Origin of the sequence: Providencia sp. PROV202 (assembly GCF_028479565.1) — a bacterium.
Lineage (GTDB): Bacteria > Pseudomonadota > Gammaproteobacteria > Enterobacterales > Enterobacteriaceae > Providencia > Providencia zhijiangensis.
Genome location: NZ_JAMPNV010000009.1, coordinates 1 through 57,671, shown reverse-complemented (window position 1 = coordinate 57,671; position 57,671 = coordinate 1). Strand labels below are relative to the sequence as shown.

At 42.2% G+C, this 57,671-nt stretch carries 57 protein-coding genes (1 of these 57 running past the window's edge); 14 read left to right on the top strand and 43 right to left on the bottom strand.

Annotated elements, in window-relative coordinates; all coding sequences use genetic code 11:
- Nucleotides 1-674, bottom strand: the 5' end (the start) of a protein-coding gene (gene hcp / locus PR799_RS05550; RefSeq protein ID WP_154627429.1) for a hydroxylamine reductase. It extends 979 nt beyond the left edge of the window; the window shows 674 of its 1,653 coding nt (coding positions 1-674); the start codon lies at nt 672-674; its stop codon lies off the left edge, out of view.
- Nucleotides 675-946: 272 nt separating this feature from the next.
- Here hcp and clcA point away from each other — a divergent pair, with 272 nt between their 5' ends.
- On the top strand, nt 947-2,335 hold the full coding sequence (gene clcA / locus PR799_RS05545) for a H(+)/Cl(-) exchange transporter ClcA (RefSeq protein WP_272521437.1): 1,389 nt from the start codon (nt 947-949) through the stop codon (nt 2,333-2,335).
- Nucleotides 2,336-2,505: 170 nt separating this feature from the next.
- On the opposite strand, the gene tehB is transcribed toward clcA, so the two are convergent.
- The 5 genes from tehB to PR799_RS05520 all read right to left on the bottom strand — a co-directional run bounded on the left by tehB (nt 2,506) and on the right by PR799_RS05520 (nt 7,050).
- Nucleotides 2,506-3,393, bottom strand: coding sequence for an SAM-dependent methyltransferase TehB (gene tehB, locus PR799_RS05540; protein ID WP_272521436.1), 888 nt, complete (start codon nt 3,391-3,393; stop codon nt 2,506-2,508).
- A 167-nt stretch (nt 3,394-3,560) separates the two neighbouring features.
- Nucleotides 3,561-4,640, bottom strand: a complete 1,080-nt coding sequence (locus PR799_RS05535; protein ID WP_154602500.1) for a linear amide C-N hydrolase — start codon at nt 4,638-4,640, stop codon at nt 3,561-3,563.
- Between the two features lie 226 nt (nt 4,641-4,866).
- On the bottom strand, nt 4,867-5,640 hold the full coding sequence (locus PR799_RS05530; protein ID WP_154627432.1) for a topoisomerase IV: 774 nt from the start codon (nt 5,638-5,640) through the stop codon (nt 4,867-4,869).
- A 260-nt stretch (nt 5,641-5,900) separates the two neighbouring features.
- Nucleotides 5,901-6,479, bottom strand: coding sequence for a YceI family protein (locus PR799_RS05525; RefSeq protein ID WP_036952050.1), 579 nt, complete (start codon nt 6,477-6,479; stop codon nt 5,901-5,903).
- Between the two features lie 13 nt (nt 6,480-6,492).
- The gene (locus PR799_RS05520) at nt 6,493-7,050 is read right to left on the bottom strand and encodes a cytochrome b (RefSeq protein WP_272521435.1); all 558 of its coding nucleotides are present in this window, start codon (nt 7,048-7,050) and stop codon (nt 6,493-6,495) included.
- Nucleotides 7,051-7,482: 432 nt separating this feature from the next.
- Here PR799_RS05520 and PR799_RS05515 point away from each other — a divergent pair, with 432 nt between their 5' ends.
- Nucleotides 7,483-8,112, top strand: a complete 630-nt coding sequence (locus PR799_RS05515; RefSeq protein ID WP_272521434.1) for a glutathione S-transferase family protein — start codon at nt 7,483-7,485, stop codon at nt 8,110-8,112.
- Between the two features lie 87 nt (nt 8,113-8,199).
- On the opposite strand, the gene PR799_RS05510 is transcribed toward PR799_RS05515, so the two are convergent.
- The gene (locus tag PR799_RS05510; protein ID WP_154602497.1) at nt 8,200-8,820 is read right to left on the bottom strand and encodes a malonate decarboxylase holo-ACP synthase; all 621 of its coding nucleotides are present in this window, start codon (nt 8,818-8,820) and stop codon (nt 8,200-8,202) included.
- Between the two features lie 224 nt (nt 8,821-9,044).
- Here PR799_RS05510 and PR799_RS05505 point away from each other — a divergent pair, with 224 nt between their 5' ends.
- Entirely contained in the window at nt 9,045-10,022 is a 978-nt protein-coding gene (locus PR799_RS05505) for an FUSC family protein (RefSeq protein ID WP_272521433.1), read from the top strand.
- An 84-nt stretch (nt 10,023-10,106) separates the two neighbouring features.
- Here the strand turns inward: PR799_RS05505 and PR799_RS05500 are convergent, their stop codons facing one another.
- Nucleotides 10,107-10,799, bottom strand: coding sequence for a DAPG hydrolase family protein (locus PR799_RS05500; protein WP_272521432.1), 693 nt, complete (start codon nt 10,797-10,799; stop codon nt 10,107-10,109).
- Between the two features lie 104 nt (nt 10,800-10,903).
- On the opposite strand from PR799_RS05500, the gene PR799_RS05495 reads away from it, so the two are divergent.
- Both PR799_RS05495 and PR799_RS05490 read left to right on the top strand, forming a co-directional pair.
- Nucleotides 10,904-11,539 (top strand): TetR/AcrR family transcriptional regulator, encoded by a 636-nt coding sequence (locus PR799_RS05495; protein WP_272521431.1) that lies wholly within the window; start codon nt 10,904-10,906, stop codon nt 11,537-11,539.
- Between the two features lie 88 nt (nt 11,540-11,627).
- Complete coding sequence (locus PR799_RS05490; RefSeq protein WP_154602493.1) at nt 11,628-12,269, top strand: NAD(P)-dependent oxidoreductase; 642 nt, start codon at nt 11,628-11,630, stop codon at nt 12,267-12,269.
- Between the two features lie 516 nt (nt 12,270-12,785).
- Here PR799_RS05490 and PR799_RS05485 read toward each other — a convergent pair.
- Nucleotides 12,786-13,040 (bottom strand): helix-turn-helix domain-containing protein, encoded by a 255-nt coding sequence (locus tag PR799_RS05485; RefSeq protein WP_272521430.1) that lies wholly within the window; start codon nt 13,038-13,040, stop codon nt 12,786-12,788.
- Nucleotides 13,041-14,002: 962 nt separating this feature from the next.
- On the opposite strand from PR799_RS05485, the gene PR799_RS05480 reads away from it, so the two are divergent.
- Entirely contained in the window at nt 14,003-14,887 is an 885-nt protein-coding gene (locus tag PR799_RS05480; RefSeq protein WP_272521429.1) for a helix-turn-helix domain-containing protein, read from the top strand.
- Between the two features lie 54 nt (nt 14,888-14,941).
- On the opposite strand, the gene PR799_RS05475 is transcribed toward PR799_RS05480, so the two are convergent.
- From PR799_RS05475 to napF, 19 genes are all read right to left on the bottom strand, one after another.
- Nucleotides 14,942-16,984, bottom strand: coding sequence for a TonB-dependent copper receptor (locus PR799_RS05475; RefSeq protein ID WP_272521428.1), 2,043 nt, complete (start codon nt 16,982-16,984; stop codon nt 14,942-14,944).
- Between the two features lie 181 nt (nt 16,985-17,165).
- Nucleotides 17,166-17,594, bottom strand: a complete 429-nt coding sequence (locus tag PR799_RS05470) for a DUF2946 domain-containing protein (protein ID WP_272521427.1) — start codon at nt 17,592-17,594, stop codon at nt 17,166-17,168.
- Nucleotides 17,595-17,773: 179 nt separating this feature from the next.
- Nucleotides 17,774-18,652, bottom strand: coding sequence for a DMT family transporter (locus PR799_RS05465; protein ID WP_154627442.1), 879 nt, complete (start codon nt 18,650-18,652; stop codon nt 17,774-17,776).
- On the bottom strand, nt 18,642-19,325 hold the full coding sequence (locus tag PR799_RS05460; RefSeq protein ID WP_270103620.1) for a hypothetical protein: 684 nt from the start codon (nt 19,323-19,325) through the stop codon (nt 18,642-18,644). The genes PR799_RS05465 and PR799_RS05460 overlap by 11 nt, the downstream gene beginning before the upstream one ends.
- Nucleotides 19,322-20,437 carry a HesA/MoeB/ThiF family protein gene (locus PR799_RS05455; RefSeq protein ID WP_154627443.1) on the bottom strand — a complete coding sequence of 372 codons (1,116 nt, stop codon included), beginning with the start codon at nt 20,435-20,437 and terminating at the stop codon, nt 19,322-19,324. The genes PR799_RS05460 and PR799_RS05455 overlap by 4 nt, the downstream gene beginning before the upstream one ends.
- 52 nt (nt 20,438-20,489) lie before the next feature.
- Nucleotides 20,490-20,579, bottom strand: coding sequence for a pantocin A family RiPP (locus tag PR799_RS05450; protein ID WP_071992151.1), 90 nt, complete (start codon nt 20,577-20,579; stop codon nt 20,490-20,492).
- A gap of 382 nt (nt 20,580-20,961) precedes the next feature.
- Nucleotides 20,962-22,035, bottom strand: a complete 1,074-nt coding sequence (locus PR799_RS05445; RefSeq protein ID WP_272521426.1) for a cytochrome c-type biogenesis protein CcmH — start codon at nt 22,033-22,035, stop codon at nt 20,962-20,964.
- The gene (gene dsbE / locus PR799_RS05440) at nt 22,032-22,589 is read right to left on the bottom strand and encodes a thiol:disulfide interchange protein DsbE (protein ID WP_272521425.1); all 558 of its coding nucleotides are present in this window, start codon (nt 22,587-22,589) and stop codon (nt 22,032-22,034) included. The genes PR799_RS05445 and dsbE overlap by 4 nt, the downstream gene beginning before the upstream one ends.
- The gene (locus tag PR799_RS05435) at nt 22,586-24,517 is read right to left on the bottom strand and encodes a heme lyase CcmF/NrfE family subunit (protein ID WP_272521424.1); all 1,932 of its coding nucleotides are present in this window, start codon (nt 24,515-24,517) and stop codon (nt 22,586-22,588) included. Before PR799_RS05435 ends, dsbE begins: the two co-directional genes overlap by 4 nt.
- Nucleotides 24,514-24,993, bottom strand: a complete 480-nt coding sequence (gene ccmE / locus PR799_RS05430; protein ID WP_036952093.1) for a cytochrome c maturation protein CcmE — start codon at nt 24,991-24,993, stop codon at nt 24,514-24,516. The genes PR799_RS05435 and ccmE overlap by 4 nt, the downstream gene beginning before the upstream one ends.
- Entirely contained in the window at nt 24,990-25,202 is a 213-nt protein-coding gene (gene ccmD / locus PR799_RS05425; RefSeq protein ID WP_036952095.1) for a heme exporter protein CcmD, read from the bottom strand. Before ccmD ends, ccmE begins: the two co-directional genes overlap by 4 nt.
- Nucleotides 25,202-25,954, bottom strand: coding sequence for a heme ABC transporter permease (locus PR799_RS05420; protein ID WP_154627447.1), 753 nt, complete (start codon nt 25,952-25,954; stop codon nt 25,202-25,204). The genes ccmD and PR799_RS05420 overlap by 1 nt, the downstream gene beginning before the upstream one ends.
- A gap of 137 nt (nt 25,955-26,091) precedes the next feature.
- Nucleotides 26,092-26,694 carry a cytochrome c-type protein NapC gene (gene napC, locus PR799_RS05415; protein WP_036952097.1) on the bottom strand — a complete coding sequence of 201 codons (603 nt, stop codon included), beginning with the start codon at nt 26,692-26,694 and terminating at the stop codon, nt 26,092-26,094.
- 9 nt (nt 26,695-26,703) lie between these two features.
- Entirely contained in the window at nt 26,704-27,153 is a 450-nt protein-coding gene (napB, locus tag PR799_RS05410) for a nitrate reductase cytochrome c-type subunit (RefSeq protein WP_036952098.1), read from the bottom strand.
- Nucleotides 27,150-28,013 (bottom strand): quinol dehydrogenase ferredoxin subunit NapH, encoded by an 864-nt coding sequence (gene napH, locus PR799_RS05405; RefSeq protein WP_272521423.1) that lies wholly within the window; start codon nt 28,011-28,013, stop codon nt 27,150-27,152. Before napH ends, napB begins: the two co-directional genes overlap by 4 nt.
- Entirely contained in the window at nt 28,000-28,695 is a 696-nt protein-coding gene (gene napG / locus PR799_RS05400; RefSeq protein ID WP_036952102.1) for a ferredoxin-type protein NapG, read from the bottom strand. The genes napH and napG overlap by 14 nt, the downstream gene beginning before the upstream one ends.
- A 6-nt stretch (nt 28,696-28,701) precedes the next feature.
- Complete coding sequence (napA, locus tag PR799_RS05395; protein ID WP_272521422.1) at nt 28,702-31,188, bottom strand: nitrate reductase catalytic subunit NapA; 2,487 nt, start codon at nt 31,186-31,188, stop codon at nt 28,702-28,704.
- Nucleotides 31,185-31,454 (bottom strand): chaperone NapD, encoded by a 270-nt coding sequence (gene napD / locus PR799_RS05390; protein ID WP_154627631.1) that lies wholly within the window; start codon nt 31,452-31,454, stop codon nt 31,185-31,187. The genes napA and napD overlap by 4 nt, the downstream gene beginning before the upstream one ends.
- Nucleotides 31,438-31,929 carry a ferredoxin-type protein NapF gene (gene napF, locus PR799_RS05385; protein ID WP_154627450.1) on the bottom strand — a complete coding sequence of 164 codons (492 nt, stop codon included), beginning with the start codon at nt 31,927-31,929 and terminating at the stop codon, nt 31,438-31,440. Before napF ends, napD begins: the two co-directional genes overlap by 17 nt.
- Before the next feature lie 757 nt (nt 31,930-32,686).
- Here napF and nrfA point away from each other — a divergent pair.
- The 7 genes from nrfA to PR799_RS05350 all read left to right on the top strand — a co-directional run bounded on the left by nrfA (nt 32,687) and on the right by PR799_RS05350 (nt 39,763).
- Nucleotides 32,687-34,120: an ammonia-forming nitrite reductase cytochrome c552 subunit gene (gene nrfA, locus PR799_RS05380; RefSeq protein WP_272521421.1), complete on the top strand. Its 1,434-nt coding sequence runs from the start codon at nt 32,687-32,689 to the stop codon at nt 34,118-34,120.
- Nucleotides 34,121-34,165: 45 nt separating this feature from the next.
- A complete protein-coding gene (nrfB, locus tag PR799_RS05375; protein WP_154638096.1) occupies nt 34,166-34,738 on the top strand; it encodes a cytochrome c nitrite reductase pentaheme subunit in 573 nt (190 codons plus the stop codon).
- Nucleotides 34,735-35,406: a cytochrome c nitrite reductase Fe-S protein gene (gene nrfC, locus PR799_RS05370; RefSeq protein ID WP_154627453.1), complete on the top strand. Its 672-nt coding sequence runs from the start codon at nt 34,735-34,737 to the stop codon at nt 35,404-35,406. The genes nrfB and nrfC overlap by 4 nt, the downstream gene beginning before the upstream one ends.
- A complete protein-coding gene (gene nrfD / locus PR799_RS05365) occupies nt 35,403-36,359 on the top strand; it encodes a cytochrome c nitrite reductase subunit NrfD (RefSeq protein WP_272521420.1) in 957 nt (318 codons plus the stop codon). The genes nrfC and nrfD overlap by 4 nt, the downstream gene beginning before the upstream one ends.
- A 23-nt stretch (nt 36,360-36,382) precedes the next feature.
- On the top strand, nt 36,383-38,167 hold the full coding sequence (locus PR799_RS05360; protein WP_272521419.1) for a heme lyase CcmF/NrfE family subunit: 1,785 nt from the start codon (nt 36,383-36,385) through the stop codon (nt 38,165-38,167).
- Nucleotides 38,160-39,254, top strand: a complete 1,095-nt coding sequence (nrfF, locus tag PR799_RS05355; protein WP_272521418.1) for a heme lyase NrfEFG subunit NrfF — start codon at nt 38,160-38,162, stop codon at nt 39,252-39,254. Before PR799_RS05360 ends, nrfF begins: the two co-directional genes overlap by 8 nt.
- Before the next feature lie 176 nt (nt 39,255-39,430).
- Nucleotides 39,431-39,763 carry a hypothetical protein gene (locus PR799_RS05350; RefSeq protein ID WP_272521417.1) on the top strand — a complete coding sequence of 111 codons (333 nt, stop codon included), beginning with the start codon at nt 39,431-39,433 and terminating at the stop codon, nt 39,761-39,763.
- A 57-nt stretch (nt 39,764-39,820) separates the two neighbouring features.
- Here the strand turns inward: PR799_RS05350 and PR799_RS05345 are convergent, their stop codons facing one another.
- Nucleotides 39,821-40,057: a GDCCVxC domain-containing (seleno)protein gene (locus tag PR799_RS05345; RefSeq protein ID WP_154602474.1), complete on the bottom strand. Its 237-nt coding sequence runs from the start codon at nt 40,055-40,057 to the stop codon at nt 39,821-39,823.
- Nucleotides 40,058-40,241: 184 nt separating this feature from the next.
- Between PR799_RS05345 and yegD the strand changes: the two genes are divergently transcribed.
- A complete protein-coding gene (yegD, locus tag PR799_RS05340) occupies nt 40,242-41,594 on the top strand; it encodes a molecular chaperone (protein ID WP_272521416.1) in 1,353 nt (450 codons plus the stop codon).
- A gap of 49 nt (nt 41,595-41,643) precedes the next feature.
- On the opposite strand, the gene PR799_RS05335 is transcribed toward yegD, so the two are convergent.
- The 14 genes from PR799_RS05335 to PR799_RS05270 all read right to left on the bottom strand — a co-directional run bounded on the left by PR799_RS05335 (nt 41,644) and on the right by PR799_RS05270 (nt 57,668).
- The gene (locus PR799_RS05335) at nt 41,644-42,315 is read right to left on the bottom strand and encodes an ABC transporter ATP-binding protein (RefSeq protein ID WP_272521415.1); all 672 of its coding nucleotides are present in this window, start codon (nt 42,313-42,315) and stop codon (nt 41,644-41,646) included.
- 30 nt (nt 42,316-42,345) lie between these two features.
- On the bottom strand, nt 42,346-44,049 hold the full coding sequence (locus tag PR799_RS05330; RefSeq protein WP_154627460.1) for an ABC transporter permease: 1,704 nt from the start codon (nt 44,047-44,049) through the stop codon (nt 42,346-42,348).
- A complete protein-coding gene (locus PR799_RS05325; protein ID WP_442959909.1) occupies nt 44,033-45,067 on the bottom strand; it encodes a Fe(3+) ABC transporter substrate-binding protein in 1,035 nt (344 codons plus the stop codon). The genes PR799_RS05330 and PR799_RS05325 overlap by 17 nt, the downstream gene beginning before the upstream one ends.
- 445 nt (nt 45,068-45,512) lie before the next feature.
- Entirely contained in the window at nt 45,513-46,454 is a 942-nt protein-coding gene (locus PR799_RS05320; RefSeq protein ID WP_272521413.1) for a fimbrial protein, read from the bottom strand.
- 8 nt (nt 46,455-46,462) lie between these two features.
- Nucleotides 46,463-46,954, bottom strand: a complete 492-nt coding sequence (locus tag PR799_RS05315; RefSeq protein WP_272521412.1) for a fimbrial protein — start codon at nt 46,952-46,954, stop codon at nt 46,463-46,465.
- Nucleotides 46,955-46,988: 34 nt separating this feature from the next.
- Nucleotides 46,989-47,492, bottom strand: coding sequence for a fimbrial protein (locus PR799_RS05310; protein WP_230088624.1), 504 nt, complete (start codon nt 47,490-47,492; stop codon nt 46,989-46,991).
- Between the two features lie 43 nt (nt 47,493-47,535).
- Complete coding sequence (locus tag PR799_RS05305) at nt 47,536-50,172, bottom strand: fimbrial biogenesis usher protein (RefSeq protein WP_272521411.1); 2,637 nt, start codon at nt 50,170-50,172, stop codon at nt 47,536-47,538.
- Between the two features lie 85 nt (nt 50,173-50,257).
- A complete protein-coding gene (locus PR799_RS05300; RefSeq protein ID WP_154627466.1) occupies nt 50,258-50,956 on the bottom strand; it encodes a fimbria/pilus periplasmic chaperone in 699 nt (232 codons plus the stop codon).
- Between the two features lie 64 nt (nt 50,957-51,020).
- On the bottom strand, nt 51,021-51,557 hold the full coding sequence (locus PR799_RS05295) for a fimbrial protein (protein ID WP_154602466.1): 537 nt from the start codon (nt 51,555-51,557) through the stop codon (nt 51,021-51,023).
- Nucleotides 51,558-51,634: 77 nt separating this feature from the next.
- A complete protein-coding gene (gene fimA, locus PR799_RS05290; protein WP_154627467.1) occupies nt 51,635-52,183 on the bottom strand; it encodes a type 1 fimbrial major subunit FimA in 549 nt (182 codons plus the stop codon).
- Nucleotides 52,184-52,331: 148 nt separating this feature from the next.
- A complete protein-coding gene (locus tag PR799_RS05285; RefSeq protein WP_036952128.1) occupies nt 52,332-52,607 on the bottom strand; it encodes a helix-turn-helix domain-containing protein in 276 nt (91 codons plus the stop codon).
- 1,086 nt (nt 52,608-53,693) lie between these two features.
- Entirely contained in the window at nt 53,694-55,982 is a 2,289-nt protein-coding gene (locus PR799_RS05280; RefSeq protein WP_272521410.1) for an FdhF/YdeP family oxidoreductase, read from the bottom strand.
- Between the two features lie 701 nt (nt 55,983-56,683).
- A complete protein-coding gene (locus PR799_RS05275) occupies nt 56,684-57,133 on the bottom strand; it encodes an IrmA family protein (protein ID WP_036406383.1) in 450 nt (149 codons plus the stop codon).
- Between the two features lie 64 nt (nt 57,134-57,197).
- Entirely contained in the window at nt 57,198-57,668 is a 471-nt protein-coding gene (locus PR799_RS05270; protein ID WP_272521498.1) for a hypothetical protein, read from the bottom strand.
- Between the last annotated feature and the right edge of the window lie 3 nt (nt 57,669-57,671).

Sequence of the window (57,671 nt, the reverse complement as noted above, 5' to 3'; positions counted from 1 at the left end):
TCCCCCGTTTCGCCAGCATCCAGGATTTCCATGATTTTGAAGTTCATCATGCCGATAGCCATCGCATTATCGAGCAGCTCATTCATATCCGCTGGCAATGTGCCTAACCACGCCATAATTTCATGGTATTGAGCGTAAATCTGGTTATCAAACTGGCCTAAAACGTGAGCGTGCTCCATATATGCCGCCGCGCCTTTCAAACCATACAGACACAGCATACGTAAACCATGAATATCCTCGCCAATTTGCGCTTTATCGATATCTAACGCAAATTGTGCCGCTTGCTGTTGCAGGGTCGCAATATCCTGCCCTGCTAATTGCAGATTGATCAATGGGTGGTTAAATGCCACTGCGCTATTCACTGACAGGCAGTGTTTGATTAATTTATCACGCAGATAAATAGCTTCACGGGCATAACCAATAATACGTTCAGAATCGAAGTTAACGTTGGTCAATGTAGAGAAGAAAGCGCGCGGTGCGAAACTGTCCACATCATGATCAATAATGCCCAGTTCACGAGCTACCACCGCACTGGCAGATAAGCTTTGCAGGACAGCAACTAATAAATCTTGCAGGTCTGAAGTTTCAGCGGTTTTACCGCACATACCTTGCGAATAAGCGCAGCCATTGGTTGCTGGAGTTCTAATTGTTTGTTCACATTGCACACAATACATGGAGGAAACCTCTTTAAGTTGCATTTCATATACAACATTAAGATTACCCCTTTTAAATAAATAGAAAAGCATCTTAAAATTCTATTTGCAGGTTTGTTGATCTACATTAACTTTCACTATAAATAAGAATTATTCAATGTTGTAAAATAGGCAGTTTCACTAAGCGCATTTGATTTTTCGCTGGGGTTTCAAAGCAGTATTGCTATACTATGTTTATCATTCATACTTCATAAGTTATTGTTGTTAAATCATTTTAAGAGAATCAAAAAGCGATGATGCAGGCCAATTCGACTCCAAAATCAGACAACAAAACCCATTTTAGTTTTTTACGTCACGTGAAAGAATCCGATAAAACGCCGCTCAAAGTGCTTGTTTTAGCGGCTATTATTGGTGCCGTCGTTGGGCTGATAGGCTCCCTGTTTATGCTAGGGACTGAGTGGGTCAGCAATATGCGTATCGCGTCTGTTAACCAATATGTCACCAACAAATGGTTGGTGATCCCCGCTATGTTTGTGGCTTCAGCCCTATTGGCCATGCTCGGCTACTATTTGGTTAAACGCTTTTCACCTGAAGCGGGGGGGTCTGGGATCCCGGAAATCGAAGGGGCACTGCAAGATTTGCGCCCTGTCCGTTGGTGGCGCGTGATCCCAGTAAAATTTATCGGTGGGTTAGGTACGTTAGGTTCCGGTATGGTGCTCGGTCGTGAAGGACCTACCGTACAATTGGGGGCGAACATTAGCCAAATGTTTTATGACCTATTTCGCCTCAAAGATAATGAATCTCGCCATACATTATTAGCTGCGGGTGCCGCTGCGGGTCTATCTACCGCCTTTAATGCCCCATTAGCGGGGATCCTGTTTATCATCGAAGAGATGCGACCACAATTTAAATACAGCCTGATTTCCATCAAAGCCGTGTTTATTGGCGCCGTCAGTGCCACCATTGTTTTTCGCCTCATTAATGGTGAAGCCGCGGTGCTAAATATTGGGCAATTCTCCTCTGCCCCCATGGAAACCCTGTGGTTATATCTGATTTTAGGCATGTTATTTGGGATCGTGGGAATTGGCTTTAACCGCTTCTTGCTCTATCTGCAAAGCCTATTTTTAGCTTTCTACCAAAATAAAGTGTCACGGTTTGTTTTGATGGGCGGTTTGATCGGGGGTAGCTGTGGCGCTATCGGTGTATTTGCTCCTGAAGTCGTAGGGGGTGGCTATAGCGTGATCCATCAAATGGTGGCCAATAGCTTTACTATCACCATGCTGATGGTATTTTTTGCCCTGCGCTTTTTAACCTCAACCATCAGCTTTAGTTCCGGTGCGCCAGGGGGGATTTTCTCGCCGTTATTAGCACTTGGCACACTGTTTGGGGGCATTTATGGTTATGCGGCACTGGAGCTATTCCCCCATTATTCGATTGAAGTCGGTACCTTTGCTATAGCCGGCATGGGAGCGCTGTTTGCCGCCACAGTGCGTGCGCCATTAACGGGCATTGTCTTAGTGTTGGAAATGACCAATAACTATCAATTGATTTTACCAATGATTATTACCTGCATTGGCGCAACGATGGTGGCGCAATTCTTAGGAGGTCGACCACTTTATTCTGTGCTGCTCGAAAAAACCTTAGAACGCAGCGAAAAACAAGCGGCAACGTCTAATCCCTAAAATTTATTTATATCTCACCATAGAACGCAAAATGGGTTGCCTAGGCAACCCATTATGTTGATGACAAAGAGGGATAAAAGCGTAATTTTCCCTCTTTGTGTTATCAGGCGAAAATCAATAAATTGATTTTCCTCGTTAATTTTACAACCTATTATCTTCGCTATCGCAGGTTATTTTTTCTTAGCAATCAACGTTGCAAAGTTCAATTTAATTCGGTTACCTTGCGCATCCGTTCTATGCAAGTGTCCTGGGTTTTCATTGTATTTGAGGATTTCCCAGTCTTGATAATACTGCTGTAATTCACCCGGTTTTAAGAAGCACTTAAATGGCACCCTATCCAGTGGCGCATCCGGCGTTTCTACCGCGCATACCACAATATTAATCCCACCCGTTCGAGTATGCGATTGCATATCCGCGATAATGTCAGCAATTTTATCCCGTTGTAGGAACATCAACACGACTGTAGAAACAATCAAATCATAGTCACCTTGGATTTGGTGGCTATTAATGTCATATAGCGCGGTATGGATATTTTCTATACCCGATTGCTGCTTAACAGTTTCAATGGCTTGAATATGGTTTTGGTTAATATCCACGGCTGTCACATCATACCCTTGCTGAGCCAGATAGAAACTATTACGCCCGCGGCCGGAACCTAAATCCAATACTTTGCAAGGTTTTGCTAAGTTATTCTCGCAAAGGTAGCGTACTTCAGAGTGAGGCACACTGAGATCATACTGTTTATAAAACTCAATTTCAGGACGACATAAAAAAGAGAGTTGGCAACGCATATCATCGCTGCAATCGGCAATACGATGCCAGACTTGTGGCTGGATCACTGGCGGTTGATTTTGCGTATCAAACGTAAATTTTTGCTCGCTGCCATCTTCATTAAAAATAATAAAATCGAGGGAGCCTTGTAACACCTTCAATTGGGCGAATGTGTCTTCTTTGGTGTTATGGCGGTCTTGAAACATTAACGGAACCGAAGCCTTATCCCAAACAGGCATGGTTTTGTAGCACACTAATTCAGTCATGGGGTCACCTTTAAGTTGCATATTAAATACATCTTATGACGTTCATCTTGATAGTGCAACGTTTTCATAGATAGAAAATGAATGAGTTGATGTGCATCAACCTCCTGCGCACAGGAGGTTAAATTCGGAATCTTGGACTTAGAAATTTGGTTTTATAAGCTTGGTTTTAAAAACTTGGTTTTAAAAACTTAGTAACCCAGTTGCTCTGCACTCAGCCCTAAAAATTCAAACGGTTTGGTATCCACATATTGCGCAGTCGCATCACCCGAATAGATATGGCTTTGCTCTTCACCGAGATCTAATTTTTTCACTTTTCCGGTTTCATTGGAAAAATCAATTTTCTTTAGATCCGTCCAAAAAATGTTTGGCGTTAAAGCAGACTCAAAGAAATAGAGTTGACGCTTGCTGTCAACCAGTGTGCGCCAACGGGTAGAAGAAATTTCAGGAGACGTTTCCGATGTTAAACCGTAGGGAACGGACACATTTCGGATCACCCCAAACACACTGGCAACCGCTTTATTTGGCGTCGTTTTTTGTGGGATAGCATTGATGTAGAACTGCGCTCGAGCGAAACGATCCGCTGAGCGGTTGGTTCCCGGTAGCATTACCGTGCCACCAATACCTTGCCAATACTCTTGCATCGCTAACTGCTTTTCATAAGCTGGTGAGTTAGTCATAACTTGGTATTTACGGCTATGATGAATGACTTGTTTGCCATCGATATATTCGATAATCGCGCTATCACCGCTCGCATCAGACAGGGATAAATGCAGAGTCGCTAAGCGATTTTGTCCCGGAACCTTGTCAGTCGCGACTATCAATGGCGTTTTTTCTAATGCGGCAACGGCTTCTTCAACCGTGGCATAGTTGTCCAGCATATATTGCGCCCATAGAGAAATAGACAGTGCGGGCTTTTTATTATCTAACTCAGGATATTTCGATTCAGCGAGCCAGAGTAAGTTTGCCACTAACCCTTTTTCATTAACGCCATCCGTCGTAGAAATATCGTAACCTGACGCTATCACGCTACCGTATTTGGATTTCCATTTGAGTGATTGTGGCCCTGCCGCGCCATTTCGTTCCATGCCTCGCGGGAAAATCCATAAATTGGTACCCACATCATATTTCCAATCCATGGTTCTACCTGTCATGATTTGTTGGTCTTCCCCGAGATAAACAACGCGGGTACAAGCCTGAGAAACCATGGCAGGAACATAAATTGCAGCGATGGTTAAGAGCGTAACAATGCTTTTCTTCACAAATCGCATCTTGCCTCCAAAGGGGTATTGAATAAGTAGCGCAGATAAACCACGCGAATGAACGACCAATATTTATAATAAATAGTATATCGTTATTTGGCAGTATATCGTTTTCAGCGTTTTATTTGAGCAAAGATATTGAAACAAAATGCAACAAGGATTAACTCACCGAATCAAACTGTTAACGTTTTTCAGTGAGTTAATCCTATTAAAGAAATGGATTAGTAGCCCGCTATTATTTTTTCTTTGCAGAAAACCATGAGCGTAATAATGCCGCTTTTTTCTGATTGTCAGGAATATTCAGTGCGGAGTCATACAAGCTAATCGAAATTTGGCAAACTGTTGCAGGTGATTTTTTCCCTGCCTTCACATCAACCAGCATGGTGACGTCATTCCCGTATTTTTCCGTTAATTTGATTCTCAGAGAGTCCATTAATGCCTGATACTCTTCTTCAGATAACGAGGTACGCTTCTCGCTAGCTTCGCTGGAAATCAACAAAGCATCGATCGCACTCACTTGTTTTAATAAGACATCTTGGCTTTTTTGTGGCGGAATGACATCAGCAGGATCCCTTAACTGAGGGAATAGCGCGTCGTAACACATTTTTCCTGATGGATCTTGCTCTAACAATGATTTGATATTGTCGTTCACTTTAGCGACAAAATTAATCACTGTTTCATCGGAGGCATAAGGCATACGCTCAACGACCAGCTTCATTGATTGGCTCACAACCTGATCCAATAATTGACGGCGTAAGTCTTCGTTAGCAGGATCATATTGAGACATTAAAGGCTCAAAGCTCTGGTAAGTGACAGGGCTTAATTTTTTGATAGTGACTAAAATCGGCAGTTCTTTTTCAACTTGAGCAATGGCCTCTGAATGAATTTCGCTATTACTTTCTGTCGATAGTACGTTGTTGTCTTTACTTAACCAGTAAAAACCCAGCGCAAAGATAATAAAAATGATGCTAACGACTACTGCGATTTTGCGTGAACTGTTTGTATTCAAAGTGAATCTGCCTTTTAACAATCTGTCTTTTAACAATTTGTTGTTAACAACAAAAGCCAAAAAACCAATACTCAATAATAAACTCTTATCATTATTCTAGTCGTGAATGCGCATATATCGCTATAGGAATAAGAGTAAATGCAAAGAAAAAAGTAGAAAATTAACAGTTCTAATGAGTATTTAGAATGAAAAAACCGCAGACACATATTTCAGTCTCTGCGGTTTTGAAAAATCGAAGGAAAGTATTTCAAAAATACGAATTACTTAACTTGAACACCTTCAACAGACAGCATTAATTCAACTTCTTGAGATTTAGGGCCTAAATCAGACTTGATATTAAACTCTTTCAGTTTAATGTTCCCTTTCGCTTCAAAGCCTGCGCGGTAGCCACCCCAAGGATCTTTACCTTCACCCGTTAATTTCGCATCTAAAGTGATTGGTTTCGTCACGCCGTTTAAGGTGAAGTCACCTGTTACGAGGTATTTGTCACCCTCTTTTTTCACTTCTGTAGAAACAAATTTCGCTTCTGGGAATTTTGCCGCATTTAAGAAATCTGGGCTACGTAAATGCTTATCACGCTCAGCGTGGTTAGTGTCGATACTGCCAGTTTTAATCGTCACTTCAACTTTATCTTTCGCTGGATCTTTTGCGTCGTAAGTAAAGTTACCATCAAAATCTTTAAAGCTACCGTATAACCAGCTGTAGCCTAAATGCTGGATACGAAACTCAATAAAACCGTGTTGACCTTGTTTATCAAATTGATAATTTTCTGCCAGTGCAGATCCTGCTGATAATAATAAAGTACCCGCAGCAAGACCTAAAATAGATTTCTTCAACATAACTCTCTCCACGTTATTTATCGGGATTAAAACCCAACATTCTTTTTAAAGTAATATCACCATCAAAGAAATGGTGTTTTAAAGCTGCAAATACATGCAGAACAGATAACAAAACAACAGCCCAAGCTAAATAAAGGTGAATTTCACCTGCTGTATCCGCTTGTTCTGCTGCACCTGTAAATAATGCAGGCACTTCAAACCAACCAAATACACTTATTGCTTGTCCATCCGCAGTCGAAATTAAATAACCGCTGATCAAAATAGAGAATAAAATAATATAAATTAAAAGCTGAACCGTAATTGAAGCAAATTTCGTTAATTTGCTATAGCTCGATAACGGCTTAGGTGGTGGAGAAATAAATCGCCAAACCACACGAAAAAGCATGATAAAGAATAGCAACATTCCTATGCTTTTATGTATTTCAGGAGCTTGATGATACCAGGTGTCATAGTAGCCTAATGACACCATCCATAAGCCTAATGCAAACATTCCATATACGACAATTGCGACCAACCAATGAATGAGCAGCGAAAGATGCCCATAACGAGTGGCGTTATTTTTCCATTGCATAATTTAAAAACCATATAGTTTTAAAGGTAATTACTTGTTTTACCAAGTAGGAATAATCATAAGGTTAATCTGGCTTTATTCCTATCCCAAAGTTAAACAAATATTTTGTCGAAGATATTCAAATAGTATCATCATCATGATGAAAAATAGGTGAATTCTATTTTTCTTATTACAAGCGTAAACCTTTAATAAAGAATCTTCTATTTATGTAAATAGATTATACCTAATAACGCCTATGAATGTTTAATCTGCTGATTTTCTTATTACCCATCATAATATGATAGATTAATTTATTATAAATATAGTTCAGCTTCTCTAAAATAAGTAGGCGAGATTTTTATTTTAAGGATAAATTAACCTAATTTCCTCTATTCCTGCTAAATTGATGCCCTACCTATGGGTTGTTTTTTCTTTATTCTTAGAGGCTAGCGTATGTATACATTATGGATTGCCAACAAAAATTACTCCTCATGGTCTCTAAGACCTTGGGTCCTGTTAAAAACATTGCAAATCCCTTTTGAAGAGAATATTTGCTTCTTCGAAAATGGCAAAAGTAGCCACGAAAAATTTAGCCGTTTTTCACCATCTGGCTTAGTGCCATGCCTGATTGATGGCGATAAGACCATCTGGGACTCTTTGGCAATTTGTGAATATGTTGCCGAAGATTTCCCTCAAGTTTGGCCAACTGAAAAATCAGCGAGAGCCTGGGCTCGCTGCGCGAGCGCTGAAATGCACGCAGGTTTTACTGCACTACGCCAACAGTGCCCGATGAATGTGGCAAGAAATGAAGCTCTCACTGAAATATCCCATGAGCTACAAGGAAACTTAAATCGCATTCAGCAATTATGGCAGGAAGGATTTGATAAGTTTGAAGGGCCTTGGTTAGCAGGAAAACAATTTACTGCCGTCGATGCATTTTTTGCACCAGTAGCATTTCGCATTCAAAGCTACCAATTAAAAGTCAATGAACACGCTCAACAATGGATTGAACGCATTATTGCATTACCGGCGATGCAAGAGTGGAAACGTGCTGCAGAAATCGAGCCATCTATCGAACACTAAAAAAACACCTGCACGAACATCAAAATTACTTTTTGAGCAGTTTGAGCAAGAAATAGACCCAAACTGCTTATTTCACTCACAAATCACCTAGAGGCTTTCATCCCAAGGATCGGCAGTCATCACATCCCCCGTTGGGGTGTGCAGCGTCACTTGATCATTTTTAAACCATTCCGCTAAAGAAAATCCGCCTTTCGGTGTTTCCACATGAATATCAATTGGGCAATATGGCGTATTCGCTTTAATCGCAAATTGCGCAAAATCTTCTTTTTGCTGTCGAGTTGGGCAACGGATCACAACATCAAGGTCGCAATCTGTCAGCATACTTTGAATATCCGTCGCCAATGTATAAGCGCAGCTACCCGTTACGCCCCATTTCCAAGGCCAATTATGCTGAGAAATGAGTAACAAAACTTGGATAGGCGGTAACGCAATAAACATCGAACGTTGCAATTCAATGGAATTCGACACTAAAGATTCCACATTCATAATGTGCGTAATGGCCGATTTTGAAATTTGGGTCGTCACACGCTGATGAGGCTTAATACCACGAATAGCCACGGTTAATTGGCTTTCACCGGCTTTTTCTCGGTGCACAATAAGGGGTAGTTTACTGTTCCACTGCGTTTGAACCCATTCCGGCAGAGTATCAAGAGGGACATCGTTGTTACTACCAACCCAAACAAAATCATGGGGATTAATTATTTGCATTTATTCTTCCTTATCATGACGACAAATTGCTCTCGTTCTGCGCTATTATGCATTTTTTCAGATAGATGAATACATTCACGCATAATCAACATCTTTATTTATCCCATCAAAAACAAAGATTCATAGGTTATTGATGAAGGAAATTTGTCTTCAAATAGCAATATGTTATCATAGAATACTCTTAATAATGAAAGAGTTAGATAACGAATCTTGAGCATCATAATATGAAGAAAATCCCGGCTATCCATGACGGAATACTGTTCAGCAGCTGCTTAGTTTTAAGTGCCCTCACCGCACTCGCACTGAGCGACGTTCAGGCCGCTATGTGGGCAGCATTTTCGACGCTCTACTCATTTAACCTATTTAACGCCGCTAAAGAATATAAAAATTACCTCTATACCGCTTTTTGGCTATCCATGATTTTAGTCGCTATCTATATTGGCGATACGCTACGCTTGGGGACTGGGTTTTATATTTATCTGGCTATATTCTCATTTATCTATTATCAGCTCTATGGCACAGATCCGATCATGGACTTAACCATGAAATTCATGATTATCATGTCCACTATTGGCACAATCTTGCCTGAAGTATCGAAAAGTCTGACCTTAGGTTTTTTAATTGGCAGTGGCGTCACCTTGCTCACCTATTATTTTCTCAGCCACAAAATGACTCGCCATTCCATTATTACGCCACTTACTGTGGAAAAAAATCTATTTACCCTACGTAAAAATATCATCCCGCGGTCAATGACCTATACCATTGGATTACTATTAACTTTGGCTATCCCTCGGATGGTAGACCTAGGGCATTTTTATTGGACACTACTGACTTTCGTGTTTGTATTGCACCCAAAATCTGAAAGTATTGTGCGCATTACGCTTCAACGGGTGGCGGGTAGCTTAATTTCCGTGTTATTCCTATTCTTATTATTTAATACCCCGTTGATGCCCTATATTGGGTTAGTGGCAATTTTAGTTTTCGCCTTTTTGCTGCCAATGAGTTTTCATCATGGCTATACCTTTATGACTTTTGTCGTCACCAGCCTAATCCTCTCGGTTCTTGAACAAGTGGTTTATTGGCGTCACCCTGTTTATACATTATTGTTTGATCGCGTTCTTGAAACTGCCTTAGGCGGGGCTATCGCTATCATTACCAGTATTATCTTGAAACTATTTAGAGAAAAAAGCCCAGAAAGCTAACACTATTCGGAGGTATAGCGCTAACCATCCAGACTTTGTTTATAGTTTAATTAGCTTGATATCTCGCTGGAGTTCTACCCAACTTCACCATGGTAATGGCGCACTTTCCCCATTCGCGTGCTCGCCGTAATACAACGACGGCAAGAAACGAGACAAATAGGTAAATTCGTTATAGCAGTGGCGCATTAACTCTAATCCAATTTCATCTGACAGCTGTGCGCGTGGATCTTCAAGAGATGCGCCTAGCAAGAAACGGCTACGTAATACACAACCAAACTCAGTATCACGGGCTAGATGCATCATTTTCCCATCAATAGGATACCCTTTGGCATCCATTTCAATATGCTCACCAAAGCCAATCGAAGAGCAAACTGCACCGGAAATATGCCCCTCTTTGATGGCTTTTTCATAAGCTGAAGCCTCAAAGAAATCCGTTGGATCTCTAAATTTTAATTTCGCAGCAACGGGCGGGATCGCACCGAGAGATTCAACGGCATGGATGGAAGCGCCAATAAAACGCTCTCCTTTTTGCCATTTATCATCCCAACCGTGATGAGCAACGTGGTCATGGGGGTGCCACCAGCGAATATGTTGTGTGGTCTCGAAAAAGGTAAACCACCACGCGAGCATTCGGCCTTTACAGCCATACAAATCCGTCCGAACCGCGACGGTTAACAACCCATTCTCATCACGCTCAATACCCATTTCCATGCGTAACGGATGTGGAAGCAGCAACTGATTTATGTCGTTAACTGCCCATGTTTGATTTGTTTTCATGATGACCTACCTATCTCGATTAATTAGGAAACTTATTTTGTTTCCTAATTAGTTTTGAGCTAAAATGAAAAAAAGTCAAGATAGCAAAATGAGGTAAGCCATTTATGTCAAACAGCAGCGAGAAGAAACCAACTCGAGGCCGCCCAAGTATTCCTGAGGCGCTGCTCAAAGAAAAAATCATGAATGCAGCGCTGAATTCACTACTTGAAGATGGATACCAACTCACTAGTATCGATAATGTGGCAAAACGTGCTGGTGTAGCTAAAAAAACCATTTATCGTTTTATGGAAAATCGTGAAGAGCTTGTTGAAAGAGTGGTACTCAATTGGACAGATAGCTTTGTGCCATTGTTCGAACAAAAAGCGACGACCCGCGATGAACTATTTAGCCTATTGCAAAATAATTTAGAAATTGTCGCAAAAACTGTTCTTTCCCAAGAAGCCGTTGGGCTGTATCGCTTATTACAAACAGATTTTGCACACAAAGAATTGCTCTTAGAAAAATACCAACAAAACGGTATTGAGCGCAGTCGCCAATTACTCAATCAATGGCTAACCCGCCATGCACAAGACGAAATTATCCAACAGCATGATTTTGCCGTTATCAGCGATTTGATCCTCTCTATGACAATAGCTGAACCATTACGGCAAATTTCATTAGGGCTTTCCCCAGCTGGCCTGACACCCGAATTTCAGCAAAGGATCGCCCATGTGATTGATTTTTGTCGCTCTAGAGTTTAGATAAAAAACAACCAAATAAATTTTCATGTTCTATACTTTCATTAACATTCATTAAGCCTGACAAATGAAAAGGCAGCTGGAGCTAAACATGAAAATATCGATCCTAGGAGCGACTGGTTTTGTCGGTAAAGCATTGGTTTCTGAAGCCTTAATGCGTCATCATCAAGTCACTGCGATTTCTCGTCACAGCAATCAGCTTCCTCAACATGCCCATTTAATTACTGAATCCGGAGATATTACGGATGTGGCTTGGCTAACATCTCGGCTTAAAGGTCAAGATGTGGTGCTTAGCGCATTTAATGGTGGATGGAGTAACCCTAATCTGTACCGTGATACAGTTGCAGGTAACCAAGCAATCTTAGAGGCCGTGAAAAAAGCAGGCATAAAACGATTTATCGTGGTTGGTGGTGCTGGAAGCTTAGAAATCGCTCCAGGTGTTTTATTGCTCGACTCCCCCGATTTTCCAGCCAATATCTGGCCCGGAGCTCAAGCTGTCAAAGAATTTAAAACGACGTTGGAGTCAATCGATAGCTTAGATTGGACGTTTGTTTCTCCTGCTGCAATGCTTGAAGATGGCGCACGGACAGAAACATTTCGCCTTGGCGGAAAACAGCTATTAATGAACGGCAATACCCCCGCAAAAATATCTGTTCAGGATTTAGCGGTGGCAATATTAGATGAGGTAGAGCGGCCACAATTTATTCGTCAGCAGTTTACAGCTGCTTATTAATACTAATAAATGGATTACGAGTAAATCATGACTAAATGTATCCATTTATTTGGTTAACATAAAAAGTAATACAATCATTAACGTTTAATAAATATTCGTATATTCTCGTATAAAAACATGACCATTAACTTATAAATATTTAAACTAAGATTATCATTATTTAAATAAATTTAAATTTATCTATCAATATAATTTAACTTTGTACAATATTAATTCAAATTGAGACTGGGGTTTTATTTAATTCTTAGATTCGATAATTTTGATGAGCTTTATAAGATTATTCATAATAGATAATTGTTATGTGTAAAAATTGCATACAGGCATAATCTAAAACCAGCGTATTAAGCCGGAAGAAACACCCTATAATAGTAAAACAGATAATCTCTTCCGGTCAGACGATTAAATTCATGGAATCTCTTTTATCAAAACAGTGTCGATAATGGAAAATCTTTTACTTTCCTAGTGATAATTAACCTTTAAAAAATAAATAAATAACAACATAACATACTGATATTATTAATGAAGTGTACTACGAGTACCGCTATTTATGTTCACAACACCATATAAAAATGATGCGGGTTCCAAGTTAAATAAATACGCAAATTGAAAAAGAGAATCAACATCGATACAGCTTTCACCACTCTCGAAACGATTCATTTCATCCTCAGAAACACCAATTAAATCGGCCGCTTGCTGAAGACTCATTTTATGACTCTCTCTTTGCATACGGATCTTAATCCCTAGCTTTTTCGCAATTTCATTTTCATTCATAAATACTCCTTTTACTATTAGATTGAATACCAATTATGAGGGCAGCTAAATTATCATCACACCAAGTTTAATTAATTGACTTACGTTAACAAAACGCGACATACATCACATCATTTAGTGACATTCATAAATAGATATTTTTCATTTAAAACTGTAATTGGTTGATTTAAATTACAAATAAAACCAATAATCCATGTAATATAAAAATAAAAGAGTGATAGCAATCACATAAAATTAAGATTAATACCTGTGTATATTTACTTATTATGCCTATCAAATAATGACGTAAAATTTAATTACTCATTTAATGATGACCTACGGCATGAGCTATATTACAAAATCACAAAAACAATGTTCAAGGATTATCTTAATTTTTTTCAAATAATGATAGCTTACGTTTATATACTTAAATTTATTCTTATATTTTAAATCATCTATTAATGATTTATTCACTTAACAACAAGCTATATCATAATAATAACTGACTAAATCATCTATCACTATCAGAATAATTTTTTATCATTTATTTAACTTTTCCCAAATAATCCATTTTGTCATACAAAATATGAATACTAATGGATGATGATTGAATTATACTCACACAAACTGAATCGAGTAACCTATTGAATGTTTGCTTTAAATCTATTCATTCGTTAATCGATTTTATTCTATTTTTATGAATAGTATTTTCTTTGCACAACAACTGATTTAACAAAAAATGCGTTGTAGGCTATCAAAAATTCAGCGTATTCCTAATACGTTATCTCTATTTAATAAGCTAACTAACCATCATTTAATGTGTAAAAAACCGATTAAAACTTACCTAACTTCACATTGCTTATAAAAAAATTGTCAGTAGACATGCTATCCTATGTTCAATTACGATGATTTTTATCTAACTTTAATGCTCAGATTTGGCGCTTAAAATAACGCCTGTTGCAAAAGTGACTGGAAAGGTAACCATGCTACAAGAAAGTGTTATCAGAGAAATCATTCTCTGGATAGAACAAAATTTAGAGTCGCGGCTCTCCCTTGATACCGTTGCTGATAAATCTGGATACACTAAATGGCACTTTCAACGATTATTTAAAACCCAAACAGGTCTCGCGTTAGGTGCTTATATTCGTGCCCGTCGTTTATCCTGTTCTGCCGTTGCTTTACGCTTAACAAGCGATAGTATCATGGACATTTCACTACGCTATCGTTTTGATTCACAACAAACTTTTTGTCGTGCATTCAAGAAACAGTTTGGTGTAACGCCTTCAGAATATCGTAAACGCTCAGGCTGGCATATTGAAGGATTCTGTCTTCCTCTTCGTGAAAGTAAAGAACTCGAAGCTCATGTGGAATTAGTCGAATTAAAAGAGATCCACTTAGAGGGAATGACTCATCGCTACACACAAGGCATTAACGAGTGGAACTTAAAAACTGAAGAGTTACGACGCCAGTATTGGAAAAACTTTTTAGATAAAAACAAGATTGTTGCCAAAAACTTGTATGCTATTCACGGAGTCGATAAAAGCTCAGATGAAGAAGGCCGCTTCCTCTATTCCACTGCATTTGATGAAAACGATCTTAACGTCATGCCACCATTTACTAAAAAACTAATGGTTCCCGCTGGCAATTATTTGCAAATTAAATTTATCGGTAATTTACAAGGCACTGACTATAACGACATCATTTATACCGCTTATGGAAAAGTCCTGGCCGAGATGGATATTGCTCGCGGTTTAGGGGCTGATATTGAACATTATGTTTTAAAATCAACGCCAACTTATGAGGATTTTACTAACCACCCTCATACCTACATCCAAGAACTGAATTACTATATTCCTGTGATTGCCTAAAAACTAACAACCCGCTTTTACACGGGTTGTTAGCTTCATTCAGTGCTAAATAGATTAGAACGTGACGTTCAATTTACCCCAGAATGTTCTACCTGGCTCATTAACAGGGCTATTGGACGAATAACCAAATCCGCTATTACCTGCTAAGTTCAAGTGCTCGCTGTACGTTTTATCAAACAGGTTATCGACACCCGCACTCAGTTTCACGCTTTCATTGATGCGATATGCCGCATTCATCGAAAATACCGTAAAGCCCGCGCTCTCACTGAAGTCTTTTCCGACAACGTTACCTTCGTTGATTGCTACGCGATCTTGGCGACTCACCATGCGTACCAGCCCCGTCGTTGTCCAATCACCTTTCTCCCACGTTAAGCCTAAACGGCTTTCCAACGGTGGCATTTGAGGCAGTGCACGTCCATCAGTTCTATTTTTCCCCCACGAATATGCAAGGCTTGCATCCGCTTTCCATTCATCACTCAACTGATAAGCGACGCCCATTTCACCGCCCATAATCATCGCATTGACGTTTTCAACTTGGCTCATTCTGGCGTTAGTTGGGCTATAGCGGAATAGAATAAAATCATCGACGCGCCCTACATAAGCAGAAACCCATGCATTAGCCTTATCATCACTGTATTTCGCCCCAATATCTAACTGCGTTGTTTTCTCGGTTTTCACGTTATCAAAAACATTTTTACTGCCGTTCGGCCCCATTTTTGGCGAGAATAACTCCCAATAATCTGGGAATCTTTCTGTATACCCCACCCCGGCGTACAGCATCACTGGCGTTTCAGGTAATGCATGTTCATAACGAACGAAACCAGCTGGCATAACTGTATTGCGGCCTGAAGAGCCTACATCAGTGTAGTTATCGACTAATACGCGGTCTAAACGCCCGCCGCCAATCACTTTACCTTGCTCACTCGCCGCCCAAGTCACCTCACTGAATACCCCATAATCTTGGAATTCGGCATCTTTTTTCCAGCTATTATTGCTGTTTTTACGGTGTTTATTGGTCTGCATGTCTGCCCCAGCGCGCAGTTCATAATCACTCCATAACCACGTTCCCATGACCCGGCCGCCCATCGTCTCGCGGTCAACACGCATTTTCATTGGCATATTCATCATCATGCCGTGTCCGCCATGACCGCCGCCCATATGTCCGCCACCAGATCCCATTCCACTCGTTGGGCTACGTAATGAGTAGTTATCCATAATATGGTCGGCGTAGTTGTAATAAACATTCCCTTCGATTTTATCGAATACCTCACCGATATTGCTTTTCTCGAAACGTAATCCTAAGCTTTCACGCTTGAATTGAGAGCCATCCATTCCTCGTCCTGCATATCGCGCTTCACCATCACCTTTCCCTGCGGAGAGCTCGAGTAATGTATATTCATCTGGCGTCCAGCCTACTGCAACGTCCGCATTCCATTTATCCCATTTAGACGGTACTTTGTCTCCGTTACCATCTTTATAGTCATTAGAACGAGATTTATTGCCCGTCAGGCGTACATAACCTTTCTCATTTCCTAAACTCACATCCGCATTCGCATCCCAACGCCGATTTGATGCTGTCAATGCACTCGCATTCCCTTGAATACCGCCCTCCGTAAAGACAGGTTTTTCACGCTCAAAACGCACAGTACCCGCTGAATTTCCAGGCCCCCATAATACGGTTTGTGGCCCTTTCACCATGGTGAGCAAATCAAAATTTTCCGGAGAAATATAAGACGTCGGCGCATCCATACGGGAAGGACACGCTCCCAACATTTCACTGTCATTCGTCATGATCTTAAGACGGGAACCAAACATGCCGCGAAAAACAGGGTCACCATTCGTACCACCGTTACGGATTTGGGAGAAACCGGGGATCGTTTTCAAGTAATCAGAGCCATCACTCGCGGGTACTGGCTGTCTTGGGGTTTTCGGCGATGTCGAAATCGTTAACGGTGAGTCCACAGGAGCCGTGACAATCATGACCGAACTATCGGTAATTAAACTTTGATTTTCTTCTTTAGCGAAAGTGGATGTTGACGCGATAGCTGAAATCACCAGCGCAGTCACAGGTGCAAATTTAAAATTAATTGAGTTCATTTTTAGCCTATTTTTATCTGTTTCTTACTGCGATTGGCTCAAGGAGTTAATGACCACTCAGCTTCTTTTGAAAAATAGCCTAGCCTCCTGAAAATGAAGCTCAATTTCAGGATAAGCGAAGTGGTTTTGCCCATTGAAGACAAAATACAGTTTTAAATTACGTTAAATAAAGAAATAAGAATCAATAGGTTGTGGGTGGTGCGCGAGCTAGCTGTAATGACCAAGGACGGAAAATTCGTAATTGAATACAACGTTCGAAAGGAACAAAGATAGCGAGGGTTGCTAATTGGCGGAGCACCGCAGCAACAAATAAAATCAAAAATGGGAAGTGAACAAGTAGTTGGCAGTAACCACACGCGATGTCTTCCATCGGTGATTGCCCGACTCCCGTCATCAGCATATGATTCATTGCACCGCCATCTTCGCAATGTTCAGACAATGGCATTTCGTGATGCTGCAGCATCGAATGCTCCGCCATTTCCCCATGTCCCATTGAGCAGTCGTTCATATGTGACATTGATTTTGAAATCAATGGCGCAACGAACAGCATCGCTACAGAGAGTAAGGCAAGGTAAGCGGCAAATTGTCGAATCGCGTGACGTAAATGCAACGGTTTTCCGGTGTTTCATAGCCTATAGATGAGCGCAGATTGTATCTTAATAAGAGGCTTATTGTTATTGTTTTTTGGCATTATTGTTAAGGCAAAATGCAGCTCGCAAGCCTGACAAAAAAACTAACTAACTTGGGTTAAGCAATACAGAGTTAATTAATATTGGTAAAATGTACCCGTTAGTTTTTCTTCTTCAAAAAGACTAAAGCGACACTAGTAAAAATCAAAACCATTCCAATCAACATATTCACGTTTATTGCTTCACCTAAGTAGTAATACGAAATAAGCACACTCATCATCGGTGAAATAAGAATCGAATAAGACGATAGTTCAGCCCCGCCATTATCAATCATGTAAAACCATAAAATGTAAACTAATACCCCATTTGCTACACCGATAAAAATCACGGGAATCAGCAATTCCGTCATCAATCTATGGTAACTCAATCCATAGCTTGTCAGATCTAAATTGACAGATAGAAACATCGTAAAAATCAATATAATCAAAAATGAAGTGATATTTTGATAAAGCACCTTTGAAAAAACATCAACGCTGACGGCAATGTGTCCTGATAGAAAGGTTCCTAGCGCCCATGCAAATGCACTCAACAATATAATCACTTCACCATAGCTCATCGCATCAAATGAGGTAAAAAACAGAATTCCAAGCCCACAAAGTACCGAGACAACCAACGAGTTCAAGATTATCTTCCGCTGGCTTATCATCACAAAGCAAGACGTTATCGCTGGCATGGTATAGACCAATACCGATGCCTTAACGGAGTCCGTAAATTGGAGCGCAATGTTGTTTAATATTGGCACGAGGAACATATTTAAAATGCCAAGAGGAATGCAACGAATAAAATGACTCACTATAAATTTCTTTTTGTATATAAAGAAAAATACAAATAACAGCACCAGCAAAGCTATCAATGCGGAATAGAATCGGAATACCCATGCCCCAACAATTCCAATACCGATTTTCGAGATCGGAAACCCCATCCCCCACAGTATAGATATTATCGCTGCAAATATAATGACCGTATTTTTATGCGTCATATCGAGCAACCACCGCCATTCTTTTAGAGCCTCTAACACCTACCGAACTCACCATTGAGACAAAATGGGGAATGCTTTTTTCTCCCGTATCAATAATTAATGTACTCAAATACGTTGGTACTAATGCTTCTATGATGTTTTCTTTTTGTTTATCCAAAATAAAAGTCAAGCCACCATGGTTATGTTCCCAACCTTTCGTAAAGTTAATGACAATATTAATGCAGGAACCTGAGTCGCAGTGTGTGGTTAGGAAATCCCCTAAATCAAACCAGCTTAAATAACATAGCGATAATGTATTGATACTTTTTTTCGTTATTTCAGACAGAAAGGATTTGAATTCTGTGCTATCTAAAAAGGTCTTGATCGCTAAAAAAGATGACACTGACTTTCTTTGTTGGTTATCAGTTATTCGCCTAAATGAATAGCAAAAATTCCCTTGGTGATATTCTTGTAGTGCTTTTTCTCTTTCTTGTTCTATCTCAAGCTTAGAGTGCTTATTTTTATAGTAATCCACTGGAGCAAATTTATTTTTTATAATAAATGACCATTCAGCATCATTAATATCAAGAAAATCATCATAAAATTTATCTAACTCTGAAAAGTATTGTTCCATAGGAAACTGAACATATCCTTTGTTATTAAAACTATTAGTTAACTTATGAATTTCCCTCACAAAAGCTCCTCAGTCATTTTAAAGTCTCTTAGCGAAAAGAATATTTTCCTATTTTTCAATACCACATCATCATAGCCAGTAATTAACTTAACAATTTGGTCTGTTACTAATCCTGACATGACCGCAAGAGATGGCGTACTTTGCCAAGCGTTTACTTTTCTCTTGCCATTTAAAAACTGATGTTTCATTCTTGCTAATTGAAATTTTTCAACTTCATGATTCTGGCTATAGAATTTATTTCTAATATTATTTTTTACCGCATGATAGCCTGAATTGTACCCATCATTTAAATAAATAGGTCCAACTGAAATGTCTAAAGGATCTCCCCCCAATTCAATTACCGGTATTTCTTTTTCATAGGCGATATCATGAATAACACCTTCAACTGTATTTTTTCTAAAATAACCTAAACTAGCCCATGCAATTAAAATGACATCTACGCCATCTAAAACTTCCATCAACCGATCTCTATCTATCGTTGCAAACTCATTGTACTTCTCAACCTTGGTATATCTATTATGCCGTTTAATACCTATTTCAGCAGCTTCAACTTTTGCGCTTCCAATATCATCAAAAGTATAAAGAACTTGTCTATTTAAGTTAGAAAGCTCAACCACATCACCGTCTACTAACCTCAATGTGCCTATACCTAACATAGCTAACTGCATTGCGCACCACGTACCCCATCCTCCCATACCTAGAATCAAAACTCGGCTATTTTTGAGTTTTTCTTGATACTTTAAACCACCTACTTTTTGACTATCAATTAACGAAAATTGTAATAACTGCCTATCATATAAATTTATTTCTTGTTGACTAAGAATATCCGAATAAGTATCTGAAATTTCAATGACGCCTAACTGATTAAGCTTATTAATAAACTCAACAATACATTCTTTATCAACGTTAAATCCTAAAGATTTCAATTCCTTTACTATTCTGGGAATAGTATGCTCTCCATCAAGTTTGGGTAATAACGATAGTACCCACCCTTCCGGACTTTTAATAATACAACCCTTTTGAGGTATTTCCCCTATGCAAATATCGCCATCATCAGATATTAAAATATGATGTGAGCATTTAATTAATGGTTTTAGTAGCGAAAAATCCATATTTAGCCTCCATTAAGAAAAGCCGCAATTAGCGGCTATTCAATATAACTTATTATTCTAATTCGATAGATTCATCTTCGTTGTACATCGCATTTTCTTCATTAATAGCAGAAACACGTTCATTAAGAATGACAAATTCCATAAAGATCACCTCATGTGTTATTTAAGATAAAGTTTCAACAAACTACGCATTAAAATTAATTAACAAAATAGCATGCTGTCAACATTTATTTAAGAAATGAAAAACATAGATATATAAACATCTATTTATATATAGAATCATTTATATCAGTCACTCTAGTAAATTACTTAATGCTTTGATAATAAATAGATTTAAATAACAATCATAATAAATCAATAAAATACAGACACTTTTTTATAATAGAACATCTAAATAATATAATTTTAAAAAACCATTTAGTTTTAAAAGAACGCCAATACTACATTGCATCCTTATATCAAAAATAAAGGGAGCCTAAGCTCCCTTTATTCAATCACATTAATGCCTGACACCCCGAAAACCGTTATTTACCTTCTGGTGCCTCTTTCTTCTCATGCAGCATCATCAGCGATTGCTCGACACTGCGCTCAATAATCTCTCGGCGCTGATCATTCTCAGGCAGTAGCTTTAACATCATCTGCCAAGCCGAAATGGCTTCAGGATAACGCCCCTGTTCGAACGCATTAAAGGCAAATATGCTGAGCGCTTTAACGTTAGTTCGGTTCTTAGCAATCAGCTTTTTGAGTAGCTCATTACCTTCTTGGTTATCACTTGGGTCTGATGAACGGGTTAATACCTCCGCATAGCCTAATGCGACCGCATCATCGTCAGGGGATAAGCGGTAAGCACGCCCATAAGCATCGGTTGCCATGGTGGCGTTCCCTAATACCATCCCAATGCGACCGAGCATCACCCAGCCATCAATATTTTGCGGATCGTCTTGAAGGCGAGTACGTAAGCCTAAAGCCAAGTTCTCCATCTCTTCATTATTCAGAGGAAGCTCATTGGCATTCAGCGCTCTATCTAACAATGCTGGCGCTTGCTGGTAAGCCACATTCCAATCTTTCACTTTACTGTAGCTACCCACTTCATAATACGCAGCACCTGCCACACCCAACGCAATCACGATGCCGGGGACATACACCCAAGCACTCGCACGGCTCGCTTCTGGCAGCAAATCGTCATCATCCTCTTGAGCGACTTGGCTGGCTCTGACTCGTTTTTTAGAACGGGCGTAAATCAACCATCCCCCAACCGCGATAGCCACAAATGGCATTCCCCATAACACCACAGTTAGCGGCGTTAATGGCGGGTTATACGTCACGAAATAACCATATCTCGCCACCATATAATCGACGATTTCATCGCGGCTTTTCCCCTCTTGCATCAGCTCATACACTTTCTGGCGCAAGTCGAGGGCTATCATGGAGTTGGAATCAGCAATACTGTTATTTTGGCATTTTGGGCAACGTAGCTCTTCCGTCAATTTACGAAATTGCTGCTCTTGCTGCTCATTTTCAAATGTGAAAACTTCCGTGGAAGCCAAGCTTACACCTGCGCTGAGCGCCCACATCATCAAGGCAATCACATATTTCATTGATTTGCCTCCTTGCTATAACGATCCCATAACGGCTTCAGCTCGTTTTGCCAAACGCGTTCATCAACCGCACCGGCATGGCGATAACGAATAATCCCTTGCCCATCAATTAAAAAGGTTTCAGGCGCGCCATACACACCGAGATCAAGCCCCAGCATCCCCAGCCCGTCAAATAAACTTAATGCGTATGGATTACCCAATTCGCGCAGCCAGCCGATCGCTTTTTGGCGATCATCTTTATAGTTCATCCCCACAACGCGGATCCCTTGAGACGCTAACTGATTCAAATATTGGTGCTCAGCACGGCAAGTCGGGCACCATGTCGCCCAGACATTCAATAAAATAGGCTGCCCTTGAATCAATACTTTGGTGTCATATTCCTGCCCCGGGTTTTCCAAGGATTCCAAACGGAAAACCGGCACTGGCTTGCCAACCAAGGCGGACTCTAGCAAGCGGGGATCATCCCCTTCTGCATTACGTACCAATTGCCATAACAGCACGGCAGCAATCGCCGCAAAGATAACAAAAGGAATTAAAAAGACTTTGCGATTCATACAGCTTCCCCTTGTAGCTTGCGACGACGATAACGCGAATCAAACAGGCAACATAACGCGCCTACTGCCATAAATAGCCCACCCGCCCAAATCCAGCGGACAAACGGTTTATAGTACAAACGCAGTGTCCAGACATTCGTAGAGATCTCCTCCCCCAACGCCGCGTATAAATCACGAGTAACACCGCCATCAATGGCCGCTTCCGTCATCACTGCACGGCTAGTGCTATAAAAACGTTTTTCTGGATGCAGCGTGGTGATCACCTTGTCATTCTCTTTCACGGTGATAGTACCAATCACCCCTTGATAATTTGGCCCATCCGCTTCATGCACCCCATTAAATACAAAGGTATATCCACGAATAGCAATGCTATCATCCGGCTTCATTTTCACATCACGTTCAATACTGTAATTCTGGCTAAAGGCGATCCCCACGATAGTCACCGCTAAACCAAGATGTGCCAGCACCATTCCCCAATAGCTTGAAGTCAGTTTGATTTTTTTGCTGATGCGTACCTTCATTTCAGCGAAGGCCAAAATAACAATCCAGCACGCCATCATTAAGCCCAGTACCGTCAGTGCTTCGACTCTGTCTTGCATTAGCCAAGGCAGCAAGAAAGAGAGAATCAATGTCAGTACTAACGCTATTAGCAGCAATTTGCGGATAGCCGCAGGACGATCACGTCCCCAACGCACTAGCGGCCCAATACCCAGTAACAGCGCAAACGGCACCATCAAGGCAATAAACATGGTGTTGAAGAACGGTTCACCAATTGAAATCGTTCCCAAACCAATTTGTTTATGAATAAGTGGCAGCAATGTACCTAACAACACCACCAACATGGCGGCTGTCAGAATTACGTTATTCCCTAATAGCAGGGATTCCCGAGACCATAATGCGTTGTTCACCTTAGAACGTACTTTATGACCGCGTATCGCAAACACCAATAGCGAGCCACCGATAACCAACACCATAAAGGCAAGAATGAATAGCCCACGAGCTGGGTCAGAAGCAAAAGCGTGCACCGAAACCAAGACGCCTGAACGGACTAAGAAGGTGCCCAATAAGCACAACGAGAAGGCAAATATCGACAATAATAGCGACCATGCTTTGAAGGTGGCGCGCTGCTCAGTGACCGATAATGAGTGAATCAACGCAGTTCCCACTAACCACGGCATAAACGAGGCGTTTTCGACCGGATCCCAGAACCACCAGCCACCCCAGCCTAATTCGTAATATGCCCACGCCGACCCTAACATAATTCCCAGCGTTAAGAAGAACCATGCTGCCAACGTCCAAGGACGTGCAAAACGGGTAAAGGAGCTATCTAAGCGACCACTGAGTAATGCGGCAATCGCGAAGGCGAAGGCCACCGAGAAGCCCACATAACCCATGTACAGTAATGGCGGGTGGAAAATCAGCCCCGGATCTTGCAGCAGTGGGTTTAAGTCACGGCCTTCAATCGGGAAAGCGGGCAAGGTGCGAGAGAATGGGTTTGAGGTAAAAATGATAAACAGCAAAAAGCCGACGCTCACCATGCCCATTACCGCCAGCACGCGCGCCACAATATCCAGCGGCATACGGTAACTGAATAATGCCACCGCAAATGTCCAGCCACTCATTAACAGCACCCACAGCAACAGAGACCCTTCATGAGCGCCCCATGTTGCCGCCACACGGTACCAAATCGGTAATTGCGTGTTGGAGTTATTGGCCACGTAAGTGACGGAGAAATCATTCACCACAAAGGCATTAATTAAGACTAAAAATGCCCCTGCGATAAACAGGAAAAGCAGCCAAGCTAATGGTCTAGAGGCCGCCATCAGGCGGGCATCATTACGCGCCACGCCCCATAGCGGATAAAAAGAGAGTAATACAGAGACCCCTAATGCTAAACACAGCAGGATATTACCAATCTCAGGGATCATGATGCATTGTCCTTATACATTGCAGCAGGACGTTTATGGTTTTCTTGCATCGCTTGCTCAATTTCTGGCGGTGTGTAGTTTTCATCATGTTTGGCTAACACTTCTTTCGCCATCACATGGTTATTCGGTTCTAATTCCCCTTGCACCACCACGCCTTGCCCCTCTTTGAATAAGTCAGGCAAGATACCGTCATAGCTTACGTCAATCTCAGCTTCCGCATCGTAAACGGTAAAAGTCACTTTCAGCGAGTCTGGGTCGCGCACAACAGAGCCCGGCATTACCATGCCACCCACGCGTAAACGCTGCCCAACTTCAGGCACTTTTTGCGTTTCTCGCTTCCCGTAAATCACTTCACCGGGGGTATAAAACAGGTCGATACTGGAACTTAAGGCGTATAACACCAATGAAAAAGTCAGTCCAACACCTAAAATAATGGATGAAACCAACCACAGTCGGTTACGGCGACGAATATTCACATCCCCTCCCTGCGCGCTCTAGCGGCTTTTTGTCTTGCTTCTCGCGCTTGTTGCTGAACAATCGCGCTAAAAATCATTTTTCGTTGAATATAGGTATGGATGCACAGTGCCGCTAATGGCAAAAGGGTTAGCGCAACCGCTAACCAAACATAAAATCCATATCCACCCATGGCGATGAAGTCACTCCAAGAGGCAAATGCACTATTCATTATGATTTCCTCTCATGACGATTTCCTCGCTTAGTCATCAGTTCCAGTACCCAAGGTCGGTTACGCTCTAACATTAACAATTGGTTACGTAGACGAATTAGTGTCAACGAAATAAACAGGAATAAATACCCCAGAATAGCTAAACGTAATGGTGTACGCATCGCTGGGTTAATACTTTCTTGCATACGTGTTGAGGGTTGATGCAAGGTTTGCCACCACTCAACGGAGTAGTGAATAATCGGCAAATTGATTACCCCAATTAACACTAAAATGGCAGCCGCTTTTCCTGCTGTACGGCGGTCATCAAAAGCGTGCCACAGGGCAATGACCCCAACATATAAGAATAACAGGATCAATTCAGATGTCAGGCGCGCATCCCATACCCACCAAGCTCCCCACATCGGTTTACCCCATGTGGCGCCGGTGACAAGCGCGATAAAGGTGAATACAGCGCCGACGGGTGCCATTGCGGCAATGGCTAACTCAGAAATTTTCATCTGCCACACAAGACCGATGAACGCTGTGATAGCCATAGTGGCATAAATCCCCATCGACCACATGGCCGCGGGGACGTGAATATACATGATCCGGTAGCTATCACTCTGTGTTTTGTCGGTTGGTGCAAAACCAAAGCCCCAAACCCAGCCGACAGCCAGAAAGATCACACTTAACACAATAAACCATGGAGCAAGCCGCCCACATAATCGATATAGGTTCATTGGAATCGCTAATTGGTGAAGCTTTTTCCACATAGTTTAATAGCCCCGATTTGTCTCGCAAAAATGCTGTGCTCTAATATTAGCTACAATACACAAAAACCACGTAATTTTATTGATTTATCACAAATACAACTTAGGCTAGTTAGCCAAATGACCAACTAGCCTATTTCTTAGAAGCCAGGTTCCACTTCTCGCATATCTGGTAACTTATGCGCAATACCTTTATGGCAATCAATACAGGTTTTTCCGTCTTTTAACGCTTGGTCATGCATTTTTGCAGCGACACTTTTTTGAGCGGTAAAATCCATATAGTCGAAGTTGTGGCAGTTACGGCACTCTTGGGAATTATTATCCTTCATCCGTCGCCACTCGTTCTGCGCCATTTCGAGACGATGTGCTTCAAATTTCTGTGGTGTATCAATCACGCCAAAAATCTTACCGTAGAGCTCTTTACTGGCTTTGATTTTTCTCACCATTTTTGGCACAAACTCATGAGGTACGTGGCAATCAGGGCATGTCGCTCTCACCCCACTACGGTTAGTATAGTGAATGGTATCCATATACTCTTCGTAGACGTTTTCACGCATTTCATGGCAGCTAATACAGAACTCTTCTGTGTTGGCTTTTTCCATTCCGGTATTAAAACCGCCCCAGAAAATAACACCGCCGACAAAACCGATAATCAACAACGTACCCAACGCTAAACGGCTTGGGCGCCACCACCACTGCCAAACTCGACGAATAATCCCCGGTTTATCACTTTTATTAGTCATATCCGCCCCTTATTTCCCGAAGCCTTTAGATGGGGTAAAGGTATTATCGATAATCGGCGCTGTATCAGATTGAGGAACATGACACTGTAGGCAGAAATAACGATTTGGTGCCACTTCACCTAATACTTTACCCGTCGCATCCATAAAGTGTGTTGGGCTAATACGTGGTGCGCCAGTGGTACGATAATTTTCCACACCATGGCACTGCAAACAACGGTTTGTATTCGTGGTAATTTGATACCCTTCAACACTGTGAGGGATCATCGGTGGCTGGTTAACGTAGTTCAGTGCCATTTTTTCCTGCTCTTTAGGAATATGAATGCCACTTTCTGGTGTACCTGACACTTCTGGTGATTGAGCCAGATCGACGCCATTCGCCGACCATGCAAAACTGCTCACGACAACGGCCATACCCGCTATCCAACGGCTTAACGTTCTTTTCAGGACAGGGTTTTTCATGATTTAGCTCCCGAACTCCATTTTAGTGTTATTTTAAAAACGTCCTCAGAACAGACATCAATACAGCGACCACATGTCGTGCAATCTTTCGCCGTGACCTGTGCTGGGGCTTGTTTATCAAGAACCGGAACGCGCAAAACTTGCGGCTCAGGACAAACGTGGAAACAATCCATACAGCGGTTACACTGCTCTTTTTTATGGGCGGTCACGACTAAAGCCCCTTTACACCCCGCAACACCATACAGTGCGCCGAGTGGGCATAAGTGACCACACCAACCATGTTCCACGACCAATAAATCGAATAAAAACAGTGCAATTAAAACTAAAGCGCCGCTACCAAAACCAAAAATCAAACTACGTCCCATCAGAGAAACAGGGTTAATCCATTCCCAGAGCAACGTTCCCGTTAATGCCGAGCCCAACAAAATCACCCCCAGCAAAACATAGCGGATGTAACGTGGGATCGTGGCGGATTGATTGAATTCGAATTTTCGACGTAGCCATGCCGCCGCATCCGTGATCGGATTCACAGGGCACACCCAACTACAGAAAACCCGTTTTCCTAACAGGGCATACACCCCGAAAACAATTCCTGCACCGATTAACGCGGAGATCCCCGGTAAGTAACCACTTGCTAAGCTTTCAAGAGTAATCAGCGGATCCGTCAATGGGATGGTATCTAACAATAAGCTGCTACTGTAATTGCCATGTAAGATCCACACGCCAAACCATGGACCACTTAAAAACATCGCTAACACTAACAGCTGACTGGTACGTCTTAATACCAACCATTTATGGCTTCCCCACCACCCTTTTTTCGCCAGAGCCTCACGTCCGGCATCGTGCTTACGATTTGCCATTGTTTCCCTCCAGCCAACCAAAACGGTAATGGTGACCTAATTCCCCTTTCGCCAGCGATCGTGGTAATACCTTGATAGCTGACTCTTCGAGTACGCACGCTTGTTCGCACTTACCGCATCCAGTGCAATAGTTACTGTTTACGGTAGGTAAAAACCGTGCGTGTTTACCGGTTCGATGGTTTTGTTCAAGTTCCAGAGTGATAGCTTCGTCAATCACAGGGCAAACTCGGTAGCACACATCGCATCGTAACCCTTGAAAATTCAAGCAGTTCTCTTGGTCGAGTAACACTGCCAGCCCCATACGAGCATCATTGATTGAAGCAATATCCTTATCCAACGCACCACTTGGGCATACTTTGGCACAAGGAATGTCTTCACACATTTCGCACGGATTTTCACGAGCAATAAAATATGGTGTACCGGCTGCCATGCCAGACGCCAATGTGGCGAGTTTCAACATGTCGTAAGGACACGCTTGCACACATTGACCACAGCGCACACAGGCACTTGCAAAAGCACTTTCGTCTAAGGCACCCGGCGGGCGAAGATGCACTCCGCTCGCTCGGGAGGTTTGTTGCTGAAGCCCCAGTACCACACCAACAGCCGCCAGTCCACCCGCTGCACGAGCAACATCACGCAAAAAACGGCGGCGACTATTCTGGGAACTCGGTTTCTGGGACATACGCAATTACACCTTTTCCAATTTAACTGCACATTTCTTGTAATCCGTCTCTTTCGATAGCGGATCCGTTGCATCCAGAGTGAGGTTATTCACTAACTGAGACGCATCAAAGAATGCCATATAAATCAAACCTTTTGGTGGACGGTTACGACCGCGAGTCTCCACAGTTGAGAGCACTTCACCACGGCGAGAAAGCACTTTGACTTTGTCTCCACGACGTAAGTCTTTGGCTTTTGCATCCAGCGGGTTCATAAACACCACGGACTCAGGGAATGCACGGTGCAACTCAGGGACACGGCGAGTCATACTGCCGGTATGCCAATGCTCAAGGACACGTCCTGTGGATAACCACAAATCGTATTCTGCATCTGGCGCTTCTGCGGCTGGTTCAAATGGCAGAGCAAAAATCACCGCTTTACCATCTGGCTTACCGTAGAATTGATAACCCTGTCCAGCTTTAACATAAGGGTCATTACCTTCGCTGTAACGCCATTGGGTCTCTTTACCATCCACGACTGGCCAACGGATACCGCGAGCTTTGTGGTAAGCATCAAAATCCGCTAAGTCATGACCATGACCACGACCGAAGCCTGCATACTCTTCAAATAACCCTTTTTGCAGGTAGAAGCCGAGTTCACGGGATTCATCATTCAGCTGGTCATCGGCCAGTTCTGTCAGTGGGAATTTGGTCACAGCCTCGTTAGCAAACAGAATGTCGTATAACGTTTTTCCGCGATATTCTGGTTTTTTCGCTAATAATTCTTCCGGCCAAACGTCTTCTGCCTTGAAGCGACGAGAGAACAGCACCATCTGCATTAAGTCAGATTTTGCTTCGCCCGGTGCTGGTACTTGTTGACGCCAGAATTGTGTACGACGCTCTGCGTTACCGTACGCCCCTTCTTTTTCTACCCACATTGCTGTCGGTAAAATCAGGTCGGCAGACAGTGCGCTGACGGTTGGGTATGGGTCTGAAACCACGATAAAGTTACGTGGATCACGCCAGCCCGGCATACGCTCTTCATTAATATTTGGGCCCGCTTGCATATTGTTATTGCACATCACCCAATAGAAATTGAGCTTGCCATCTTTTAATGCACGGTCTTGAGCAACAGCGTGTAATCCCACTTTTTCTGGGATAGTTCCCGCAGGTAATTTCCAAACATTCTCCACTTTTTCACGGTGTTTTTCGTTGGTAACCACCATATCTGCCGGTAAACGATGAGAAAACGTTCCCACTTCACGCGCAGTACCACAAGCTGATGGTTGACCCGTTAAGGAAAACGGTCCACAACCTGGTTGAGAAATTTTACCGGTCAATAAGTGCAGGTTATACGCCAAGTTATTCGCCCAGACGCCACGAGTGTGCTGATTGAAGCCCATTGTCCAGTAGGAAACGACTTTTACATTAGGATCTGCATACAGCTTAGCTAATGCCTCTAACTGATCTTTCGGAACACCCGTCATTTCAGCCGTTTTGTCGAGGGTATATTCCGCAACAAACGCTTTGTAATCATCGAATGTCATTGGCTCAGACGCATCTGAACCTGGGTTTTTGGCCTTCTGCTCTAAAGGATGCGTTGGACGTAAACCATAACCAATATCAGTAGCCCCACGACGTAAGTTAACGTGTTTATCGAGGAAGTCCTGATTCACCGCATTGTTTTGAATAATGTAGTTCGCGATGTAGTTAAGGATCACTAAGTCTGATTGCGGCGTAAAAACAATGCCGTTATCCGCTAATTCGAAGCTACGGTGTTTAAATGTAGATAGCACCGCTACACGAACATCAGGGTTAGAGAGACGACGGTTGGTGATACGCGACCATAAAATTGGATGCATTTCCGCCATGTTCGAACCCCACAGCACGAAAGCATCGGCATGTTCGATATCATCGTAACAACCCATCGGTTCATCCATACCAAAAGTACGCATAAAGCCAACAACCGCAGATGCCATACAGTGACGCGCATTCGGGTCTAAGTTATTTGAACGGAAGCCACCTTTAAATAATTTGGATGCAGCATAACCTTCCCACACCGTCCACTGACCGGAACCAAACATTCCGATAGCTTCAGGGCCTTTCTCTTTGAGGGTGGTTTTGACTTTCTCTTCCATCACATCAAAGGCTTTTTCCCATGTAATTGGGGTAAATTCACCGTTTTTATCGTACTCACCGTCTTTCATACGCAGAAGCGGTTGAGTTAAACGGTCTTTTCCGTACATGATTTTTGGTAGGAAATAGCCTTTAATGCAGTTCAGACCACGGTTTACAGGGGCTTCAGGGTCACCTTGGCTCGCAACAATGCGGCCATTTTGTGTTCCGACTAAGACTCCACAACCTGTACCGCAGAAACGGCACGGTGCCTTATCCCATTTAATGCTTTCTTGCTGACCAACCACTGCTTTCGCAATACTTGGTACGCCAACGCCTGCCGCCGCAGCAGCGGCCGCTATCGCATTGGCTTTCATAAAGCTACGACGACTGAGTTTCATACATTTTCCTCACATTGCTCATCCTGCTGGTGATAAACCAGTGAAACATCCAATACACCGTCGATATCACGGATGAAATCGATAGTATCTAAAAGCGTTTTGCTGTCTTCCCCTTCCACAACCACAATCAACTTGCCATTTTCAGGGGAGGAAATAGCCACTTCGCAGTTGGGTTCTTGGTGTAATTCATCTGTCACAGCTGGAATGCGTTCACTTTTGACTTGAACAATCAAACTGCAAACTTGCCAGTTATTGTGCATCTTCATGCTCCATGGTAATGGCTGATACAGGACATCCCGCGACACATGCGCCACAACCTGTACAACCCTGCATATCAATGTTTGGCTGGTAAATACCGGCCAGTGATGGACGAAAGGCGATCACTTGAGGCTCACAACTGTCTTCACAACGACGACATTCAATCGATTTGTACGCCAGACAGTGTTGCCCAATGGCAATCTTGATATTCCAAGGCTGGGTATTTTGAGGAAGGAATATAGGCTCAGGACAGGCCTCTGCACATGCATAACAGAATGTGCATTCACCACGCTGAAAATCGACCATGGGATAGCCACCAGGACCCGGTTGCAAAATTGCCGTTTCACAACTCGTGATACACTGGTTACAACGAGTGCACTGTTCAATAAAACGTGCTTCGCTACCACTCCATGGTGGTCGAATTACGGGTGCAGCATTACGCCAAGCCCCCGTTAAAACTCCCCGACGGGTGATATCAACCATGTTTATTTCCTTTACATTGCCCAACCAAAAACTGCTAAAAGAGACTGATAAACCGTACTTTTTATATGATTATTTATTGTGAATATTAATTAGCTAACCATCAAAAATACATACTACCTAGTAGGTAAACTCATTTTTGGCGTTATTATGAAGAAAATAGTCATTCTTTGACGTTTCACATCGAAGACAAAGTTCAAATATCGAGAAATGCGGGTTTAAGGTCGTTTTATAATTATTCATTAACATTTCATAAATATGATTTGCGAATTTAAACCTTATTTTTAATAGCCAAATTTATAATTAATGAAAATATATACCACTAAAGTAGTATATGATGAGCACTTTTACAAAAAACTATATTTACTTTTTTTGATTTTACGCACGTTTTAATTCAAAAATTAACCAACTTATTTATCCATCATATTGGTACAAGAATAATTTACTATAAATATCATTAAGATAATAAAAATAATGACCAGTAAATAATAATCATTATTATTTGAGAGTTAAATCAATATATTCCTTAAAAAATAAAATTTAATATTTTTTTATTTATTCAATTCCCCCCATTTTTATTATTTTTCATCGATTAAAAAGTAAACTCATTTTAATTATTGATCAAAGACAATATTTTTTGTGTGGTTTTTTGCTAATTATATAAGTTGGCAATTGTCTGATAGCAATAGTGCGATTGTTATCAAATATAAAAATAAATACAGCTAATGGGATGGCTGGCTTAAAAACACTCGAGGCCCTTATGGCAAAGATAAGAAATAATGCACTGTACCTACTGAGTGTGCTTGCAGGGATATTTCTGTTTACCTCTGTACAGGCACAAACTCCAACAAAAGATTCCACATCAACTATTAACGCTCGAAACGAAACCTTTGAAGCGGCGCACCCTGATCAATACCATTCATGGCGCGCGACTTCAGAACAATCACAACGAGAAGATGCACTGGCTGAAGATCCTCGCCTCGTCATCTTATGGGCTGGGTATCCATTCTCCCGTGACTACAACAAACCTCGTGGTCACGCCTACGCGATTATCGATGTTCGTGAAACACTGCGAACAGGTGCACCCAAAAATGCTGAAGATGGTCCTCTTCCTATGGCATGTTGGAGCTGTAAAAGCCCTGACGTTGCTCGATTAATTCAGGAACATGGTGAAGATGGCTACTTCAAAGGCAAATGGGCAAAAGGCGGCCCTGAAGTTGTCAACGTATTGGGCTGTGCAGATTGCCACAAAACAGACTCTCCTGAGTTTGCCAAAGGCAAGCCTGAACTCACTCTTTCTCGCCCATACGCAGAACGTGCCATGGAAGCTATCGGTAAACCATTCGATAAAGCGAGCCGCTTCGACCAACAATCTATGGTGTGCGGTCAATGCCACGTTGAATACTATTTCTCTGGCGAAACTAAAGCCGTGAAATTCCCTTGGGATAACGGCACCAAAGTCGAAGACATGGAAGTGTACTACGACAACATTGCCTTCTCTGACTGGACAAACTCTCTATCTAAAGCCCCAATGCTCAAAGCCCAACACCCTGAGTATGAAACTTGGAGCGCAGGTATCCATGGCAAAAACAATGTGACTTGTATTGACTGCCACATGCCAAAACTGCAAAACGAAAAAGGGGAACTGTATACCAGCCATAAAATCGGTAATCCATTCGATAACTTTGAACAAACCTGTAGTAGCTGTCATACCCAAAGCAAAGAGCAACTTCAAGGCATTGTTGCTGAGCGTAAAAAAGCTATCCAAGAGATGAAAATCAAAGTGGAAGATCAGCTAGTACGCGCTCACTTTGAAGCTAAAGCAGCTTGGGATGCGGGTGCAACCGATGCTGAAATGAAAGATATCCTTGCCGATATCCGTCATGCGCAGTGGCGTTGGGATTTAGCTATCGCGTCACACGGTATCCATATGCATGCCCCAGATGAAGGGTTACGTATGCTGGGTGGTGCAATGGATAAAGCCGCTGATGCCCGTGCAAAACTGGCGCGCTTACTGGGCTCCAAAGGCATTACTCATGAAATTGCTATCCCAGATATCTCCACCAAAGATAAGGCGCAGCAAGCCATCGGCTTGGATATGCAGAAAATTAATGCCGAAAAACAAGAGTTTTTAAAGACTGTGGTACCTGAATGGGATGCACAAGCTCGTAAAAACGACCTGTTAGCCAAATAACCACTCACCCCAGTTCGCTGGGGTGCGATAACCAATGGAGTGAATATGAGCGTACTACGTTCGTTATTAACTGCTGGGGTGCTGGCGTCAGGCTTGTTATGGGCGATATCCGCGTCGGCAACACCACAAATGGCTGAAGAAGCTAACAAAGACGGTCGTTGGCAAGTTACGCAGCAGCGTAATCCAGACAATGCTTGCCTTGATTGCCATAAACCCGATAAAGAAGGGATGCATGGCACTCATGCTGAGGTCATTAACCCGAATAATAATTTGCCGGTGACGTGCACTAATTGCCACGGCAAACCGGGCCCCAATCACCGTGAAGGCGTCAAAGACGTCATGCGGTTTAATGATCCGATGTACAGTGTGGAACAACAAAATAGCGTCTGTTTGTCTTGCCACTTACCTGAACAACTGCAAAAAGCGTTTTGGCCCCACGATGTTCACGTGACCAAAGTGGCTTGTGCGAGTTGTCATGACCTCCACCCTAAGCAAGACACCATGAAAGTGCTGAGCGATAAAGGTAAGGTCAAAATCTGTGTGGATTGCCACTCAGATCAGCGAGATAACCCGAACTTTAACCCTGCTGCGGTGAATGTTCTTAAGGAGCAGCCATGAGTTGTTCTCGTCGTCAATTCATAATCTATTCAGGCGCACTGGCGGCGGTAGGCGGTGTGGCGGGGCATACCCTCGCCAATACCATGAAAGTTGACGGGGTGCGATATGGCATGATCCACGATGAAACACTGTGTATCGGCTGTACCGCCTGTATGGATGCATGTCGGGAAGTCAACCAAGTTCCAGAAGGCGTATCACGCCTAACGATTATTCGTAGTGAACCCATTGGTCAATTTCCTGACGTCAAATATCGATTCTTCCGCCACTCTTGCCAACATTGCGAACATGCCCCTTGTGTCGATGTGTGTCCAACAGGAGCTTCATTCATCGATAAAACCACGGGGATTGTGGATGTAAACCCTGATCTGTGCGTTGGCTGTCAATACTGTATTGCCGCCTGCCCTTACCGCGTCAGATTTATTCATCCTATTAGCAAAACCGCCGATAAATGCGACTTTTGCCGTAAAACCAATCTCAAAAAAGGGAAACAGCCCGCTTGTGTTGAAGCGTGCCCAACCAAAGCGTTGGTGTTTGGTAATTTAGATGATCCAAACAGTGCGGTGTCGCTAATGCTCCATGAAAAACCGACCTATCGATTCAAAATTGCACTGGGAACGAAACCCAAAATGTACCGAGTTCCCTTTAAATATGGGGAGGTTAGCCAATGACAACCACTTCAGCTTTTCATTTTGAGTCGTTAGTCTGGGACTGGCCTATCGCCGTTTACCTGTTTTTGATTGGTATCTCTGCGGGGTTAGTGGTTCTGGCCGTATTGATGCGCCAATATATCCCCAATGCTGCTACCAGCAATAGCACTATCATGCGTACCACGCTAATTTTAGCGCCAACCACCATTATTCTCGGTCTGCTGATCCTCATTTTCCACTTAACCCGTCCATGGACGTTCTGGAAATTGATGTTTCACTACAGCCCAACGTCTGTGATGTCCATGGGGGTGATGCTGTTCCAAGTTTACATGGCGGTATTAGTGGTTTGGCTGGCTAAAATTTATGAGCAGGAGCTCGTCCAACTGCAACAAAAATGGCTACCTAAACTGACGATAATCCCTCGTGCTTTAGGTTGGCTGAGTCGCGTCATGCGCGGATTAGATATTGCTATGCTAGTCTTAGCTATATTGCTCGGGGCGTATACAGGGTTCTTATTATCGGCACTCAAATCCTATCCATTCTTAAACAACCCAATATTACCGGCTTTATTCCTCTTTTCGGGGATCTCGTCGGGACTGGCGGTGAGTTTACTGGCAATCGCCCTGCGCTATCGCAAAAATGTTCATAACCCTGAAACGGCCTTTTTACACCGTGTAGAAAGCTTTGTTGTCTGGTTAGAGATATTTTTGCTGGCCGCCTTCTTTGTGGGACTCGCGCTCGGGGATGATGGCAAACTGCGTTCGTTAATTGCCGCATTAGGCGGTGGTTTCTGGACGTGGTGGTTCTGGCTTGGCGTCGTGGGGATTGGTTTTGTTATTCCTCTTGCATTGAAAAAATGGCAACAACAAGGTAGCCAAGCTTTTCGGGTTATAGTGGTCAGTGGCGCAAGCTTAATTGGCGTATTTTTCCTGCGTTTCTTTGTTCTGTACGCTGGACAACTGACAGTCGCATAACCGACTTAAACTAAAGGTGATACTTGGAAATTTTCCTTCCCGAAATAGGGTTTATCAGCTTGCTACTGGCGCTGTGTATCACCGGCTATCATACCCTATTGGGGTTTATCGGCGTTTTCAGGCACGTCCCGAGGCAAATGTCTCAGGGCGTGCTCTGGACGTCTTTGCAATTCACTTTTTTATTAACTGCGTTTCTCTGTTTAACCGCCAGCTTTGTTTTCAGTGATTTTTCCGTTAGTTATGTGGCTCAACATAGCCACAGTTTGTCCCCTCTTGTTATCAAAATTGCAGCAGTCTGGGGAGGACACGAAGGTTCACTGCTTCTGTGGGTGCTATTTTTCTCCGGCTGGAGTACCTTATTTGCATGGCGTTATCGCCGCCAAAATAGCCCATTTTTTCCTTTAACATTATGTGTACTGGCGGCTATTTGCACAGCGTTATTGCTGTTTGTTGTGTTCTATTCCAACCCGTTTGAACGCCTGTTTCCACCTGCTATTGAAGGTCGTGATCTCAATCCGATGCTGCAACATTGGGGGCTAATTTTACATCCGCCACTACTTTACCTTGGTTACAGCGGATTGATGCTAGTCGCCGCGTTAGTGCTCGCGTCATTAATGGCGACGCCCACTCTACTTCCCGAAGATTCCAGTCAACCTATAGCTCAATTGTGTTGGCGCTTTGCGGTTCCAAGTTGGTGCATACTCACAAGCGGTATCATCCTCGGTTCTTGGTGGGCATACAGTGAATTGGGCTGGGGAGGATGGTGGTTTTGGGATCCGGTTGAAAACGCCTCTTTACTTCCTTGGCTTTCAGCCACGGCATTGCTGCACAGTTTATCTATCACACGTCGAACAGGGCTGTATCGCCACTGGAGTCTGTTGCTGGCGATTATCACATTAATTTTAGCGCTGCTCGGTACACTGATTGTCCGCTCTGGGATCTTAGTGTCCGTTCATGCATTTGCCTTAGATAACGTGCGTGCCGTCCCGCTATTTTTACTCTTTAGCGTTTTAAGCCTTGGTGCGCTGTTTATTTATGGTTGGAAGGCCAAATTCCCTCCTCAAGAACCTCGGCGCAAAACATCACAAGAAATCTATTTATTACTAACATTGATTTTGTTTACCGCGGTTTTATGTATCGTACTGACTGGTACGTTATACCCGATGCTCTATGGGCTATTAGGGTTAGGTAAGATTTCAGTGGGCGCCCCCTATTTCAATCAAACGTTATTACCATTTGGCCTGTTTATGCTGGTGATAGTGGCGCTTGCCACATTCAAATATCGCGATATTACAAAGAACGAAAATCACACGCCACTTCAACGGCTGTTGATGATTATGCAGCGAAAACTTCCAGCTATTGTTGCTCACGCAGGGGTTGTTCTGTTCGCCATGGGGATTGCCCTTTCCTCAACACAGAAAGCAGAAATCAGCCAAAATATCGCCGTCGGGCAATCTATCTCAGTTGGCGGATATCAATTCCAATTTCAGCAATTACAACTGGCAGCTGAATCCAACTACACCACTGAAAAAGCGCTGATCCACGTCAGCCAAAACGCAGGTCAAAATGGCTTTATTCTTGTCACTGAGCGTCGCCTATATATGGCTCGCCAGCAACTCATGATAGAGCCGGGGATCCACTGGGGGTGGCTGCGTTCTTGGTATGTGGTGCTGGGAGAAAAAACGGGTACTGAACGCTATGCAATGCGTTTTTATGTACAAGAAGGCATTCAATGGATCTGGAGTGGTGGATTTGTAATGTGCTTAGGTGCGCTAATGAGCTGGTTTAGGGGGCGGAAGCATGATTAAAAAAATCGTTATGTTGCTCCTGCTACTGTGCGCCTTGGATGCGCACGCCCAAATTGTGGATACATGGGCATTTAACTCCAATGAGGAGCAAGAATTATCTTTGCAGATTGCCTCTCAGCTACGTTGCCCACAATGCCAAAACCAAAACTTATTGGAATCTAACGCACCGACTGCTGTCAGTATGCGCCATCAAGTTTTTAAAATGGTCTCGGAAGGGAAAAGTGAATCTCAAATTAAACACTATATGACCGAGCGCTATGGTGACTTTGTTTTATATAATCCCCCATTAACGCTTAGCACCCTACTATTATGGCTACTTCCCGTATTTGCAGTTCTTTTTATTATCTTTATTTTATGGAAAACATTAAAAGTAAAAAATAGAATTAATCAGCGCGTTATTTTATTAGATCCCTCTATTCCGTTAATAGAAAAATACAACCGGACTCACTCTGACATACAATTATTACCGGCTATTAATAATGAAAAAACACTTCAGTATCCTCATTGGAATAAGATAAGTAACACCCTTATTATCATCATAATCTGCATTATGATAGCGGGATATTTTTTATTACCACGATTCCACTCAACACTTGATTTATATCAAAGACAAAATGACCCTACTTTGCTGTTTACACCATTAGAGCGTGAAACGCAGGATCTACAACGTTTACAAACAGATATCCGCCAATCCCCTGAAAACAGTGAACTTTGGGCTGTTTTAGGTGAATACTATCTTTATCAAAATAGCTATGAAAATGCTTTAATTGCCTATGGATATGCACTCAAATATCGCGGTGAGAATGCCCAACTCTATGCCGCAATCGCCACAGTGATGTATTACCAAGCCGGACAAGTGGTTACAAATGACACACAGAAAATGATAGACAAAGCATTAAGTCTAGATAAGAATGAAGTCACCGCATTGATGTTATTAGCCTCAGATGCCTTTATCAATGCCAATTACACAACGGCGATTAATATCTGGCAAAACCTACTTGATAGTAATAATCCTAGAGTCAATCGCGCTCAAATTATTGAAGCCATTCATATGGCTAAATTAATGGAAATTAGTGGGGAACAGTGAATAAAAATAATAAAGGCCCCTGAACCTTTATTACCTCGCGATATCCATAATTGATAAAAAATAATAATAAGTTTATTTATTAAATATAATAATCTAGAAAAAATATCATGACGAATAAGATGCTTTCTATCTTAGTGATTATTCTTATCGCAGGAGGATCATTTCTTGCAGGAGTAATGGCTAACTACACACCTGATTTAGATGTTATCAAGAAATCCGAGCGGGCTGTGGAAGACTTGTTGAATTTCCCTAAAACCGTCGAATTTAAAGATGTGAAATACCATGTCATCAGAGAGACCTCTGATCGCGGTATGTTAGGCTACGTTTGTGGTCAAGTTCTGGTATTTGATGCAAAAAATAGCTATACCTACAAACGTTTTATGGTGAAAACGTACCTGAATGAAGATGGTAGGAATATCGTTTCCATTCCGCTATTGGATAGAGACGAAATGGAATTTCCGCTCGAAGAATTTAATTACTTGTGGCGTAAAAATTGTCAGAATAGATAATTATACTTAATTGAATATTATCTATTTCCTACGAAATTAATGATTTTTCTCTGAGTCTTATTTACAGCAACATGAAGGCTTGCCTGTTAATTCTGCTTCTTGGATTGGTGGGCATTTCACCGTGCCATAAGAACAAAAAACGCAGCAATCCCCTTCTAATGGCTTTAATAATACACCGCAACCCGTGCATTCATAAAACCACTGGCAAGCATTGGTTGGCATCTCTTCCATTTTCGAACACCCACATTCTGGGCACGTAATTTCAGACATCAATTCAATTTTGGCTTGACTCATTTGATCCTCGATAGGGTATTTCACAATAAATAGTTCTGTTTATCCTACAAAATGATGTCGCCCTTATCCTTGCGCCAAATTATGTTTCCCACACAAAATAAAAATACGGTTCCAATAGCATTTCCCGCAAGGTTGATATACAGTTTTCCACTTTTTTCAAAGCACCCTAGATTTTGGAGGCGAAATGTTTATTGGTTTTGACTACGGAACATCTAACTGCTCCGTCGCAATCATGAAAGATGGCAAACCGCAATTGTTACCCCTTGAAGGCAGCAATTTTTATATTCCATCAACCTTGTGTGCGCCAACAAGAGAATCAGTTTCAGAGCACTTATTTCGCCATCTGAATATTTCTCCGACAGACTCAGTAGGTCAGCAAATCCTCCGACGCTCCATCGCGTTTAATCAGGATGAAGGCATTGAACTCGAGCCAGAAGATATTGTTTTCGGGCAAGCTGCGCTGGACTTATATTTAAGCGACCCGCGTGATGTCTACTATGTAAAATCACCTAAGTCTTTTTTAGGTGCATCAGGTTTACACGAAACCCAAGTCAGTTTCTTCGAAGATTTAGTGTGCGCCATGATGGCAAATATCAAGCATACAGCCGAAGCAAGTACTCAACAAACCATCACTGATACGGTGATTGGTCGCCCAATTAACTTCCATGGACGTGGTGGTGAACTGGCGAACCAGCAAGCGGAAGCTATCTTATTAAAAGCCGCTAAACGTGCTGGATTTAAGAATATTGCGTTCCAGTTTGAGCCGGTTGCCGCAGGGTTAGAGTATGAATCTACCCTCACGAAAGACCAGACCATTTTAGTGGTGGATATTGGAGGGGGAACCACCGACTGCTCACTGATCCAAATGGGGCCTAGTTACAAAGACAGCCAAGACCGTACAAGCTCTTTATTAGCACACACCGGTCAACGTGTTGGCGGAAACGATCTGGATATTTTCGTTGCCTTAAAACAGTTAATGCAGCTATTTGGTATGGAAAGCCAATACCAATCAGGGATTAAAATGCCTCTGTTGCAGTTTTGGAACCCGATTGCCATTAACAATGTGGAAGCGCAAAAAGAATTTTATTCTCGCGCTAACCTCAATGCATTAACCCGCTTACAGCAAGATGCTCAAGAGCCAGCTTTGCTCGCACGTTTGCTCGAGGTTTATCACCAAACGCTAGGCTACAGCATTGTACGCAAAGCGGAAGAGGCGAAAATCGCGCTCTCTGACGAGCAAAGTTATTTAGCGAAAATTGCATTATCAAAAGAGCTGCTTGAAGTGAATATTGGACGTGAACAATTGATTGATGCGATTGAATCACCAAAAAGTAAAATGATTGAGTTGGTGAAAGAAGCCGTTGTACAAGGCGGCGTTCAACCGAATGCTATTTTTGTCACGGGTGGTAGCGCCCGCTCGCCTATATTACATCAAGCGATTCAAGAACAGCTTCCGAACATCCCTATTGTTCGTGGCGATGACTTTGGCTCAGTTACCGCTGGGTTAGCCCGCTGGGCTCAAACCTGCTTTAAATAATCGAGCACCCAATGCCGTTCATACGGCATTGGGTTTTCACGATTCTCAACTACTCCTCGAGTAAACGTCCCTCTTTTAAGTAGCTGATTTTATTTGCCATTAATTGAGCTTCGTCTTCACTGTGGGTCACCAACAACGCAGTTTGCCCCGCTGCGCGTAAAATATCCCGCACTTCTTGCCCTAAACGTTTTCGGCTATCCGGATCAAGGCTCGAAAGCGGTTCATCCAGCAACAACACCGCAGGTTGTGGCGCTAATGCTCTCGCTAATGCAATACGCTGCTGCTGCCCCCCCGACATTTCGTGAGGATAGCGTTCCGCTAAGCCACTCAATTCAACCAACTTTAATAACTGTTGAACGCGAGCCTGTTGCTGCTCTTTAGGCTGTTTTCTGAGCCCAAATGCCACGTTCTGTGCCGCCGTTAAATGAGGAAACAAGGCATAATCTTGGAAAACCATGCCGACATTACGCTGTTCAGGTGGCAGGTGAAGATTTGGACCAGCAACACAGCGGCCCCCCACGTAGATGGTTCCTTGCTCTACCTGTTCAAACCCAGCAATCGCTCTCAATGCAGTGGTTTTTCCGCATCCTGAAGCCCCAAGTAAACAACCAATTTCCCCAGCATCGATATGCAAAGAAAAGCCATTAAGCACATGGTTACGTTGATGTTTGTTGCCATAAGAAACATGGACATTGTCAAGAACTAAGGTTGAATCTGACACCGAATACGTTCCTTAACATAATGATTTTAATTAAGAAGACTGCTTTGACTGAGACGATGTGAGTTGGCTACGCGCCAATAAAATCACAGGTAATGTTCCCGCCAATACGATCAATAATGCCGCAATTGCCCCTTCCTCATAAGTGCCACGAGCCGCTTCCGCATACAATGAAGTTGCCAACGTTTCAAAATTCACCGGGCGTAACAGTAATGTGGTCGGCAACTCTTTCATCGCATCAGCAAAGACCAACAATGCACTGGTGACAAGTGCCGGACGTAATAGCGGAAGGTGAACACGAAAGAATGTTCGCAGCTCGCTTTCCCCTAGCAGCCTTGAGGCTTGTTCCATACTCGGCGGAATGCGAGTTAGCCCAGCATCAATCGCCCCAATGGAGATCGCCATAAATCGAATTGAGCAGCAGATAACCAATAAAATTCCCGTTGATAACAGCGGTAATCCGCGAAAATCCAATAGCTCAGCAAGAAAATTATCCAGCGCCATACCCGGTGTTAACAAACCAATCGCCAACACCGTTCCGGGCACTGCATAGCCCAGTGACGCAATTTTCATCAAGGTTCGTCGCCATTCTTGAGATGAACCAGAAATGGCACTCGCTCTGGCATACCACGCCACCACAATGCTCACCAACGTCACAACGATGGTGACCCCCGCCGCCAGCAATAATGAGTTTTGTAATGACTGCAACAGGCTGCTTGAGATTGTCATGCTGTCACTGATGCGTTTAAGACTTTCCCACCCCAAAAATAGCGCTGGCGCTAAAAAGCCTAACACGACGGGTAGCGCGGTGACACACGTGGCTAATACGGCTCGCCATCCCGTCAAACGCGATGGCAAAATCCCACGCATTTGCCGCCCAGTACTGTAACGCTGATTTTTTCGACCGTAATATTCTAATGCTAATAGCAAGATAATCACGGTTAACATCGAGCAGGCAATTTGCGCCGCAGCGGGTAGATCAGAGCGAGTCACCCATGTGGTGTACACCGTCACGGTCAATGTATTCACACCTAAAAATTCCGATGCGCCGATATCATTGAGCGTTTCCAGCAGTGCAAGGCTGGTTCCCACCACTAAGGCAGGGCGCGCCATCGGTAGCGCCACTCGGAAAAATGTCCCCGTCGAGCTGAGCCCAAGGGTTCGAGCCGCTTCCAGCAAGTGGGCTGGCTGGCTCATAAACATGGCTCGCATGGTCAAGTAAACATAGGGGTAAAGCACCAGACCAAGCAGTAAAATGGCGCCCGTCATCGAACGGAGATCAGGCAGGCGGAATTGGCGCGGTGAGTCGTACCCTAAAACGCTACGAATAAATTCTTGAATCGGTCCAATAGGATGCAATAAATCTAACCATGCAAACGCCACAATGTAGGTTGGCATCGCTAGGGGTAGTAACAGCGCCCAGCTAAACAGCTTTCGACCTGGGAAATCAAATGCGGTCACCAACCATGCACACCCCGCCCCAATGGTCATCACCATTGCGCCAACACCCAACAGTAAAATTAAGGTATTTAAGGTGGCATCGGGAAGCACATAGCGCATCAAATGTTCCCAATGGCTGAATCCTGAGCTTGCAGCCAGACCTAATAAAAACAACAAAGGGGTCAGAACGCCAAGCGTAATGACCACCACAGAAAGGGTTAATGGCGAGAAACCAACGCGCGGCAGCCCGAAAGCGCCGCGCGTTGAGGTTAAGCCAGTTTTATTGATCGAATCCAACTTTATCTACCAACTGACTCGCTTGTTTACGGTATTTCACAATTTCAGTAAGTGGAAGAGTATCCACATTGATTTCACCAATCGCGTTATTGATGGTGGCATCCAGTGGAACGCCTTTGCGAATTGGGTATTCATAGTTTGCTTGCGCGTACAGTTGCTGAGCAGGAACAGAAACCAGATATTCCATCAACTTAACCGCTTCTGCTTTATGAGGAGCATGGCGCGCAACGGCTGCACCAGTGATGTTGACGTGCGTTCCACCATTGGTAAAGGTTGGCTGAACCACTTTAATAGCATCCCCCCATTTACGTGCGTCTGTGCCCTCTTTGGCATTTTTCATGTGACCCACATAATAAGAGTTCGCTAAACCAACATCGCAGATACCGCCAAGAATATCACGCGCAACATCACGGTCTCCGCCAGTTGCTTTACGGGCTAAGTTAGCTTTCACACCGCGTAACCACGCTTCCGTTTTCGCTTCACCGTCGTGAGCAATCATTGCTGCCACTAACGCTGTGTTATACGGGTGCTGACCTGCACGGATACAAATTTTGTCTTTCCATTTAGGGTCGGCTAAATCTTCATAAGTAATACTAGTTAACGGTAAATCTTTTTCCGCATACAGCACGCGAGCGCGCATCGATAAACCAAACCATTGGTTATCTTTGTCGCGTAATGAAGCAGGAATAGCGTCATTTAATACTTTTGAATCAACAGGCTGGGTAACGCCTGCTTCTACTAAATCGATGAGGTTACCCGCGTCCACCGTCATTAATAAGTCTGCGGGGGAATTTTTACCTTCCGCTTTGACGCGCTCTAACATGCCGTCTTTAACATAGACGGTGTTGACGTCAATGGCAGTTTCTTTAGTAAAGGCATCCAGCAGTGGCTGGATCAGCCCCGGCTCACGAGTGGTATATAACGTTAGGGAATCTTTTGCCATGGCAGGCAGTGCGCAGGTAACAATAAGCGATGAGGCCAACGTAATTAAACGCGTTTTATTACGTAAAAAATACATTTTTTTCAACATGTTGCTATCTTCTCCAAGGTGAAGTGATGCTAAAACTAGTATATTGAGTATTTTTAACTGGTCGAAAAAAGTATATTGATAACCAATCTCGTTTGCAAATTATTTTCATCAGTTAATAATACGCATTAATGACTATTAAAATTTATTTATAATTTATTATTTGGTATTTATTCTTTTTTGAAGGATTTTTTGCGGGTGGTCTGTGGTCTGTATTCAGGGTTTGTAAAATAACAGTCAATATTACCAAAACGATAATGATGACCATATTCTACAATAATATTAATAGGTTGAGTTCTCAGTGATGGGAAAATGATACAATACCCAGCGCTACATACAGATCATCCAAATTTCTGCTAAGCATATGAATCTTTATTTAACGCAAAAAGGCTCAAGATATTTCTTCTTGAGCCTTTTCATCTATCTAATTCATTCACTAATCATACATGAACGTCACGCCAATCACGGACTGCACTTTCCCTGCGGTCACCTGACCTTGGGTTCTTGAGTATCGCGCGCTTAGCCCTAAACTCGTCGACGAAGTTCCTACTCGACCTAACTGAACGTTTTGGTTTGCAGGGATCGCATTACCATTGCGAACCATTTGGATCCCGACCCCTGTCGCGGCATTTGCGCCAGACAGGGTATTAGCAAAAATATTGCTGCTCGTATCCGTTGTACCCGTTAAGTAATAGGAAATATTTTGGCTAGAAGCGCAATAGATAGATAAGGGTACCGGCTGAGCACTACCCGGATATTCCGGTAAATTGACGACCACATTACGCGAAGAAACATCGCAGCCCCCAATAGGCACAATAACATTATTGTTCGCGAATAAATTCCACGTAAATGTCGCTGTGTGCACGTTCCCACCACCAACCAGATCTGACCCCACTTGATACATCACTAAAGTGGCAAAATGTGTTCCTTGGTTGATAACTACCCCTCCCGCCGCAGAAACGGGTGTTAAGTAAAGCTGGGTATTCCAAGCGGTATAGTTTCCTGATGGGAAGTTTTGCTGCTTCGTTGGGCTATTTAATGGGAAAGTATAACTTGAGCCATAGTATCTTAATGAACCATTAAAGTTGCTTAATACCCCGCCATAAGCAGACCCTCTAATCATACTCACTAGGTCTAAACGACTTGTTGGGGAGTCATTTTTACACTGTATAGACTGAGATAAATCAACAACTAAGTTTTGCCCTGTTTGAATGCTTGGTTGTAAATTCACATAGACGTTGGCAGTACCTGTTCCTGGAGCACTGTTCAATACGTTTCCAGTCGAGTCACGACAGGTAAAAGCATATGCCGAAGAAACTCCGACAAAGTAAATAAACGTGTTAACAACGATTAATTTAACTAGCTGTTTTATATTCATAATATTGCTCACAGATACGTGTAGGTGACATCAATTGCCGCTTGGATGGTGCCTTGTGTCGCCCCGCCTCTTACCGATATTGCCCTTACTTGTAAAGGAAAACTGGTTGAAAGCGTTGCATCGCTGACTGGCATGCGTTTTTGTGCGCCGTTATTTAAATTATTACCCGATGAGTCTTGAAGTTGCAGCTGGATATTGCCCGCCGTACCTTGGTTTTTGTAGTATCCCACCGAATCAGCGACACCTTTAAAGGTCGCCATAACTACCGATGTACCAACAGGACAATTGGTCAAATCCAGCGACACAGTATGCCAATCCGATGCCGACCCCGGTGAGGTCAAATTGAACGTGTAAAGATCACCCAGATCCACATTGGCAGTCTTGGTTGATACCGTACAAGGTTTCGCAACAACGCTCCCATTGACCGTCACGGTTACGTCAGCCGCGTGTGTGGAGGTTATTGATGAAGATAACAGCCCCAAAATTAAGGCCGTCATCATTGTTGATTTATACGTCATTCATCGCATCCTCTATTTACTGGAATTCGAGCGTAAATGTGGCCGTTGCTCGAATATGCCCTGCCGTAACGGGCAATTTTGACGCCATTAAACGTGCATTGAAATTGAGCGTATTGGCTTTTCCTGCCACTAAAGGCGTCCATGCAATATTATTTGAGTCCGCATTGAGGACTAATGGGTCTTTAGCACTGTCTAAAATCTGAATACCTGCCCCTGTCGCATTTGCGCTACCGGGTTCTAATGCCAGCAAAGTTTTGTTACTCGAGTCTGCTATACCGACAAACCCGACTTTGACTGCTGTTACCGCAGAGCCGCAAGGTGTTAGCTCAATACGAAACGGTACTGTTGGCGTCACTTCCCCCACTGAGTGCAGCTGTTTCACCGCATTCAGGAGCAAATCGACCACTTGATTTTGTGAGCCAGGAGCCACGGCACAAGTGTTATCTCGTACATTGCCTGTAATGTTAATGGTGCTATCCGCCGCCAATACATTGGAACATAAGCACAACGAGGTCAGCATTGAGGCAAAGAATATATTCGATTTATCAAACACTATTGGCTCCTTATTGGCACTCGGCACGATACTTACTGAGGATTTCATATTGGCTTTCTGCTGGCAGTGTGTAATTAACCGTACACTGAGCATCAGCCCCTTCCCCCCAACGCGCAATTAATCGTCCCGTTAGCGGTAACCCCGTTAAATAAACTTGCCCATCTTCCGCCACAATACTGCCACCACCACTTTCATCAGAAGAGACGACGGAACCAAACGGTACTGGTTTTCCATGTCTCATCAACGTCATGAGAACTTTTATCCCAACTTTAGGTTGGAAATCAGCGCGAACCACAGCACCACGGGTTGGCACTACATTCAGGACGGGATCATCCAGATCCACGTTGTTCGCTAACGTATTGGTATTCAACGCAATACGGTTTTCACGATATTCAGTGGCATAAGGTAATACCGCATAGCCCCGCCAGTCAGTCTCAACCCCTGTTTGGTTTTCGACTTTCACATGTCCTGCACCTGGTGCTTTCACTAATACCACGGTATCGTTCATTGGCTGGCTCAACGTTAATCCATTTTCATGAGCTAAAACGCCCCCACTCACACCGTAGTAAACTTGGCGAATGTTATCGGCATAGCTATAACCAACGTTGGCATTTCCATAAGCCCCGCGATAATTCAGGGATGTATAACCCGTTCCTGAAGAGTTACCTTGCCCACCGCCTGCATACCCAGCTTGAACGCTATAACTTAAGTTATTGTCTTCCAATAACGTTCCGTATAAACCAGCGGTGTTATTTACGCGACCTTTGAGATCGTGCGAAACATTGTAACTTGCGCTGGCATTACGCCAGATAGACTGACTGTCCGAACGTAACCAATGGCTAAAGGGAATGTTGACGCTCAATGCCAGCATTTGGTCGTTGCCATCCTGCCATGAGTTTTTGGACAGACTGTAACTTAATCCCCAGCTAATCCCTTTAATTAGCGTGTTAATCCCTACCTGTAATTGCTTATCCGCTTTACTAGTATTCCAATACGTTTCATGACTTCCTGTCACATACATCGTGGATTGCTCACCCAACTGCTGGGTTAGGGTTAACTGAATTTTTTCGCGTTTGTTATAGGCTAAGTTGTAATAGTCAGAAAACTTAGGTGTCACTTGGATAATGCCGTCTTGCGTCGCAAGGTTATACCCTGACATCCGCTTATATGTCGTATCCGCAAATGAGTAGTAACCCTTTGTTGAATACCGGTAACCCGCCAGCTGAATAATCGTGCCCGTTTCATTCAGAGACTTGTTATATAAGAAACGAATTGACTGACCTTGATGGTTACTGTCATCCGGTAATTTGGCATTAGCATGGGTAATATCGATAGATAGCGCCCCAAAGACACCGATGTTTTTACCTATCCCTGCGTTAAAAGCTTGGTAACGATTGGCTAACTGAGTTCCGCCATAGAGCGTCCAACCATATGACAAACCGTGCAGTAACGTCGTTTGTAAGAATGTCGGCTTTTCCTGATTACCGCTTCCCGAACGGTAATCCCCTACAGTGACGGCATATTGAGTATGCCCTTCACGTTGGAGCAACGGAACGGATGAATATGGCACGGTAAAGCTCTGTACGGATCCATCCGCTTCCGTGATCGTCACATGCAAATCACCACTATTCCCTGCAGAATAGAGATCGTTAATTACAAACGGTCCCGGTGGGAATGTGTTGCGATAGATCTCATACCCATTTTGCTTAACAGAGACATCCGCTGTACCGCGAGCGATCCCTCGGATCACCGGCGCAAAACCTTTTTGGCTTTCAGGCAGCATATTGTCATCCGAAGCTAATTGGATGCCTCGGAAGTTAACGCTGTCGAAAATTTCGCCCGGGGTGTAGCTATCACCCAGCGTTAAACGAGAGCGGATCACATTGATGCCGCGTTCTAAATAGGTATTGATATGTTCCCAGCGAGTTTCACTATTTGCTGTGCCTGTACTGTGGCTCCATGTGGAGTTATCTCGTAAGCGCCACGCGCCAAAGTTTAAACCACTTTGTAGATTCAAATAGTTATAGCTACTGTGCTTTCCGTCTTGGTTACGCGCACTGCTTCCCGTCAGGCTATAGTTTAAAATACCTGCCGTGATCCCTGAATCCCAAAGCTCCGGAGGAATAAAACCTCGCGCTTTGTCTTTCATAAACAGCTGTGGAACGGTGATATATAACCGTTGCAAACCCACATCAAATCTCGCCGTTGAATCCTTCACGGTGGATGATAATGGTTCACAGGTATCTTTGGGTTTCGTCTGTAATTCTGGCAGCGATAATGTATTGATCCCCATCTTGGCCAATTCATTAGGCGTTAAACAAGGAGATAGCTGTTTATCATTTTTATCCAGAACAAAGTTCACATCCCGGGTGAGTAAATAACCATCATTAAGATAGACATCAACACGATAAGTCCCTTCAGGAACTTCTTGCCCTTGTTCAAACGCAGATAAATCTGCGACTGCTGAAGGATCATCCGCTAAGAAACGAGGGTTAAAATATAACTCTGCCGTCGCCCATGTTGGATAAAGGCATGCGCCTATCAAGAATGCCAGCGGAACCAAAGGAAAATGGCGTTCGAATCTGCATCCCAAAAATGATCCTTTTTTTGAAATTAATAGCCCTTTTTCAGATGTCAGATGTGACATGCTCCCTCCGCTCAACAATGTTGCTCAGCAAATTTCCAATTTGGAATGATGTTTAATTATTTTCGAGAAATAAAAACGTATGTTTTTACTGCATTTTTCCTGTCATTTTCGGCGTTAGTGCGCCGTAATCATTAATGGTTTGGTAGCTAATAGCACCATTGCCATTGGAAGGAACATTCACTGACGCATCACCAAATGGAGGAACAAGCACATTATCCAATTTTGCTGCGCCGATTTTTAAATCTGTGACAGTGGCAAAATAAGGCGTTGGGTTGACCACAATCAGTGAGCTGCCTTGGCGCTTAAAGCGTAATTCTTCAGCCACTTTATCCGGTGCAATAGAAAGACCTGTAGGACGGTAATACAATTTAATGCGGCTAATAATCGCTAACTGCAACGTGTTCTCGTTCATGTTCGCTTTGTCCATTGCTGGAATCGCTTTCACATTCAGCCAAAACAGTGTTTCTCTGTCTTTCGGTAATTGGTTATTGGTTGCATCAATAATGCGCAGTGTATTTTCTTTAACGCCTTTCATCGTGAACAGGGGCGGAGTAATCGCAAATTGGCTATCTTTTTGGCCATTGGCATTTTCAACCCACGATTGGATCAGAAAAACGCCCTTTTCATCATTATTGGTCACGGCAAGTTGAACCTGCTTTTGATCCGCAGGATAAATCACTCGCGTTGCACCTAATGCAACACCCGCATAAACCTGAGTGGACACGGTCGAACAGAGTAAAAGTAATAAGGCGGTAATGAACTTATATGTTTTTCTGGTTTTCATGTTTACATCTGTCCTTTTTTACTAAAAAAATTAAATAAATATGTCACTGTCTTTTTCGGTATTTTTATTCATAAGTCAGTGAGAATAGTGCTTGTGCATTCGCTTTTCCGCCCATGATGTTCTCGCTCGTCGAGCGATACTTAGCAACAAAATGCAACGTCATATCCCCATCACGCAGATTAGCTATTTTACGTGGAGCACTATTCACCGGAATTAAGGTATTTTTTGAATCAAAAATGGCTACTCCTACACCTTTCGCGGTGCTAGGCCCATCGCCGATGGAAAAAATATCTGGGTTCCTTTCATTAGCCACACCGTTGAAGGTTATGGATATATACTCACTGACCGCATCGCTACACTCTCGTAGGTGAAGATCAAACGCAGTCGGTGCTGAATCTTGGCCTGGAGCCTTAAATGCATTGGTGCGCACTTGCCCCATATTCACTACCAAATTACGATCTGAAGTTTCAACAGTGCAGCCTTCTGCAATTAACTCCCCTTGAAAGCGCATCCCGCCACCAGGAAGTTGAACTTTCCATTTATTTCCAGCTTGCAAAAATGGAGAAAACAGAAGGAGTGAAACTGCCAGCAGCTCTCTCATAAACTTCCACCTTTTGGTTCGTGAATAAAAGCCATCCTTGGCTTATCAAATGGGATATCCCTAATCCTTTTTAATGATTACTCGTATTGAACTGCGAAGGTTGCATCTGCGTTAGCAACACCAGCAGTTGTTGCACCCAGTGCGAAGTAACGAGCTTGGAATGGCAGAACGTTTGCACCGTCATTCAGAGTGATAGGGTTACTGAATGTTGCGCCATCCAGACCCAGAGGTGCGCTCTGACCATCTAAAATTTGGATACCAACGTTAGTTGCTGCACCTGAAGCTGAAGAAGCAACAGATAAAACAGTTGGGTTAGCTGCATTCGCTGCAACACCGGTAAAGGCAACTTTTGCAGAAGTAGCAACTGTTGTATCACAGTCGTTTAATTGGATATTAAAACCAACAGAACCACTGGTATCGCCCAATTTAGCTAATTTAGCTGTACGAACTTGACCTAAACGAACAGTTTGCTCCACAGAACCAGCATCAACAGCACACGCTGCATTCACTAGCTCACCTTTAAAGTGTACTTGACCGCCGTTTACGGTTGTTGTTGCAGCCATTGCAGCGACTGAACCTAAAGATAAAGCTGAAATAACAACAAGTGCTAGTGATTTAACTTTCATAATATTTCCTTATGTATATTTATTAAGTACATCTTGATAGAAAAAACAAATACAGACTTCATGACACTATAATTAAAACGACCGAATTTAATTAAATTGCCTAAAACAATTTAATTAAATTTGAATGATTTTAAAAAAAAAGGGTCTATCACTCTATTTTAGAGTGTTTGTATACACTAGAATCAAACAGATACTTCATTTTTTCGAAGAAAACATCAATATCTCTACTACTCATTTCAAGTGCATTAAATAGTATGATAAGTTTGTCGAATGATATATTATTCACGCCGTTTTCATACCGAGATATTTGCTGCTGGCTTACATTAATACGCTTCGCCAATTCACTTCCTGTTAATCCTGTGCGCCTACGGTAGTCTTTTAACATCCTGCCAATATTATTTGATAATGGTTCATAATCTCGCATTTCAAACCTCTCAGATCATATTTCGCTGATTATTTTTTTATATTATCGATATAGGAAAATACTCTTCAGCTGTTATTAAGTTATAGAATTAAAACTGTAGTTAAAAATTGTTTTTTTCGATCGAAAAAGAGCTATTTGATATACGCAGGCTATCAATCATAAATATTAATTCATTTAAATCAATAAATAATCAAATATGAGTAAAAAATTAAAATATATAAATCAACACGTTATAAGAACCCAAAAATACCAAAATAAATAATTGAAGATATTTCTTTAAATGAAATAAGACACGCATAACACGATATACATGTGAAACAGACACAATAATTTACAATAAGGAGCAAGATATAAAAACAAAACCGTTAATTAATGGAAAACAATAACTAGTACATTACAATTAATTCGCAAAGATAAAGATAAAAACAAATCGAAAAATGATAGTCGACATTGGAATATTAATGGATTTATAAAAAAATAATAAAACAGCACAAAAGCGTAATACCCACAAAAAATCCCAATTAAGAGTTAAAAACAACTTTCAAGAAAAACAAAAACTGAATTCATTATAGCCGCATATAAGAATAATCCTAGCAACAGTTAAATAAATATGTAAATAATTATTACACCCACCATTTCACCTTTATTTCGTGTTTTAAATTATATTTTTTAAATAAAATTTAATAATCTAATAACTTTGTATATTAAATAACCAGATATATTTGGTAAATATCAAGAAAACCTATTCATTAACTATCAATTCTTTATTTAATGATTTATTCAACTCGAATCGCCAAACTAAACGCTCAAGATAAACATTAAAGATAGTTTAGAAATAGTAATGCAATTGATTAGTATAAATACTAAGTAATATTGAATAGATTATTTATAGAGCTCATAGGAAAGCTGGTCCACCAATGTTGTATGAGTTGAGTCGATAGCATTAGAGAGTGATTAGATAAGAAAGGCAGTAAAGATACTCGGAATAACAGAAGGGAAATCGGTATTATTTAGACAACGTCGTTGATATGCCTTTAGAGGATCAATTAAACCACCCACTATAGGGGTGGTTAGAATTTAGAACAATTAGGATAAGGCACTTACCTTCTCTAAAATTACTGGAATATTTTTATACGCCGGAATACCACATTGAGGATCAAAGTTATCGAGTGCTATCAAGTTATTTGCTTCAGGAAAATAAGTGGCAACACAACGATCAGCCATATCATAGATAACCACTTTTAGATTATCTAAACAACGTTTAGTCCTCTTTTGCTGTTTATCCAAGGCAATAACATTGACCCTATCACCCGCAGATAATTTTTGTTTTTTTGCCTGAGCTTCACTGATAAAGATGACGTCTCTCTGACCAAAAACACCACGATAGCGGTCATTCATTCCATAAATTGTCGTATTGTACTGGTCATGACTACGTATAGTTGCCAACACTAATTCGCTATGTGTCGCAGACTCCGGATCCTCAATAACACCTTCCGTTGTTATAAAGTTTGCCTTACCTGATTGCGTTAACCACCTACGTTGAGCCGCTGCATTTGTTAAATGAAAACCGCCAGGAATTCGGATTCTTTTATTGTAATCTTCAAAACCTGGTAATACAGCTTCCATTGCATCACGAATTTTATCGTAATCATCAATGAAATCATCCCACTCGACTTTTGAGTTAGGGATTGTTGCTTTGGCAAGACCAGCAACAATGGCACATTCTGATTTTAAATATGGGCTAGCCGGTTTTAGTTTGCCATGTGAAGCATGTACCATTGACATAGAATCCTCAACTGTAATGCTTTGTGGACCTGACTTTTGAATATCAACTTCTGTACGACCTAATACCGGAAATAAAAATGTATGCTTTGCCGTCAACAAATGTGACCGATTAAGTTTGGTTCCAATATGAACAGCCATATCAAGTTTTTTCATTCCACTGTAGCATGCATCTTTATCCGGCATAGCAACAGCAAGGTTTCCCCCCATACAGATCAATGCATTTACTTTTCCTTCAGAGATTGCTTGCATGCTAGCCACGGCAGCGTGACCAAAAGCGATAGGAGGTTTAAAACCAAAGCGTTGCTCAATTTTATCGATAAAAGATTGGCTTGGTTTTTCGGTTATTCCGACAGTACGGTCGCCTTGCACATTAGAGTGCCCCCTTAATGGACAAATTCCCGCACCATCCCGACCAATATTACCTTTCAATAATAAAAGATTGATGAGTTGCTGAATATTTTGAGTGCCATGCTGATGCTGCGTAATTCCCATGCCATAACAAATAATGGTGCTTTTTGCTTCAATATAAAGTTGAGCAATTTGCTCTATTTCATCGCGAGTCATGCCACTCACAGATAAAATATCATCCCAAGAAGTAGACAACACATCTTGCTTAAGTTTATCGAAACCAACGGTATGGGTACTTATAAATTCATTGTCTAATATAGGCGCTTGACCTTTTGCTACCGCCGCATCGTGATACTCAATAATAGTGCGAATGACACCTTTAATTAATGCAGTATCTCCACCGATTCTAACTTTATAGTAATATCCCGCGAGAGGTGTGGACTCTAGCGTCAACATTTCAATTGGATCTTGCGGATAAGTAAATCGTTCTAATCCTCTTTCTTTCAAAGGATTAATTGCGATAATTTTGGCGCCTCGTTTTGATACCTCACGAAGTGAACTGAGCATACGAGGATGATTAGTCCCTGGATTGTGCCCAATACAAATCACTAAATCAGCCTTGTCAAAATCTTCAAGTAATACCGTCCCTTTACCCACGCCTATTGAAGCTGCGAGACCAACACTTGTCGGCTCATGGCACATATTTGAGCAATCCGGAAAATTGTTAGTTCCATATTCTCGGGCAAAAAGCTGATATAAAAACGCCGCTTCATTTGACGTTCGACCTGAAGTATAAAACTCAACAGAATTAGGATCTGAGTAATTTGATAACCGCTGACCTATTTGAGCAAAAGCATCGTTCCATTCAATTTTTTCATAGCAATCTGTTTGCGCATTATATTTCATTGGATGAGTTAGACGACCTTCATTTTCCAAGTCGTAATCATCCCACGTTAACAGTTCACTCACTGTGTGTTTCGCAAAAAACTCAAGTGTACTTCTCTTTGCCGTGGCTTCCCATGCCATCGCTTTTGCACCATTCTCACAAACATCAAATGATGCACTATGTTTAGGGTCTGGCCACGCACAACCAGGACAGTCAAAACCTTGAGGCTTATTCATTTCAAACATAGTAATAATATCGGGTACAACATCCATCTGCTCGCGTATAGCTTCAGCGACAGCTTTAACTGCCCCCCAACCTGCCGCAGGTCCAGTGTAATTTTCGATTTTTTCTTTCATTTTCATTACTCTTTTAAATTTAAATGTAACAAGAAATAAACGTTATTTTATTACAGTGTAATTATGATTAATGTGGAGTGACGAATACCGACTTATCTTTTTTTGAATATAATTAAAAAATGAAATGTTATTTCATGGATAACATATCAAATAGGATTAGTAATAATAAGGAATTATCATCCATTAATACTTTTTAATTTACTTGCTATAGATGAAAACCCTAAAAAACAATTAAAATGATTAAATATCAATTAATTAAACAAAGTATTGCACTCACATTCTTACTTTATTTAAAAAACAGGACACGTTAACAATAAAATATAATCCAATTAATGAAATGTTAAATAACAAAATGAACAGTTAGAAATTATATGGTTGAGTTTAAGCAGAAACCGCCGTATTCGTCATCGAACAAAGATATCGATAGCCAATTTTAGGTAACACGGGCGAATTACCCTATAGTTGAATAGGTAGACGTCGGTTGAACGAATAAGGGTTAAAATCAGTTGATTCACTGAATTTTAGGCATAAAAAAAGACATCTTTTGATGTCTATTGATATGCGCCATTTTGAAATGGTACCCTACAGGATTCGAACACGAGTAAATTAACATTGTTTTATAATGAAAATATCGTGTTCGATAAATTTTATACCAACAAATATACCAACAATTATTTTTCTATCATAATGCCTAAGCTTTTCTACTTCCCTGAAATCGACATCTTCGCCAACTCAGGATTATTCGCCTCAAAGATCGATAGCGGTAATTCAACCTTACGACCATTTTGATCTTCCACCGCTTTAACCACTTCAAACTCAGCAACATCTTCACACGGAATTTCCAATCCTGCAAACGTGGCACGCGTTGCGCTAGAATCGCCAAAAGGTTCCACTTCCAGTACCGTATCCCCTAATACTTTTCCTTGTCCATCTTTCATTCGCAGCGTTAGTTCAAGTGCACCAAACTCCGCATGGTCTAGAACCATATGGTTACCGCCATTATCGAGGGTAAATGAATAACCACAGTAACCTTGGTTAATAAAATTTGAGCTGGTATGTGTGATGCTCGCATAACGCTGTTGTTCTTCAGCCAAGCTAAATGTACTGACTGCCAATAAGCTCATTGCAAATATACTTTTTATCTTATTCATTACGTTACCTTTTGTTATCTTTTATCGTCCTCGCTACCGCAAGTAACGGTAGCGAGAATGTTATTTATTGTTGGTTGGTTTGCAATCCACCTTTAGTACGATCTTTTTCTTTCCAGCGTGGTCGGTTCTTGCCTGAGAACTCTTTTTGCATACTCCAATACCCAATGGGGTAACGAGCTACAATCGTCCCGCCAACACCAATATCGACCGAGGAGTACTGACCATTATTAATGGTTCCTTTTTGGACGTAGGCGTTAGGGCTACAAGTGCCTGTATCGCGTTGTTGCCAGTTTCCATCAGTTCTTGCCACGATATAAAAATCACCAAATGCGCAACCTGACGCGGATTTATGATTTAGTACAGCAACATAATGCTTGGTTGAGCCCACAACCCTACAAGTATTATTCTGGCTTCCACACACTTGCCATAAGGTTTTACCGGCATCCCCTTTATATTCCCAAATGGTATTTTTAGGGGGCTGGCTGGTGGCAGAGGCAGGTGATGTCATCAACCACAGTGAGGCTAATGCAGCCACAAA

Excerpts from the sequence above, each read along its gene's own strand:
- PR799_RS05525 (WP_036952050.1), bottom strand. The coding sequence starts at position 6,479 with ATGTTGAAGAAATCTATTTTAGGTCTTGCTGCGGGTACTTTATTATTA.
- PR799_RS05450 (WP_071992151.1), bottom strand. The coding sequence starts at position 20,579 with ATGGAATTTGTCATTCTTAATGAACGTGTTTCTGCTATTAATGAAGAA.
- nrfB (WP_154638096.1), top strand. The coding sequence starts at position 34,166 with ATGAGCGTACTACGTTCGTTATTAACTGCTGGGGTGCTGGCGTCAGGC.
- PR799_RS05320 (WP_272521413.1), bottom strand. The coding sequence starts at position 46,454 with ATGAATATAAAACAGCTAGTTAAATTAATCGTTGTTAACACGTTTATT.
- PR799_RS05500 (WP_272521432.1), bottom strand. The coding sequence starts at position 10,799 with ATGAAAACAAATCAAACATGGGCAGTTAACGACATAAATCAGTTGCTG.
- PR799_RS05345 (WP_154602474.1), bottom strand. The coding sequence starts at position 40,057 with ATGAGTCAAGCCAAAATTGAATTGATGTCTGAAATTACGTGCCCAGAA.
- yegD (WP_272521416.1), top strand. The coding sequence starts at position 40,242 with ATGTTTATTGGTTTTGACTACGGAACATCTAACTGCTCCGTCGCAATC.
- nrfD (WP_272521420.1), top strand. The coding sequence starts at position 35,403 with ATGACAACCACTTCAGCTTTTCATTTTGAGTCGTTAGTCTGGGACTGG.
- ccmD (WP_036952095.1), bottom strand. The coding sequence starts at position 25,202 with ATGAATAGTGCATTTGCCTCTTGGAGTGACTTCATCGCCATGGGTGGA.
- PR799_RS05310 (WP_230088624.1), bottom strand. The coding sequence starts at position 47,492 with ATGCTGACCTCGTTGTGCTTATGTTCCAATGTATTGGCGGCGGATAGC.
- PR799_RS05305 (WP_272521411.1), bottom strand. The coding sequence starts at position 50,172 with ATGTCACATCTGACATCTGAAAAAGGGCTATTAATTTCAAAAAAAGGA.
- napF (WP_154627450.1), bottom strand. The coding sequence starts at position 31,929 with ATGGTTGATATCACCCGTCGGGGAGTTTTAACGGGGGCTTGGCGTAAT.
- PR799_RS05510 (WP_154602497.1), bottom strand. The coding sequence starts at position 8,820 with ATGCAAATAATTAATCCCCATGATTTTGTTTGGGTTGGTAGTAACAAC.
- napB (WP_036952098.1), bottom strand. The coding sequence starts at position 27,153 with ATGAAAAACCCTGTCCTGAAAAGAACGTTAAGCCGTTGGATAGCGGGT.
- PR799_RS05495 (WP_272521431.1), top strand. The coding sequence starts at position 10,904 with ATGTCAAACAGCAGCGAGAAGAAACCAACTCGAGGCCGCCCAAGTATT.
- dsbE (WP_272521425.1), bottom strand. The coding sequence starts at position 22,589 with ATGAATCGCAAAGTCTTTTTAATTCCTTTTGTTATCTTTGCGGCGATT.
- PR799_RS05480 (WP_272521429.1), top strand. The coding sequence starts at position 14,003 with ATGCTACAAGAAAGTGTTATCAGAGAAATCATTCTCTGGATAGAACAA.
- PR799_RS05475 (WP_272521428.1), bottom strand. The coding sequence starts at position 16,984 with ATGAACTCAATTAATTTTAAATTTGCACCTGTGACTGCGCTGGTGATT.
- nrfF (WP_272521418.1), top strand. The coding sequence starts at position 38,160 with ATGATTAAAAAAATCGTTATGTTGCTCCTGCTACTGTGCGCCTTGGAT.
- PR799_RS05485 (WP_272521430.1), bottom strand. The coding sequence starts at position 13,040 with ATGAATGAAAATGAAATTGCGAAAAAGCTAGGGATTAAGATCCGTATG.
- PR799_RS05435 (WP_272521424.1), bottom strand. The coding sequence starts at position 24,517 with ATGATCCCTGAGATTGGTAATATCCTGCTGTGTTTAGCATTAGGGGTC.
- napH (WP_272521423.1), bottom strand. The coding sequence starts at position 28,013 with ATGGCAAATCGTAAGCACGATGCCGGACGTGAGGCTCTGGCGAAAAAA.
- tehB (WP_272521436.1), bottom strand. The coding sequence starts at position 3,393 with ATGCAACTTAAAGGTGACCCCATGACTGAATTAGTGTGCTACAAAACC.
- PR799_RS05515 (WP_272521434.1), top strand. The coding sequence starts at position 7,483 with ATGTATACATTATGGATTGCCAACAAAAATTACTCCTCATGGTCTCTA.
- fimA (WP_154627467.1), bottom strand. The coding sequence starts at position 52,183 with ATGAAAGTTAAATCACTAGCACTTGTTGTTATTTCAGCTTTATCTTTA.
- PR799_RS05275 (WP_036406383.1), bottom strand. The coding sequence starts at position 57,133 with ATGAATAAGATAAAAAGTATATTTGCAATGAGCTTATTGGCAGTCAGT.
- napA (WP_272521422.1), bottom strand. The coding sequence starts at position 31,188 with ATGAAACTCAGTCGTCGTAGCTTTATGAAAGCCAATGCGATAGCGGCC.
- PR799_RS05520 (WP_272521435.1), bottom strand. The coding sequence starts at position 7,050 with ATGCAATGGAAAAATAACGCCACTCGTTATGGGCATCTTTCGCTGCTC.
- PR799_RS05505 (WP_272521433.1), top strand. The coding sequence starts at position 9,045 with ATGAAGAAAATCCCGGCTATCCATGACGGAATACTGTTCAGCAGCTGC.
- napC (WP_036952097.1), bottom strand. The coding sequence starts at position 26,694 with ATGACTAATAAAAGTGATAAACCGGGGATTATTCGTCGAGTTTGGCAG.
- PR799_RS05300 (WP_154627466.1), bottom strand. The coding sequence starts at position 50,956 with ATGAAAACCAGAAAAACATATAAGTTCATTACCGCCTTATTACTTTTA.
- napG (WP_036952102.1), bottom strand. The coding sequence starts at position 28,695 with ATGTCCCAGAAACCGAGTTCCCAGAATAGTCGCCGCCGTTTTTTGCGT.
- PR799_RS05420 (WP_154627447.1), bottom strand. The coding sequence starts at position 25,954 with ATGTGGAAAAAGCTTCACCAATTAGCGATTCCAATGAACCTATATCGA.
- napD (WP_154627631.1), bottom strand. The coding sequence starts at position 31,454 with ATGAAGATGCACAATAACTGGCAAGTTTGCAGTTTGATTGTTCAAGTC.
- PR799_RS05445 (WP_272521426.1), bottom strand. The coding sequence starts at position 22,035 with ATGAAATATGTGATTGCCTTGATGATGTGGGCGCTCAGCGCAGGTGTA.
- PR799_RS05325 (WP_442959909.1), bottom strand. The coding sequence starts at position 45,067 with ATGTATTTTTTACGTAATAAAACGCGTTTAATTACGTTGGCCTCATCG.
- PR799_RS05465 (WP_154627442.1), bottom strand. The coding sequence starts at position 18,652 with ATGACGCATAAAAATACGGTCATTATATTTGCAGCGATAATATCTATA.
- nrfC (WP_154627453.1), top strand. The coding sequence starts at position 34,735 with ATGAGTTGTTCTCGTCGTCAATTCATAATCTATTCAGGCGCACTGGCG.
- PR799_RS05350 (WP_272521417.1), top strand. The coding sequence starts at position 39,431 with ATGGCTAACTACACACCTGATTTAGATGTTATCAAGAAATCCGAGCGG.
- nrfA (WP_272521421.1), top strand. The coding sequence starts at position 32,687 with ATGGCAAAGATAAGAAATAATGCACTGTACCTACTGAGTGTGCTTGCA.
- PR799_RS05490 (WP_154602493.1), top strand. The coding sequence starts at position 11,628 with ATGAAAATATCGATCCTAGGAGCGACTGGTTTTGTCGGTAAAGCATTG.
- PR799_RS05280 (WP_272521410.1), bottom strand. The coding sequence starts at position 55,982 with ATGAAAGAAAAAATCGAAAATTACACTGGACCTGCGGCAGGTTGGGGG.
- clcA (WP_272521437.1), top strand. The coding sequence starts at position 947 with ATGATGCAGGCCAATTCGACTCCAAAATCAGACAACAAAACCCATTTT.
- PR799_RS05285 (WP_036952128.1), bottom strand. The coding sequence starts at position 52,607 with ATGCGAGATTATGAACCATTATCAAATAATATTGGCAGGATGTTAAAA.
- PR799_RS05315 (WP_272521412.1), bottom strand. The coding sequence starts at position 46,954 with ATGATGACGGCCTTAATTTTGGGGCTGTTATCTTCATCAATAACCTCC.
- PR799_RS05455 (WP_154627443.1), bottom strand. The coding sequence starts at position 20,437 with ATGGATTTTTCGCTACTAAAACCATTAATTAAATGCTCACATCATATT.
- PR799_RS05535 (WP_154602500.1), bottom strand. The coding sequence starts at position 4,640 with ATGCGATTTGTGAAGAAAAGCATTGTTACGCTCTTAACCATCGCTGCA.
- PR799_RS05295 (WP_154602466.1), bottom strand. The coding sequence starts at position 51,557 with ATGAGAGAGCTGCTGGCAGTTTCACTCCTTCTGTTTTCTCCATTTTTG.